The following is a 47,590-nucleotide window of genomic DNA, read 5'->3' as shown; positions in this document are numbered from 1 at the left end:
TTTTATGATTATGTTTGATGACCGTATAAGCAGGCATTTAATCTAAATGGCAGTTACACAGAATCTGGGATGGTCTCAATTGATATTTCTGAATAAATATATCGATGACCATTGATATAAAAAAACCGCATATATTTTTATGCGGTTTTTTTTGATTTACTCAAAACAAGATTGATTACCAAAGCTCATTAGTATTTATTTTCGAGACGCCAGCTGTCTACTTCGCGCTCCGCATTTTCTTTGGCATGGCCATAACGCTCTTGTACACGGCCAACCAACTTATCACGACTACCTTCGATATGGGTGAGATCGTCATCAGTGAGCTCTGCCCATTTCTGTTTGACTGACCCTTTCATCTGGTTCCATTCACCTTTTAGCGTATGTTCGTTCATTGTTATATTCCTTTTTATTATTTGGTTGTTTATCGAGATTATTATTCCATCTGTTTTTATTTCACACTTCACTCAGCTGCTTTGGGTAAAACTTAAGCCAACTGGTGATATTTAATATAAGCGTTCAAAATCCCGTTGTCTGTATACGCAATGTTTAGAGTGTTGCTTCATTATGGGAATCTGCACATCTGTGTTATGAGTCATCTATTTGTGTAATAAATAGCGTACTTTATCAGTGATATACGTAAAGCTACTCAGTAATTTTGGCCGTAAATTATAAAACTGACAGCATAAATATTTTTAAGTTGATAGATAAAAAACACTAAAAATTGGCAGTCGTTATCAACACGATCTAAGACTAATAATAGAGAGTGAATGCCGTGTAACATTTAATGATAGACTTCTTGTTAAAATGACTATAGCCTTATAGTTAAGATGAAATTCTATGAATTATTTTTGATAAGCGAGTGTATATTGATAGCGAATACACCTAACAAAATGAGCGTTGAAAAAGTGCAAACGAAACGTGAGCTGGCGAAAGCCAAGACTCGGCGTGCGTTATTAAAAAGTGCTTTGCGGTTGTACAGTTTGGAAGGTGCTCAGGGCATGAGCATGAATAAGGTTGCCAAAGGTGCAGGTATTGCCCAGCCCAGTTTTTACAATCATTTTGAGAGTCTAGAGGCGCTACAAAACGAGCTGAGCGCCCAACTAAAAGACAATTATCTATCACCGATGCGACTGGCATGGGTCAATATGCTCAAAGATTATGATGTATTGAGTAAAGATCAGTTTAATCAGCAATGTCGACAATGCTTGATTATGATTTTCGATTCTGCATTTGAGAATATCGCGCTGTTTCAGCATTTGCTCGAAGACCGTCCTAGGTTTATTGACAGTATAGAAAACCAGTCATCATTAAATAATGGACTGGGCAATCTGATTACCGAAATACAAGAAGAATGGACAGAGATATTTATTCAAGGATTGCAGTTATCCAATCGTTCTTGCGAGCGTAGTGCTGTCAATCTATGCGTCGATATGGCGGCGGCACAAGTACATGAGTTGATATTGGGCTGTCATCAGCAGCGTTACTCAAGGCAACAAGCGATTGCCACATTGAGTATCAGCTTTGACGCACTGTTCGCCAATTTTTTGCACGGAAGCAATACTAGTCAGTAATGATAATAAGCAAAAATTATTGTCATGAAGTCTAGAACAGAAAAACACAACAGGGAGAGTGACTATGGCTACAACCACGGCTGCACCAACGTTAGGCGAAGCGCAAACGCATTTTAGAACTTGTACATTGTGCGAGGCAATGTGCGGCGTCGAAATAAAACATGATGGCGAAAAAGTCTTGTCGATCAAAGGCGATAAAAACGATCCCTTTTCGCAAGGCTATATTTGTCCGAAAGCCACCGCTTTGCAAGATTTGCATGAAGATCCTGACCGTTTGCGTCAGCCGGTAGAAAGAACGGCTGACGGTTGGAAATCTATTAGTTGGCCAGAAGCGTTGGATAAAGTTGCTGCAGGTATTCAATCCATACAGCAAAAGTATGGTCAAAATGCGTTGGGTGTTTATTTGGGTAATCCTAACGTACATAACATGGGCGGTATGTTGACCATCAAACAACTGCTTACCAGCTTAAAGACACGCAGTCGTTTTTCTGCCACTTCTATCGACCAGCTGCCACATCATATTATCAGTATGCATCTATTTGGTCACATGCTGCGCATTCCAGTTCCTGATGTCAATAACACACAATACATGCTGATCATCGGTGGCAATCCGCTGGCTTCCAACGGCAGTATCATGACTGCGCCCAACATGCGTCAAAAGCTAAAAGATATCAAAGCGCGCGATGGTAAGGTGGTAGTAGTAGATCCAAGACGTACCGAAACCGCCGACATCGCTAGCGAACACCACTTTATTCGTCCAGCGACGGACGTATTGCTGCTATTGGCCATGCTCAATGAAATCTATACGCAAGGCTATGCGAAGCTCGATACTAGAGTGGCGGCCTTGGCACCAGAAATAGATCGACTTGCTTTATTTGCTGAACAATACACGCCTGAGTCAGTGGCAGACATCACGGGTATTACCGCAGCCGAAATCAAACGTATCGTCAAAGAGTTTTGTGAAGCAGAAAGCTCGGTTTGTTACGGCCGTATGGGTATCTCGGTGCAAGAGTTTGGTTTGCTCAGCCAATATCTATCTATGGTCATCAATATCGTCACGGGTCGTTTAGATGAAGTAGGCGGATTAATGTTCCCAAATCCTGCCGTCGATGTTGTGAATAGCTCTGGCCCAGGCTATTTGGGTAAACGTCATAGCCGCGTCAGCAACTTGCCAGATTTTAATGGTGAGTATCCAGTGGTTGCGATGGCGGATGAAATGTTGGTAGAAGGGGAAGGTCAGTTAAAGGGATTCATTACGGTCGCTGGCAACCCTGTTCTGAGTACCCCAAATGGTGAAAAGTTAGACGAAGCATTATCTCAGTTAGAGTTTATGGTTTCGCTTGATTATTTTGTGACTGAGACCAGTCGCCATGCCAATATTATTTTGCCGCCTGTATCGCCGTTAGAGCGCGACCATTATGACATTACTTTTAACGGCTTTGCCGTGCACAATGTCGCCAAATATTCGCCTGCTTTGTTTGACAAAACCGACGATACCAAGCATGACTGGGAGATTTATTTAGGACTGGCAGATCGCTTAGACAAAGATGCGCCAGAAGCAACGCAAAAAGAACGTGCCGCGACAAAAGCATTTGGTCCTAAGTTCTTGTTAGAGCAAGGTCTAAAGTATGGACCTCATAAAGACGTGACATTTGAAGCACTGGTCGAAAACCCACATGGTATTGATTTAGGTCCGTTGCATCGGATGTTGCCAGAGGCTATTAAACACGCTGATAAACAAATTCATCTTCATGTCGATTTTTATCAGTCAGATTTAGCCCGTGTTAAAGAAATGGTGCAACAGTACAACAGTAATGAGATTGTGCTAATCGGTCGTCGTCATGTACGTAGTAACAATTCATGGTTGCACAATAGCCATCGATTGGTAAAAGGTAAATCTCGCTGTACATTGATGTTGCATCCGCAAACGGCAGCGCGACATGGTATTGCAGACGGTCAAGATGTCAGAGTAACTTCTCGAGTGAGTAGCGTGGTCATTGCAGCAGAAGTGACGGATGAGCTGATGCCAGGAGTGGTCAGTATCCCGCACGGCTTTGGTCACGGCCGCAAAGGGGTTAAGCAAAAGATTGCTCAAGCGCATGCAGGTGTCAGCGTTAATGATTTGACTGATGAAACCCTAATTGACCAATTAAGTGGCAATGCGGCAGTTAATGGTGTACCGGTACAACTGGAAGCGCTTGAATCAGCAACAGATGACGCATTGGCTACCGCATCATAAACCTTGATGAATAGCGTAATCACTTAAGAATTGTCCTAAAATAAAAAGAAGGCGCTTACTATAGGTAAGCGCCTTCTTTTTTGCACAAAATTTTAATCTATCGCTTATCCGATTAAGCACTTATACCAATAAAGTCAAAATCAACGCTAGGTATTTCGCCCTGTATCAATAAGCTAATGGCTTTTGCAGAACCACAAGAATGTGTCCATCCCAATGTACCGTGTCCGGTGTTGAGCCATAGATTGTCAAAAGTCGCTGAAGCATTATGACTACCATGTTTGACTTGACCACAGTGTGCGCGACCAATCAAAGGTACATTCGATGGGGTCATTGGGCGCAGTCCTGTCCAATATTGTACCGAGTTTGCGATGATACCTTTTGGAAATAACTGCTGCACACGGCGAGTGATGGCTTCACAGCGCGTGGCATTTAAGTCTAGGTTATAGCCATTGAATTCAGCTGTACCAGCAACTCGCAATTTGTCACCCAGTCGTGAAGTAACCAGTTTGAATTCATCGTCAATTAGACTGACAAAAGGCGCTAAATGTGGTGCTCGTGGATTCACCGTATACGTAGCCGAGTATCCCTTTGCCGGAAAAATTGGTACATGGATGCCCAATGGTTTTAGTAGAGGTACGCTATAGCTGCCAAGCGCGACCACATGACTATCAGCCATGAAGGTCTGCGCGTTTTCGTTTTTTGGACGAATAGTAATACTATGTACATGTGGACGAGCAGAGTCGGTATCGGTATTGAGTGCTAAAATCTCGGTATCATATAAAAACTGTACACCAGCATCGATGCAGCGCTGCGCTAACCGTTGAGTAAATAGGTGCGCATTGCCGGACTCATCACGACTGGTATAGGTCGCCCCAGTGAGCTTATGCGCAATTGGGTAGAGCGCTGGCTCTAAATTGACAGCATTATTAATATCAATCACATGGCGCTCACAACCAAGCGCTTGCATGCGTTCAGTTGGTTCGATAGCCGCATCAAACTCTGCCTGATTGGTATAAAAGTGCATGATACCGCGTGTTTGCTGTTCATAGTCGATGCCAATATCCGCGCGCAGCTGTTGTAAGGTATCTCTTGAATATAGACCTAAGCGCACCATTTGCACCAGATTGGCATCGGCTCTATCGGCGCGGCACTCTTGCAGAAACTGCATGGCCCATTTGAGCTGCGCTTTATCCGCACGCAAGCGATACAATAGCGGAGCATCTTCTTTAAATAACCATTTGAGCGCTTTCATCGGGGTCGCAGGATTGGCCCAAGGCGTGGCATGTGAGACAGATATTTGACCGCCATTGGCAAATGATGTTTGCATACCTGCCGCTGACTCGCGTTCAATCACGGTCACATCATAGCCTGCCTGACGTAGATACCATGCGGTGGTCACGCCCACCACACCTGCTCCGAGTACCGCAATATGTGTCATAGGATTCTCTATGCTCATGTTAGTCATGACGGTAACTCTTTATTGAACTACCGTCACCTTTGCTGTGTCGCTTGCATGATTCGATGTGCTTTTATTTTGGGCGTGCGACATCTACTTGTAGGGCAGCTGGCAAGTCCAATATGCTCAAATCGCTTTCTGCCAATTGTTCAGGACGCGCTACGACCAAAGCGGTAAAGCCATCGTCATTTTTCATCGCATTGACCACTTGGATTTTATCGATTTTGTCACCTGCGCTTGGTGCTTCACCGGTACCTTGCACATAGTGCAAAAATGCTTTGGGTGCAGATTTAAAGTAGATGCGAGCGATGACTTCTTGGCCTAAGTAGCAGCCTTTATCATAGTCCATGCCGCCGCGTTGATGTAGACGCAGCTCTTGCGGTTGGAATTCACCTTGAGTGGTAGCTACGATCCAATAGTTACCAGTGGCAATACTGCATTGCATCCAAGCTTGTGTATCCTCAGTCGTATTATGGTCGTCTTTATGACTAAAAGTTGGTACATTATCAAGGACACAAGGATAAATTGGCGTCGGCGCGCTGGTTTCAAATTTAGAAAATGCACCATATTTTTTAAGGTGGGCTTGTAGAGCATCCGCGCAGTCAGCACTAATGACCACATCATATTGCTTCTCTGCTTGTTTCTTAATCCAAATACCGAACTCAATACGACCCTTTAAATTACCAATGGCAGCAGCTTGATAGCTGAGGCCAAGCTTAGTGACATCACAGGTCAATTGTCCTTGAAAGAATTTTTCGGCATCCTCGCCTTGAATGGTTAATTGTGAAAACTGCGGCAGTGCTGATGTGTCTGGAGACTGAGTCATTGTTATTATCCTTCTGATGAGAGCTTATTTATTAATAATATAGAGGGTAAATCGAAGTGATAAAAAATTATACGGGCGCTTTTATCATTGACAGTATCTGTGCACATAAATTTAAATGAGGCTAAGAAGAGTACCACAAAAAACCCTGTCATAAAAAACGTCATCAATAAGCGATGAGTTAAGTGTTAAATTGGGCATAGCGTTTGATTTTCAAGCGTACAAATTGGTTAAAGATGGCGAGTTACGGTACAATATCAGCTCTACAATTAACCTAATGTACGATGGCTGCCGAGGAAATAATGAGCTTACCAAATTGCCCTAAATGTGATGCTGAATATACGTATGAAGATGGTGCGTTACTGGTATGTCCTATGTGTGCTCATGAATGGACGGCGGCTGAGACTGATGCAGCGCAAGCTGAAAATCAAGACGCAGTTATTCGTGATGCTGTTGGCAATGAGCTACAGGACGGCGATGCGGTGACGGTTATTAAAGACCTAAAAGTCAAAGGCTCTTCAATTGTGATTAAAGTAGGGACGAAAGCGAAAAGTATTCGTCTGTTGCCAGATGCTACTGACGGTCATGATATCGACTGCAAACTTGATGGCTACGGGCCAATGAAGCTCAAATCTTCTGTTGTCAAAAAAGCCTAGCGCTCCAAACGTGCTTGAAAAATTGGATAATAAACAAATATAAAATAGAAGTTTAGTCAAAAAATACAGAAGTTATAAAACATAGAACCTATGAGTAGAGAATAATTATGAGTACTAAAAACGAACAGCTCTTTGCACAAGCACGTAAACACATTCCAGGTGGTGTTAACTCGCCAGTTCGCGCCTTTGCAGGAGTTGGTGGTACGCCAATCTTTATGCATCGTGCCAATGGCAGCAAAATTTATGATACCGAAGACAATGCCTATATCGATTATGTTGGCTCGTGGGGTCCAATGATTTTGGGTCATGCGCATCCAAAAGTCATTGATGCGGTGAAAAAAGCGGCTGATGATGGTCTTAGCTTTGGCACACCAACGCCGTTTGAAACCACCGTTGCTGACAAGATTTGTGACATCGTACCTAGTGTTGAAATGATTCGTATGACCAGCTCTGGTACCGAAGCGACTATGAGTGCGATCCGTCTAGCACGTGGTTATACTCAGCGTGACAAAATCGTTAAGTTTGAAGGTTGCTACCATGGGCATTCAGACAGCCTGCTAGTAAAAGCAGGCTCTGGCATGCTAGATATTGGTGAGCCAACGTCGAAAGGCGTGCCAGCAGATTTTGCTAAGCATACTATTACGATTCCTTATAATGATTCGCAAGCGATTAAGGACTGCTTTGAAAAATGGGGTGAGGAGATTGCCTGCGTTATCTTAGAGCCTATCGCTGGCAACATGAATATGGTTATTCCAACACAAGAGTTTCATGATACGTTGCGCGCAGAATGTACGGCTAATGGCGCGGTATTAATTTTTGATGAAGTGATGACGGGCTTCCGCGTTGGTCTTGGCGGTGCGCAAGCCCATTTCGGTATTGACCCAGACTTGACCTGTTTCGGTAAAATCATCGGTGCTGGCTTACCCGTTGGTGCTTTCGGTGGTAAAAAAGAAGTCATGTCTTGCATCGCGCCACTTGGCGGCGTCTATCAAGCTGGCACGTTATCAGGTAACCCGCTAGCGATGCGCGCTGGTATCGCTATGTTTGAGGACTTAACCGCAGAAGGTTTCTACGACGAGTTAGCAGCGAAAGTTGATCGCCTAGTAGACGGTTTCCAAGCAGCAGCTGACAAACATGGTATTCATTTACGTACCAATAAGCTGGGCGGCATGTTTGGTATGTTCTTTGTTAAAGACAGTGAAACCGAAACACCAAAGAACTTCGATGACGTGACAGAGTGCGATATGGACGTATTCAATACTTTCTTCCACGGTATGCTAGATCGCGGTATTTACTTGGCACCCTCAGCTTATGAAGCAGGCTTTATGTCTATCAAACATAGTGATGAAGATATTGATGCATCGATTACTGCTGCTGATGAGATATTTGCAGAGATGGCAACAGCGTAGTTTAGACATTTAAGCGATTGACTCGTTAAGAATAAGCGACTGACTCGTTAAAAAGTGGCAGTCTAAAAAACCAGCAAGATCATTCTGTGATTTTTGCTGGTTTTTTTATGGATATATTATTTATGATACTTTTGCGAATAATATGACGTATTCCTGAAAATCGTTTTTATAGTGGATAGCGTGACTGATGCTTATACATTTCTTACCTGTGCGTCCAAAAAATAGACAATGAGTTGTGATACTCTGAGGCAAACCTGAATAATTAAGCAAGGATGCAAACGAATGAGTACCAGCCCTTCTAGCAATACCGCGCCACTATGGCAAGCCACTTATGACCAATACGGATTAGAGAATCATTTGGATGTATTGGAAGGTAAGCGAAATCTGATGGACTTACTACAACCAAAGATTGAAAAACATAGTGAGTTGCCAGCTTTTAGTATGGGAGCGGCCACGCTCACTTTTGGGCAGCTAGATATAGCCAGTCGACGTTTCGCGGCTTTTTTACAAGCGCAAGGTGTCGAGAAAGGCGACCGTATTGCAGTACAACTACCAAATATATTGCAGTATGCCGTGGTATTGCTGGGTTGCCTACGTGCCGGTGTGGTACTGGTCAATGTCAATCCCATGTATACCCAATATGAATTGGCACATCAGCTCACTGATGCTCAAGCATGTGGTCTAATTGTGCTAGATGGTATGAGCACTGCTTATGAGCAATTAGATGACACAGTCAAAGCGCAGTTAAAATGGGTGGTCAGATGTTCCATTGATCCTAGCATTGCTGATAACGACATTGCCTTGCTCAGTCAGATTGGCTCAGAACAACCTGCGGACACAGATGAACAAACACATGCTTCCTCCGAATCATCAAATGAGTCATCACAGCACAACATAATGTTTGCCTATATTATGCAAGCCTATGATGCAAAAGCGTTTAAAGCCGTTACGATTGAACGTGAAGATTTGGCCCTACTGCAATATACAGGTGGTACGACTGGCAAGCCAAAAGGCGCCATGCTCACTCATTATAATGTCATGGCCAATGTCTGCCAGTGCTACGCGATGTTTGGTAAAACGATTGAAGCCAATCGTAGCGAGCAGATTAAAATACTTAATCCCTTACCGCTTTATCATATTTTTTCGTTTACGGTCTGCGGCTTGCTAGGTCTTTATGGCGGCTGGGAAGATATATTGGTCACCAATCCACGTGATATCGATGGTCTAGTGAATACCATTGAACAGCACCGACCTCACGTTATACCTTCAGTGAATACATTATTCATTGGCATGCTGCATCATCCAAAATTCGCTAGTCTAGATTTTAGTCGTTTAGCCTTATCTATCGGTGGCGGCACAGCGATTATTAAAGCGGTCTCTGATCAATGGCAGCAAGTGACAGGTATGATTATTAGCGAAGGCTATGGAATGTCTGAGACGGCGCCTGTTATTTCTTTCAATCCGTCTGGCATTACAGAGTTCAATGGCAGCGTTGGACTGCCATTGGCTTTGACAGATATCCATATCATTGATGAGAATGGGAATACGTGCCCAACAGGTACAAGGGGTGAGGTCTGTATCAAAGGGCCTCAGGTCATGCGCGGTTATTGGCAGCGAGACAATGCAGATACTTTTACCCCAAATGGCTACTTTAGGTCAGGTGATATCGGTGTTATAAATGATGAAGGTTTTTTGACACTCGTTGATCGCAAAAAGGACATGATATTGGTGTCAGGGTTTAACGTATATCCCAATGAAGTAGAGGCTTCATTGACTGAACATCCTAAGGTGCTAGAAGTCGCTGTAATCGGGGTAGCAGACGACCATAGCGGAGAAGTACCAAAAGCATTTGTGGTCAAAAAAGATGCGAATCTCACCGTAGAAGAGCTACAAGACTTTGCGAGTAAGCGCCTAACTGGCTATAAGCGTCCACAGTCCTATGAGTTTATCGATGAGCTCCCTAAGACGGCGGTCGGCAAAATTTTGCGTAAAGAACTGCGATAAGTGAGCAGTGTATTTCACTTATAAGAGTGACATCGAGATAATTCTTAAAATAAACAAAAACAGGGCTGCTATTTTTAGCAGCCCTGTTTTTGTTTATTTAACCTATACGACGACTAAACGTTATCGTACTTTATCAAACTTACGATCTCTCAGGCTCAGATTGCCTCGTAGCACATCGCTATACATACGAAAGTCGCTGACAAAGCTTTTCAATGGAAACTTAAAAGAAGCGGGTTTGTTCTTTTCAAAGAAAAAGTGTCCAACCCATGCACAGGCATATCCAGCAGCAATGCCCTTTACCAAAGGCTTAGCTGAGCCAGTTTTGACAGACTTTGCCAGTCCTAATAAGCCAAAGCTACTACCTGCGAAATGTAGGCGGCGACAGGCCATGTTTTGATGCTCATCTAAGTAAAAATCATAAAATGCTTGTTTGGGCGAAGTTTCAGTTTTTACCATGTCTTTTTTAGCGCTACTGATGGGAGTTTCAGTATTTTGGGTTGCGTCTTTTGTCGTGGTCTGATTCATGTGACTAGCTTCCTTGCTAGTGAGGTTGATAACTATTAATTGCAGATGATTTTTAACCGATTAACTGGTGACTTTTAAAGTAAGTTGTACGGCTAAAAGAGCTGCAAATAACGGTTTTTTATCATGATATTGATAGCTTTCAATGTAGCAAACCGATATGTGTAACACAAGCGCTAGATGCTGAGCCGATACCTGTCAGTTTATAAGGTGGTCGTCGATATCCTTGCTACAGTTTTGCATCGCTTGCGAGTGTTTGGCATAAATGCTTTAATGATAAAATTGCCCTGATTTTTGTGGTTACTACTTTTTTCTATACATGTGATTTTATAACTATATAGCACGTGATTTTGGTAAACTATCCACTCTCTCTAACACGGTGACGACTTGTCCTATGCCTATTGACTACCTTACGAATCCGCCAATTGGCGATGATGAAATGATGGCAGCCATCGATATTGGTTCCAACAGTTTCCATTTAGCTATTGCTCGTCTTGACCATGGGGAAGTGCGAAAAGTAGTCTCGATGTCTGAAAAGGTACAGCTCGCCGCCGGTCTGGACGAAAATAATATTCTAAGCGCAGCCGCTGAGCAGCGCGGTCTTGATTGCTTAAGCCGCTTTGTAGCGCGCTTGGATTCAGTACCGCCAGAGCGTATTCGTGTGGTCGCGACCAATGCATTGCGTCAAGCCAAAAACGCCAACGACTTTATTTCCCGTGCCAATAAAATCTTGCCAAAACCTATTGAGATTATTGCGGGCCGCGAAGAGGCGCGATTGATTTATTTGGGCGTCTCACATACCAATGAGAGTAGTGATAAGCGCTTGGTTATGGATATTGGCGGCGGTTCGACAGAGTTTATTATTGGTCAAAATTTCGATCCATTATTGACTGAAAGTTTACAAATGGGCTGCGTTTCTTTTACCCAAAAATTCTTCGCGGATGGTCTGATTACCAAAGAAGCTTTTAATAGTGCGATTTCGGGTGCACGTAAAGAAGTCTTAGCGATTAACGGTCGTTATCAAAAGACGGGCTGGAGTAGTGTGGTTGGCTCAAGCGGTACAATCAAAGCGGTGCGTAATGTCCTAGTGTCAAAAGGTTGGGCCGATGAGCAAGAACGCATTACTTACAAAGGTGTCAAAAAATTAGAGAAATTGCTGATTAAGATTGGCAATATTGATGATATCGAGTTAGAAGGCGTCAAAGAACATCGTAAAGCCGTATTTCCTGCTGGCGTGGCAGTATTGCGCGCGGTGATGAAAGTGCTGGGCGTTGAGACCATTACTTATTCAGATGGTGCGTTACGTGAAGGCGTTATGTACGATATGCTCGGACGCTTTGCTAGTGAAGATGTGCGTGACCGCAGTGTATTGGCACTAATCAAGCGTTATTCAGGGGACAAAAAGCAAGCCAAGCAAGTGGTAAAAACCAGCCGTCATTTATTTGAACAAGTAAAAGACAAGCTTGCGCTGTCCAATGATGATTGCGACTTGCTCAGACGTGCTGCATTCTTGCATGAGATAGGGTTGGCAATCAGTCACAGTAGCTATCACAAGCACAGCGCGTATTTGCTTGAATATTCTGATATTCCAGGGTTTTCGCAAGTCGATCAAAAACGCATGGCGCAGCTGATGCTTAACCATCGTCGCAAGCTCAAAGCCGATATGCTAGAGCAGACTTGTCAGATTGGTGGTGACCAGTTGGTATATCTCTGCTTACTGTTGCGCCTCGCCGTACTGGCACATCATAGCCGCAGTGATTACGCGCTACCAGAGCTAGAACTAAAGGTAGTCGCTGAAAACAGCTGGCAGATTACCTTGGCTGATAGCAGTGAGCATTACGCGTTCTTGCTGGCAGATTTGCGTACCGAGATTGACCAATTCGCTAAGTGGGGCATACAGCTTAGCGTGGTTGAGACGCCAGCGGTTGATGCTCAAGACATTGATATGCAAAAGGCAGCAGCAATGAGCGCTGAGACGCAAGAGATTGAGCAGTTACCATTGTAATTACCGAGTTAAAGGTTAACGTAACAAAAGCGGCGTTGTCGATAATGTCATGCTATATAAGATGTGCTACTATAGCTCCTATTGAGTTTACAACTGTACTTTCATTATCTGAATACGGATAACGATATTATTCTTAAACATAAATACATTAAGTATAATTATTAAAGGGAAGCGTCTATGAGCACTGTCTGGGATAGTGTGCAGCTTGCACGACACGCCAAGCGTCCATTATTTATGGACTATGTTAATCAGCTTTTTACCGAATTTGACGAGTTGCATGGCGACCGTGCTTTTGCCGATGACAAAGCCATTTTGGGTGGTCTTGCACGTTTTGATGGTCAGCCTGTGATGGTGATTGGTCAGCATCGTGGTCGTAGCACCCGTGAGCGTATTGCTCATAACTTTGGTATGGCCAATCCTGAAGGCTATCGCAAAGTGATTCGTTTGGTCAAAATGGCCGAGCGCTTTAACATTCCTGTGATGACCTTTGTCGATACCCAAGGCGCATATCCTGGTATCGGTGCAGAAGAGCGCGGACAAGCACAAGCGATTGCAGAAAGCATCGCTGTGTTCTCTAGTCTGAAAGTGCCTGTGATTGTGACTATCATTGGTGAAGGCGGCTCAGGCGGAGCATTAGCGATTGGCGTTGGTGACAAAGTAAACATGCTACAAAACAGTATTTACTCAGTGATTTCGCCAGAAGGCTGTGCTTCTATCCTTTGGAAAACCGCTGAAAAAGCACAAGATGCTAGTGAAGCATTAAAATTAAACGCCATTAACCTTTATCAAATGGGTTTGATTGACGCTGTTATCGAAGAGGGCGAGGGCGCACATGTACAGCCACAACCTGTGATGAATGCCTTAAAAGCATTAATCACTGAACAGCTCGATGAAATTAAAGACTTAGATCCTCAAGAGCGTTGTGAGCTACGTTATGAAAAGCTAAAGTCTTTCAATTCAGAAGTGATGTTGCCTGCCTAGTTGGCTAATACTGTACCAACCTAATATTAAACGTCACAAATGCGTGGCTTTTAATATTAGAGTCTGAGTCTTAGTGCTAAAATAAAAACGTGTCATTTAATGGCACGTTTTTTTTTGGCTGTTACTATTACTGTTGCTATGTACAGCACCTAACATAAAGCACCTAACGTAACTAAAAATAAGGCTGAATATGACCAGCAGCGCAATCATCTCGCATCCCGTTAAACCAATTGCTGATTTGCCAGTTGATAAGACACTAGAAACCGCCTTATTGAACAGTATGTCTGAGTATAGTGATCAGTTGCATGGTCGTCGTCTTTGGCTGGCATGTAGTGGTGGGCGTGATTCATTGGCACTTGCGGCGCTGTGTGTGCAGCTCTATCGACAAGGTAGATTGCCATGTCTGCCGCAGCTGTTACATGTCGATCATGGATTACAAGCAGACAGTAGCGCTTGGGCAGCCCATGTCGCTGATTGGGCAGAGGCTCAAAAAATACCGTGTTATATATTACGTGCGCAAGTAAACGGTCATGATGAACAGGCAGCACGGCAAGCTCGCTATGAGGTAATGCGCGCACATATCAATCAAGGTGATGTTTTGCTATTGGGCCATCATGCTGACGACCAAGCTGAAACCGTATTGATGCGGCTCATTCAAGGCGCTGGAGTCAATGGTCTCTCTGGTATGCAGCCATGGCGAGTGCAAACACAGGGCGTACAGTACAATATCCTGTGGCGACCTTGGCTCACGATACGACGAGCCACTATTAGCGCCTACGCCAAGCGCTTAGAGCTGCCTTATATAGATGATCCTACCAATGACAGCGGCGACAACGTACGTAGTGGGCTACGCTGCGATATCATGCCAATACTGGCTACATACAATCCTAATGTTATTGATAATATTGCTCGCAGCGCTCAGCTGTTAAGTGATGCACAGGAAACAGTCAATGCTCAAGCTATGCAGGATATGCAGCAGACAGAAAATATAGACCTGCAACTTTTACCCGCACAGCGCGTGCTAAATATCAATGCGTTGCAACAGCTACCCATGTATCGTCAGCGGCAACTATTGCACTATTGGTTGGGTCAAGATGAGCCGTTACCACCTGCTAAGCAACTCGTCGATGATGTGCTAACTCTCAGCCAACGTGATGACCAAGATCATCAAACAGAACTGTTTTGGCAAGGTCGCAGGCAGTCCTATACCATTCGGCGCTATCGTCAGCAGCTCTATCGTATGAGCAGCGAATTGCTGTCTTGGCTAAACGTACCGCTGACCGAGCAGGTGTTACCACTATCCAGACCGACCTTATCTAGTAACTTATCTAGTCATTCAGCTAATAATTTAACATCGCTCACCATACGTAGCAGTGATCGTTATACTTGGCAGTTGCAAGTAAAAGCAGATGCGCTGGTACGATTGTTAGAAAATAGTGCGGGCGGTATAGCACAGCAGGCAGTGTTAAAAATAGCACCGTTAGACCGTAAGCAACGGTTGAAAACTGAGATGGCTGCGCGCCCACAAGCAGGCAAAAAGCTGTATCAAACCCTTGGGATTCCATTATGGCTACGAGGAAGCTTAATAGTAGTCAGCATTACCCTTACAAAAAAATCTGAAGATGGAAGCGACATACAAACTGATATTCCTCTGTTACTAGCATCACCATTTGAGAGTTGGCTTTTGAGTTCTGAGCAGACGGATAGCGATGCTAAAAGCAATCAATTGGCTGAGTACATTGCAAGTGAGCTTAGTCTAAAATAGAAAGCATTAAAAGTTTAATATCCGTTGGCTGACTCATTGATTTTTATCAGGTTGATGTCAGGCGCGACATTTTGAATTTATCAAACGGCGATAGTGGCAGTATGATAAACTGAGTGTCGTTTTACATATCAGTATGTTAAGTTGAATACCTTTGAATTTTGTGACTAGGAGACAAGTATGTCGGTATTAGATAATAAAAAAATCAGTTTTATTGGTGGCGGAAACATGGCACAAGCGCTCATTAGCGGGCTTGTGGGTTGTGGCATCAAACCAAATCTCATCACGGTCGCCGATCCTAGCAGCGATGCACGTGAGCAATTAGCCGCTAAAGGTCTAAATACTGTTGATCCAATGACTGATCCAAAGTCTGCTGTGATCGGTGCGGATATCGTGGTACTCGCAGTCAAACCACAAATGATGAAAGTAGTGGTAAGTGCTTTTGCTGACGTATTAGACACTCAATTAATTATTTCAGTGGCTGCAGGCTTGTCGACTGATCTTTTATCAAACATGTTGGGCGGCTATAGCAATATCGTCCGTGCAATGCCAAACACGCCTTCTATGATTCAAATGGGTGCGACTGGCCTCTACGGTACAGACAATATCTCAGCGGAACAGAAGCAGCTAGCAACAGCCGTTATGGAAGCATCAGGTTTGGTCATGTGGGTCGATGACGAAGAACATATGCATGCCGTCACAGCTGTATCAGGTTCAGCGCCAGCGTATATGTTTTACTTCATTGAATCGATGGTCGATGGGGCTGTTGCATTAGGGCTGGATAAAGAACAAGCCTCAGCGCTCGCTATGCAGACCATGTTGGGTGCTGCAAAAATGGCGATGAACAGTGATGATGCACCAGCTGAGCTACGCCGTAAAGTTACTTCACCGAACGGTACTACTCAAGCAGCGGTTGAGTCAATGCAAGCTAATGATATTGGTCGTCAAATCAGCGAGGCCATGCAAGCTTGCTATGATCGTAGCCAAGCGTTAAGTGAAGAGATGAGCAAGTAAACACTGACAAGGTGTGTTGTGAGTCACCACTGACGACACACCTTATGTAATCATCAGCATCTGATAATGACATTTGTCATCCTAGAATCTGTTAATAATGTCACATTGAGTAGCACTTCATGAACAACATGTTATTTCAAATTTTTGATTTGGTCACCACATTCGCTATGATGCTGGTGTTTATTCGTTTTATGTTGCAGTTTGCAGGGATGGATGCGAGCAATCCGATGATTGCACCTGCCTATAAAGCAACGCATATCGTCGATGTGTTTGGGCGTATTTTCCCGACCGTCGCGCAGGGACGTATTAGCATTGCCGCTATCGTGCTGATGTTTTTGATTCGTCTAATCGACATCTCTGGAAAGGCCGCATTGACGCATAAAGGTATTGCGCCTGTACCGCTATTCTTTACAGGTACGACTAGCTTATTGTTAGACTTTTTACGCATGTGTCGCTATCTAGTAATTGGTTCTATCATCGTTAGCTGGATTGTGGTGTTTACCAGATCTGAGCATCCGATTATTGGCATTATCATTAATTTGGCTGAACCTATTTTGGCCCCGTTTCGTCGTATTACGCCGAATTTAGGTATGCTAGACTTATCGCCAATGGTTGCTTTCTTAGCATTTTATTTGCTGGAGATATTTATCGGTGGCTTGGCTGCGAGTGTGTTGCCAACCTTGGGTTAAGTCTAATCAAATTTAAAAACTGTCATAAAAAAGGTGCTCTATATTTTTATAGAACGCCTTTTTTGCGTCTGCTACTTGGGTAAGCTATAGCTTGTTAGATATGCTAAAAACGAACAAAGCGATTGGGTATGAGCTGAGCTTGAGTATCATCAGGATGCGGTGCATCAGCTGCCCGCAATGTTTGGGTAATCCAACTGTCTGCGGCTTGCACAGCATCGATGAGAGCATCGCCCATTGCCAAGCGTCCAGCGATAAAGCTAGCGAGTGAACATCCTGAGCCATGGAACTCACCATCTAAGCGCGGCAAAGTACTTTTATGGACCATTTCCCCCTGTATATATAAGTACTGCTCGATGTCACCACTATCAAAATCATGTGAGGTTTTTACGAGTACCGCATGAGCGCCTTGAGCACATAGCTTTTGTGCACCGACATGCAGGTCTTGCTCTCCGCTAAGCGCACGTAGCTCATGAGTATTTGGGGTGACTAAAGTGGCGTAGGGCAGCAATTGTCTAAAGGCGCTAACCAAAGTTTTTTCATCACCCAAACTGCCCCCGCTATTTGCGACTAGTACAGGGTCTAAGACAAATGGCGTATCATTATCGATAACTTGATCAGCAAATAGTTCGGTCAACATTGCAATGTTATCAGTGGTGCCGAGCATACCTGATTTGATAGCACTAACAGGTAAGTCATCAAGCACCGCAGTAGCTTGAGCTTTTACCAATGATGCCGCACAAGCCTCAAAGCCAAATACTTGCTGTGAGCTTTGGATAGTGACCGCTGTACACGCGATGGCTGCATGTGCCCCTGACTGTCCAATGGCCTCGATATCCGCTTGTAATCCAGCACCGCCTGAAGGGTCTAACCCTGAAAAACACAGTACGACAGGTCGCATAACAGCTCCTTTTGAGATATTTTAAAGTAAGTGATAAATACTATAGCCACCTACTACTAAAAAATCTATCATAGTCTTATGCTTGTGGATGGGGCATAAAACGGTAGAATGAGTAGACCTAATATTAATAAGCAGTTTGGTCGTTGTATTTAGCGGTAATATGTCGCAATTTTCCGTATAAAAATGCAATATAAGTACTTATATCTATAATTTTGATAAAAGCCGCATTAAATCTGTAGACAACGCTTGCAATTCGTTTTGGCTTTGTTATAATACTCGCCCACGACATGAGACGTATTGTTAGCATCAATACTATGTTTATAGATTTTTTATAAATGTCTTGAATCGTTAGGTGAAGTGGGTGAGTGGCTGAAACCAGTTCCCTGCTAAGGAACCATACGTGTAAGCGTATCGAGGGTTCGAATCCCTCCTTCACCGCCATTTATTCAGTTGTTATTAGAGTAGTAACGCAATATACTGCGTTAAACATTTTAATAATTAATTCAAAAAATAATTTGTTTTAATTAAAAAAGATGTTGACACAAGCGATATTATCTATATAATGACCAACCTAATTTACTGCAAAAGATATTATCTTCGCAGTGGATAAAGTGCAAAATACGCGCCTGTAGCTCAGTTGGATAGAGCACTTGGCTACGAACTAAGGGGTCGGGAGTTCGAATCTCTCCAGGCGCACCATTTGCATAATAGCTTAATACAAGCTGATAAAACATTAAAATAATCGCCTGTCTTATGACAATTGGCGGTTTTTTTATGTCTGTAACTTTCACCCTTCTACTTATTTATTCTTCGACCATCTCTTGTATGTAGCATGATTGGATAGCCAACTAATAATATTAGAAAGCAATCTACGATATTGGAGAGCAATCTATGATATTGGACAGCCATCTACGATTTTAGGCCATCTACGATGTTAAATAGTCATCTAGGATAATGTACGATAGCCCCACCATTTACGGTACAATAGCGTTACTATTCACTGCTTGCTATGAGCTTGTACCATGTCAAAAAGTCCATCTAAACGTCCGTCAAAAACGACTCGCAAATCAAAGCCTCAACCGAGTGCGCCTGTACAGCAAGATCCTAACGAAGAGCCAACCATCGCTAAGCCTATGATTCGTGTCGTGGCGATTCTCTATGATGGTATGCTGATTTTGGCATTACTGTTTTTGGTCGGTACTATATTGACTGTGGTGGGTACACTGTTGACCATGGAGACGGGTACTGAGTCCTCACAAGCTCAGTCACTGCCGCTCTGGTATCAGAACGCCATTATGACGCCATCGTTTGTACTAACACTTGTGGCATTCTACGGAATATTTTGGCGCCGTGGTGGTCAGACATTAGGTATGCAGACGTGGCGATTAAAAACGATTAATGATGCAGGCCAATGGCTAACGTGGGGTCAGTCGTTTAAGCGTATTTTGGCCGCTTGTTTGATGCCGTTGATTTTCGGCATTATTGGCAGTCTTATTGATGGGTCACGCGCAGCCTTATTGGCCAGCGCGTTTCTTGGTTTGGTATTCAACTATGTGTTCTGTCTGTTCAACCCTCGCGGTCTGGCGGTACAAGATATGCTGTCCAACACCATCACCCTAAAAATGCCAAAAGTGGCACATGAAGGGCTATGGCGCGGTTTTAAAAATCGTAAGAAAAAATCCTAGTCTGATTTGATTAACGTAATAACTATTATCGACGTAATAATTTAGTCTTATTCATACTCAGCTGGTTTAGCCTAAACAGTTACATACTAACGCTTTGAATCAGCCATGCGGTGTAGCCCATAAAGAACAGCACCAACGTAGCACCTGACGTACGACCGAATTGGCGCTTTGTTTTAAAGGCAAACACGCATAGTGTCACTAGCAATATCGTCAAGACTCCCATTGCCATCACATCACGCGACAGAATCACTGGATCAGCAGCGATAGGAGCAATGACCGTTGCCAAGCCGACAACTGCCAAAGTATTGAAGATATTAGAGCCGATGATATTGCCGAGCGCCATATCATGTTCGCCTTTACGGGCGGCTGACAGGCTCGATACCAGTTCAGGTAATGAGGTCCCAACGGCGACAATTGTTAGACCAATGATAAGCTCACTGAGCCCCCATAGTGTTGCCAACTCGACAGCACCCCAAACGATAGCACGTGAGCTAGCTACGAGCATCAGCATACCGATAATTAAACTCACAAGACCACGCGTTACGCTTGGTTCTAGCTTTTCTAAGCTCTCTGAGTTATCTAAGTGCTCTAAGTTGTTTGAGTGCTCTGAGTCAGCATTAGCCACGACCATATCGTCTTCGTGCTCATGATAGCCTTCGCGTATACTCATTATGATCTGTAGTCCTAAAACGGCGACCAACAAAATCAACAATACGATACCATCAGCTTGGCTCAATGTCCCATCACGTAGCTGCCAAGCGGCGATGACAGTAATTAGCAGCAGTAAGGGCAAGTCGCGCTTTACGATGCCTCTACGGATGATAATAGGGCTAATCAATACGGTTGCACCGAGTACCAATGCGATGTTGATGATATTCGAGCCATAAGCGTTACCTAGAGCCAGCTCAGGGCTGCCTTCTATCGCTGCTAGTACTGATACCACCATCTCAGGCGCTGACGTGCCTATACCCAATATTAAGACACCAATTAAGAAGCTAGGCACACTAAACTTCTTTGCTAGTGCTGTCGCCCCATCAATAAAGACATCGGCACTCCAAACTAAAATTGCTAACCCAATCAGTATTGCAAGCGCGGCCAACCACATCGGTATGTTTCCTTGTATATGATGAAAAATGTGAATTTGATAAATAAAAGTGGCATAAAAAAAGCCGAATCTTGATTTAGATTCAGCTTTCCCTTTAGCATCGAGATTTTTAGTAATAATAGCAGCTAATTCAAAGATGTAACTTTGTTTTTATCTTAAATTTACCAAAACCTCACCATCCTGTCATATTAAGCAACTTGTACAGGAATGATATTTGCAGTGTCTTTTACAGTGTTGTCTTCGTTGCAATAGACCAGTTTTGGCTGATACGTTGACGCTTCAACTTCATCAAAATGCGCGTAAGCACAAATGATAACGATATCGCCCAAATCTGCCATATGAGCCGCAGCACCATTCAATGAGATAATACCAGAGCCCGCCTCAGCACGGATAGCATAAGTGCGAAAGCGCTTACCGTTGGTCACGTTATAGATATCAATAGATTCATTTTCGCGTAGACCAGCAAGATCTAATAGATCGCCGTCGATACCGCAAGAGCCTTCATAGTGAAGCTCGGCATGGGTAACACGGGCACGGTGTAATTTGCATTTAAGCATATTAAGTAGCATAGGTTGGTTCCTTGGCGTAACTGATATTAATTAACTAAATCAAAAGGTTAATGGGGATAAAACTGCCAAAATAAAAGGTCATTATCATTGAACGACTATATTATTCTGGTAATTTAAAGCCATTAATTTGTGAACGTGCTTTTTCGACATCACCATCTAACAATAATGGGAGCGCTTCAAAAGCAGCTGTCAACGCGCTATCAATCGCAATCTGCTCATCGGGAGATGCTTTAGAGAGAACGTGTCCACTAACTTTAGACTTGTGACCAGGATGGCCGATACCCACACGCAGGCGATGAAAATCATTGCCGATATGCGGCGTGATATCACGTAGGCCGTTGTGACCACCATGTCCACCGTCTGTTTTGAGTTTGATACTACCAGCTGGAATATCGAGCTCATCATGAGCAATCAACAATTCATCATTTTTGATGCCATAGAAATTTACCATAGGCACCACTGACTGACCAGATTTATTCATAAACGTCAGCGGCATAAGTAAACGCACATCAGACCCATGAATCTGCCCACGCCCTGTCACTCCATGAAACTTCTTATCAGGGGAGAGCGTGATATTAAACTGCTGAGCCAAATGATGGACAAACCAAAATCCTGCATTATGACGCGTAAACATATACTGCTGACCAGGATTACCAAGACCGACAATAAGCTTTATGGCCATAAAAACACCCTGCTTGAATTTGATAAATAGGGGTAAGGTTTGAAGTACTGATAGACAGTTTATTTTCAAACCTTACTTACAAAAACAGCAGGAGATTTTAATCACCTGCTGTTTTATTGACTAAACGAATGTATCACTAACCAGCACAAAATAATGCACTAGTTAGAAATAGTTATTACTCGCTGTCTTTGTTTTCTTCAGTACCGTCGTTTTGCTCAGTTGCTGGTACTTCATCAGCATCAACGTCAGCATCAGCATCAACTTCTTCTACTGTTGGTGGCTGCATGTTAACGATAGTACGGTCATGGCCGTCTTCTAGCTCAAGCTCATGAATTACAACGCCTTCAGGAAGTTTGATGTCTGATAGACGGAACAAATCACCGATTTCCATGCCAGATACATCTACTTCTAGGTATTCAGGAAGTTGTGATGGTAAGCAGATAACTTCGATATCAGATACTAGAGTAGATAGTACACCAGCAGCAGCAGTACCAGGCGCATCTTCACGACCAGTGAAATGAACAGGAACGTTCATGTGAATTTTCTGACCTTTTACAATGCGCTGGAAATCAGCATGCATTGGGAAGCCTTTAGCTGGATGGCGCTGCAAGTCTTTGATAACTGCTTGATGCTCTTCACCGTCAACGTTGATAGTCAAGATGTGTGAGAAAAACGCTTCGAATTCTAGTGATTTTACTAGTTCGTTAAGCTTGATAGAGATAGCTGTTGGCTCTTCGTTACCACCATAGATGATAGCAGGAACTAGGTTCTGCTTACGTAGGCGGCGGCTCGCACCTTTACCTTGTAGTTCAGCAGCACGATCAACGGCGTTTAGTTCAAAATGATTAATGCTCATGGATATAATCCTATAAAAAAAATGATGAAGTGTCTGGTCATAAAAAAGTGGATTTGCGACCAATCCACTAATACGTGATGATAGCTAATATTATGGTTACGAATAAACCTCGTAATGTCTAAGCTTAGCCATTTGCTTATAGCAGCGCTCGCTATGATAAATGATAATTACTATAACGATGGTTGCTGTTAAGCATGATCAGCACTTTTGATAGTGCCAGCCTAATAAAAACAACGAAAAGGTCAGCACAGGCGCGCATTATACGTGATTCTGTAGCAATAATAAAGACCTACGCAAAACGCCTACACAAAACAAAGCGCCAAGTAAAGATACTTGACGCTCTGTTTTTTAACTATTCAAGATGTCTTACTATAGTCATTGCTATTCAAAATTACCGCAATGGCTGTTTTAAAAATAACTGTATCAGGTTAAGCGTCAAACATCGCGCTAATAGATTCTTCGTTATTGATACGGCGTAAGCTTTCAGCCAGCATCGGTGCAATACTTACCTGACGGATTTTGCTACAGGCTTTGGCTTCAGCAGATAGTGGAATCGTATCGGTCACAACCACTTCATCCAATGCAGATTCGCTGATGTTTTTCAGTGCGTTACCTGATAGGACAGGGTGCGTGATGTAAGCCAAGACGCGACGTGCACCATTTTCTTTCAATGCTTCGGCAGCTTTACACAATGTACCTGCGGTATCGACCATATCATCAACGATAACGCAATCACGGTCACGAACATCACCAATGATGTGCATTACTTGTGACTCATTGGCACGAGCACGGCGCTTATCAATAATTGCCATGTCAGTATCGCCTAACTGCTTGGCCATCGCACGTGCACGAACCACACCGCCTACATCAGGTGAAACAACCATGATATTGTCATAGTCTTGCTTTTGTAGGTCGTTTAGCAATACAGGTGTGCCGTAGATATTATCTACAGGGATATCGAAGAAACCTTGAATCTGATCTGAGTGCAAATCAACAGTCATTACGCGATCGATACTGACGATGTTTAGCATGTCAGCGACCACTTTAGCCGAGATAGGTACACGAGCTGAGCGTGGACGACGATCCTGACGAGCATAACCAAAATACGGCATGACAGCTGTGATACGGCCAGCACTAGAGCGACGCAAAGCGTCAGCCATCATCATGATTTCCATCAAGTTGTCGTTGGTCGGTGCACAAGTAGGCTGCATGATAAACACATCTTTACCACGTACGTGTTCTTTGATTTCCACGGCAATTTCGCCATCAGAAAAACGCGTGATGTCAGCTTTACCAAGAGGTATGTGAAGATGATCGGCTACGGTTTTTGCTAATTCTGGGTGGGCATTACCCGTAAAAATCGCCAAATAAGGCATGACAGAAGTCCTATTGATTGACTCAAGCAGCGACCGCTAAGCAGTGTCAAACTGCTCAAATTAAGAAAAGAGTGGTGAAGGTGTTGAAGTATACTATTACAGTAAAAAATGGCAGGGGTAGCTGGACTCGAACCAACGGATGTCAGGATCAAAACCTGATGCCTTACCAACTTGGCTATACCCCTGTAATGTCTAGGCTATGAACAACCGATATATAATAGCGACTAAGTAGTCGTTCTTAATATGGTGTCATGACCTGTCAGTTATCTAAAAAACGGATAAACCGTTTAAAACATAACTTTTCCCTAGCGGTGTCCATTGCGAACTATACCGAAACTGGGATAACGTTGTCAATGACAATAAGATAAGTGGCTGTCTATAAACCGCTTATACTCGATGTATCTCTAACGCTTCGTACTAAAAAATGGCAGGGGTAGCTGGACTCGAACCAACGGATGTCAGGATCAAAACCTGATGCCTTACCAACTTGGCTATACCCCTATTGTGGCGACCTATTATAAGTAAATTTTCAGATTTTGCAAGTCATTTGCAGCTTTTTCTGGTATTTATTCATCATAGGTTACTGCTGGCGCTATTTTAGCAAATTAAAATAGGCAATCCTACCGTTGTCATTATTTAGATGATAAGAAATCTAAAGGTTATATGTGCTATTTTAAGTTTCCAACGATATATGCCGCACAAGGCGCATCTGCAATCCACTTCGCCACAAGTTTTTTGTTAGTAGCCACACTCGCATCTAGAGGTAAAAACACGGCACTACCAGAGCCAGTCATTCGTGCTGTGCTCAATGCTTGCGCTTCTAACCCCTGTAGATAACTTAAGGCATCTGCAACAGCAGAAGCGAGGCTTGTGACGACTGGGGTAAAGACATTATGATAAGGTGTAAGTAAATCTTGAACGTAATAATTAGACTGACTTTGAATCGTCTGTATTGATAGCGGTGCGATATCTCGCTGTAGCTTGGGATGGGCAAATAGGGTAGCGGTATTGACATGAGCGTTAGGCGTCAGTACTAAATAGTGCTGGTCAGGTAGGTCAATGGCAGTTAACTCTTCACCAATTCCCATTGCAATAGCGTCTTGATCAAAGATAAATATAGGTACATCCGCACCCACAGTCGCGCCAATCTTTATAAGCTCATCACAGGTAAAATTAAGCTGCCAAATCTCATTGAGCACTAGTATAGTCGTTGCTGCATTAGATGAGCCACCGCCTAGACCCGCGCCCATTGGCAAATGCTTATCTAAAGTGATATGCACTTTTGCTAACTGCTCAGGTAAAGTGTTTGCCTGTATGGCAGATGCTAGCAATGCGCGTGCCGCTTTGAAAATTAAATTGTCTTCTATACTGGTAGTAATAGCCTCTGCACCATCCAATATCAGTAGCTGATTACAGAGTTGATTAGCGCTTAATTCACTATCTATAGTAGAAATCACAGCATCATCACTGACCGAAAAATGCAAGTAATCGCCCCAGTCAAGCAGTCGAAAAACCGTTTGCAAATTATGATAGCCGTCGGTACGTTTACCAGTGATATGCAAAAACAGATTGAGTTTTGCAGGTGATATACGAGTAATCGTAGAAACAGATGATGCGGCTATATTTTCAGTCATATTTTTTTATCATAAGGTGCAGTTATAAACAGCTATCTTGATTAGCAATTATGGTTTTTAGCGTAGTTCATATCATCAACCAGTGATGGATTAATGGTTGATCGTCATTACAACTTTGTTGCCTTGTGGCTGTACTGCACTAATTTTACTAGGTAGCTTATCCGTACCTTTATAAGTAAAGCTGGCTGTCCACTCACCATTGACTGAGCTAACTAAGCGGCTCTGATCATCCAGTTGTGGCGCGCTGTCTGAAGGTGCTGGGCGACCAGAAATCCAATAAGGCATTTGTGAAATTGGTGCTTGCCAACCAGTGGCTTTCTTTAGCAAGGTTTCAGGATCGTCAGCGGTCAATGTACCTGTCTTTTCGCTAACTAGAGTAGCGGTCTGACCATTGTATTCAATGTTGGTTTTACCAATACCAAGTGCGCCAATCAGCTCAATGGCAAATCGGTCATTTTGCTGACCCCATGCATAAAATGCACTACCGCCTTGGGTACCGGTCAAATCACTCGCAGGCGTCGTTACCCCAATCTTGCCCGTGATATTGAAGCTCTCTAGCTTTTTTGGTTGTTCAGCGTTTTGGCCTTGTATAGTCGTCGTCGGTTGGTTAGTTGCGTTGGCCGTTTTTAACGACTGACAGCCAGAGGTTATGACCATTGCTGCAGTTATAGCAGTGAACAAAGCCAATTTATTTGGTTTATAAGAAGTGATTAATGCTGACATAATAGTTTCTCAAAATGGAAAGATGAACAAAGATATTAGCTTAAGCGTTATTTGTTGCTCGGTTATGCACGGCTGTTAGCTTCTTATAACGACCTTGTAATTTATAAATGCTTCGTTATTTATAAAAACCTTATCAACTATCATATCTCTGTAATCGCAAAACCCAAAAAGCATATCCAAAATCAGCGCTATTAATACAGCTGTATGCGGTCATTGATATTGTGCTGTCCAAATGAGAAGCGCTGCTGCAAATCTGCGAGTAATGCCTCAACTTTGTCATTGTTACCTAAGCCTTGATAGGCGCGCAATAACAGCGTGCCTGAGCGCAGAGTTGGTAGCACATCATAAGGTGTCTGTAGATAGTCGATAACCTGCTGATAGTTTTCTTCGGCTAATGCATTGCCTGCCAAGACATTTAGGGCTTGCAGATGTAGGTCGTTATCATAACGTGGGTCATCATAGCGAATCTGGATAATTGCGGTAGCTAGCGCTAGACCTTGCTCTGAGCTGCGCTCATTTGCCAACAGTAACTGTGCATAGCTCAACTGATAGGACAAGTTGCTAGGATCTAATGCCTGCAAATGATTGAGCAAGGTGCGCTTAACGACATAGTCTTCTTTGTCATCTAACAGCTGAGCCCGCGCAAAGAGTAGCATCTCATTATCAGGATATTTACGAGCGGCACGGGTTAGTAGACGCAGTGCTTCATCAGATTCGTTTTGTTGCCACAAGATATCGGCTTGCATGACAAAAGTGTCAGGTGCGAATACCGTGAAGTCTTTGCGCAGCTTCTCTAACGTCGCGATTGCCCCATCGACATCGTTATCGAGTAATTCAAACGCCACTACCTTTCTACGCGCTTCTAATACCAAATCCTCTTGCATGACGCCATTGAGATAGTATTTGGCTTGATCAAACAACTGCTGACGCTCAGCACTGATACCCAGATAGTAATAGGCTTGATCAAGATAAGCTGGACTCTTGGCAAGCATATTGAGTAGCTCATCGGCACTAGCATATTCTTCAATATCCAAGCTCACTAAGGCTGCGAGCAGAGTAATCTCAGAATCATCACTGAAACGGCTATGTGCTTCAAGTAGTAACTTCCAAGCTTGTTCGCTTTGCTTTAAATCTAATAGATAGCGAATCTCATATAAATATAAGCTTTTGCTATCAGGATTACGTAGACGAGCTTGACTGACATAATTGATGACGGTTTCTGCGGTCACGATTTTACGCAATATATCGGCTTTTAACGTAATAAAGGGCACGTAGTCTGGCTGACGCTCTAGCGCTCGATTAATATGAACAATAGCGACTTCAGGTTCTTTAAACTGATAGAGTAAACCTGCTTTTAACACTGACAATGAGGCATTTTGCTCGCTATCTAGTGGCTGCAACGCGGCAAGAAGCTCACGTTTGTCATCATCATTATTTGGGTAAATACCTATGAGAATTTCACTTAAGTCTGCGCGTGGATCATAGCGCAAGATGCGGTTTAAAGTTTCACCCGCTAATATGTAGTCGTGGGCACGTAAGGCCAAATGCGCGACATAAAACCATGCAGGCACGTGGTCAGGGTTTTGGTCTTGCCATGTCTTGGCAAATTGTAATGAGTCTTCAACCCTTTCGTTACGCAAAGAAAGGCTAAGCGCTCTCTCAAACACGGCTGTTGCATCTTCTTTAAAAGACTGTTGCTTATAAATAGAGACTGCACGTCGTTTGTCGTCGCGATCAGCAGCAAATTCGGCATCCAGTAGAGCGTACAAGCTTGGTTCACTAAGCTCAGGCTGCCATAAGCTGGCTGGCGCTAGGCCATTAATGTTTTTTACGTTTTCTATGGTGAGCGTATCTTCATTATAAGGTGTATCAATCGCAGCACTATCATCATTTGGTTTATCGGCAGTTACCTTATTGGCAGCTGCCTTATTATCGGTAGCAACGGATACTTTAGGAATTTTTGTTTCTAGCAATACATCGGGATGGCTAGCATGAACAGGGGCTGCCAAACACAGGCACACAGCTAGAGACAACGCTAGCTTATACCGTTGACACAGGCGCTCAATAGCGACATGCAATAAAGCACGGAAGCTAGAGTGTTCGTTATAGGGATGTGGTGACCGAAGTAATGACCCAAAAAAAATCATAGATAGCCGTATTCGCCCATGGTTTACCTACACAGATAAGGCAAGTTTGTTTTAATCATTTTAAGTTAAATATTGGCAATATATACCCATGACAAACATTATAAGAGTAGACCGATGAGATAAACAATAGCATCCGTGTTACTCAGATATTGGCATGTCTGACCGTATGAATATGCTACTAGTAGCGAGTACGTTGCCAAAGAACGATACTGAAGATAATTAAATATAGATAGGTCTGTCGAACTGAATATTATAGAAATATAACAAGTTAAGATAGAGTAAGCGAATGATTTAACATTATATTATTGACCATAAGTCAAAACCCAGCTATTGATTTTATAAATCGTATGAGTAGTTGATTTGTTACATTTGCGACCAGATACAGAGATATGGTTATCATAGATGGGTGAGTGTTAATTAAAGCCCGCAATAATGATATAATAGGCGGTTTTTAGGGTCTTCCTTTTTAGCGCTGTCGTCAAAAACTGTCTTTTAAAAATAATAAAATAGCGTAAGGGGCAACTGAGCGTCATGTTTATGGTCTATCGATAATGAGATTAGTGGTCATTGGGGTCAATCACAAAACTGCACCAGTCGCTCTGCGAGAGCGCTTGGCGCTTGTGGGTGACGATGTAAATGTCGCACTCAAACAAATAGAAGCCTTTACTGATGGTAGCGTGATCGTCTCTACTTGTAACCGCACCGAAATCTATGCGCTAGTGCCGCACACTTCAACGTCGCATCATGCTAATAGCCAATTGTCTGACTCACAATCATCCGATATACAGGATGTCAAAGCTGCTGGCCATTCATCATCTAATAATACTTTATCCAACAATGCTTTTAGTAGTAGCATGAATATCTCGTCTGCTGCGATTAGTGCGCATATTACCAAAATCAAAACGTGGCTGGCTGACTTCAAGCAATTGCCACTCGTTGATATTGATCCTTATCTCTATGTACATCGTGATACCCATGCATTGACTCATTGGTTAAGAGTAGCGGCTGGTCTCGATTCTATGATACTGGGCGAGCCGCAGATTCTCGGGCAAATCAAAAACTCTGTGCATCTGGCTCAAGACCAAAAAGTACTCAGCAATCAGCTCGGCTGGATCATCGATCAAGTATTCGCTGCTGCCAAACGAGTGCGTAATGAGACGCAGGTTGGCGCACAGGCCGTATCGCTTAGCTTTGCCGCAGCTAAACTGGTCACTCAGATATTTGATGATTTACCCAGTCGTACTTTACTGGTCGTTGCGGCAGGTGAGATGAATCGCTTAGTTGCCACTCATATCGCAGGGTTAGGGGTCGGACGAGTCATTATCTGTAACCGTAATCCCGAACGTGCCGAAGCATTAGCGGCTGAGCTACGTGGCCCTAATCGCCGCGTAGACGTTAGACCCTTACAAGAGTTACCGCAAGTATTGGCGGAAGCCGATATCGTTAGTAGTTGTAGTGGCAGTATGGATTTGTTGATTGATAAGACAATGACCATACAAGCGCTAAAACGTCGCCGTTATCAGCCAATGCTTATGATAGATCTGGCCGTACCGCGCGATATCGATTCGACCATTAGCCGTATTGATGATGTTTATCTGTACTCTGTCGATGATTTGCAGCATGTCATTGCAGGTAATATCGAACAGCGTCGCCAAGCCGCAGTAGATGCTGAACTGTTAGTGAGTCAATTGGTGGTCGAGATAGATCGCCGCTTTCAGGTTCGCCAAGTCGGCAAAGACATTCAGCAGTACCGCGCGTGTACTCAAGGTCAGGTGGATAAGCTGCTGCATGAATCTATTGCTAAGCTGCAACAAGACGATGTCAGTCCAGAATACATCATCACTGAGCTATCGCGACGTCTGACTCAAACATTGACCCATGCACCATCGAAACTGATGCGCAAAGCCGCACGTGAAGGCGATAGTGAGTTGCTAGACTTCGTAGTGTCAGGACTACAAGATGCTCATCGAGGGCATTGATGCTTTCATCGTGGCTTTATAAATCAAAACTTATCAATCAATCAATACCTACCAATAAATGCTCGATAGCGCAAGTCATATCGTTGCCTGAGCGTATCGTTGTCAACCTTCAGTATCAGTGCTAATATCAAGCTCTCATGGATGGCTTAGGTCAAGATATGTGCTGGTGTTTGCTCGTAATATGACTACAAATATATTAACTTCACGTTAGTAGACCTCATCAGTGTCCGTTGTTTTTTGTTTGTTTAAAAATAATGCATCTCTAGACAGCGCAAGATCTCACCATCAAAAATAATAGTACTTGATTATAGTGCTATCTAATCCATGTCGCATATTATCTAATCATATACTAGGAGTGTTCCATGCCTGCATTACGTCAAGATATCGATCCAAACGGCTTATTAGAGTATTCAGTGGTCTACACTGATCGTGCGCTAAACCATATGTCAAAAGCCTTTCAGCAAGTGATGAATGACTTATCTAGTGATCTAAAATCTGTCTACAACGCGGATGCCGTGGTGATCGTACCGGGTTCTGGTACTTATGGTATGGAAGCGGTCGCGCGTCAACTGGCAAATGACGAAGATTGCCTCATCATTCGTAATGGTTGGTTTAGTTATCGTTGGACGCAAATCTTAGAAAAAGGCAAAATCGCCAAGTCATCTACAGTGCTCACGGCCAATCGTGCTGATGATAGTGAGTCGCCAAAGCCGTTCTCCCCAGTCGATATCGACGTTGCCGTAGCCAAAATTAAAGAAGAAAAGCCAGCAGTGGTATTTGCGCCGCATGTCGAAACCTCATCGGGCATCATCTTATCAGATGACTATATCAAAGCGTTGAGCGAAGCTGTGCATAGCGTCGGCGGATTGTTAGTCATTGATTGCATCGCTTCAGGCTGTGTATGGCTAGATATGAAAGCATTGGGCATCGATGTGCTGATTAGCGCACCGCAAAAAGGCTGGAGCAGTACACCGGGCGCTGGTTTGGTCATGTTAAGCGACGCTGCTGTCAAAAAAGTAGACAGTACTGAATCTGATAGTTTTAGTATCGACCTAAAGCAATGGTTAAATATCATGCGTGCTTACGAAAATGGCGGTCATGCGTACCATGCGACTATGCCGACAGACAGCTTACGTCAGTTCCGTGATGCTGTGAATGAAGCCAAAGCAATCGGTTTTGATAAATTGTGTGACGCGCAGTGGGCACTTGGCAAACGTATCCGCGAAGTACTAGAAGCCAAGGGCGTTGAGAGCGTCGCTGCTGAAGGTTTTAAAGCACCTGGCGTTGTCGTCTCTTATACTGATCGTGATGACATGCATAAAGGTAGCGCGTTCGCTGAAATCGGAGTGCAAATCGCTGCTGGCGTACCATTAAAAGTGGGCGAGCCTGATAATTTCAAAACTTTCCGTTTGGGTCTATTTGGCTTGGATAAATTGACTGATATCGATGGCACAGTAGCGCGTTTTGAAACGGCACTTAATAAAGTGCTGAGCCAGTAAAGATACCAATTAAGAGGGCTGATAAAGATAGTAATAGGATAGCTTATTAAGTTTTTTCACTGCCCTTTTTAAAGCCTTTGCAGTACTATCTTAACAGTTATAAAAAATACTGAACCATTATTGTCATGCTAGGTTCAGTATTTTTTTACCTTTTTATTATATTTTATAATATAATGTATTTTTATAAATTAATACTCAAGTACGTATTTAATAAACTTAATTAGGTAGTCCGTTATGAGCATACAAATAGACTGGCAAGCATTTACGCCGATCTCCTTGGTAGGAGGTCTAATGCTAGGCGTAGCGACGGTTATCTTACTGCTGGGTATCGGCCGTATAGCAGGTATCAGTGGCATCTTTTCAAGCCTACTAAAACCCAAGCGTGTAGAGATGTGGCAGGTGCTGTTTATACTGGGTCTGGTCATCTCACCACTGCTATATCAGTTGGCAAGACCGCTACCTGAGGTAGCTATCAGTACTTCCGTGCCATTATTGATTGGTGCAGGGTTATTGGTCGGCTTCGGCACGCGTTTAGGTTCAGGATGCACGAGTGGGCATGGTATTTGCGGTAACGCACGGCTGTCTCCACGGTCATTGGCAGCGACCGTCACCTTTATGCTGTTTGGAATTGCGACCGTTTATATCGGTCGTCACGTGCTAGGCCTGCTATAGCGAATTCATGGCAGATTGCCAGATGAAGGTTGATAGCTGGGCTAACGCGCGAACGATATATGATGGTTAATAAAAGATAATAATAGCGAGATACGACGATGCTAAAAAATATAATCGGATTGTTAGCAGGACTGCTGTTTGGACTTGGACTACTGGTGTCAGGTATGACCGATCCTGTAAAGGTACAAGGGTTTTTGGACGTATTTGGTGCATGGGATATCTCCCTTGCTCTTGTGATGGGCGGTGGCTTGATCGTCGCTTTCTTCGGTGTGCGATTAGCAAAGCGTCAACAAAGCAGCTGGATCGGCACACCGATTGATATGCCAAGCAAAACTGTCATTAATAAAAAATTGCTTATCGGTGCGATGTTGTTCGGTATCGGCTGGGGGCTGGTTGGTATCTGTCCAGGACCAGGAATTGTATTGCTCGGTACTGGTGAGTGGCAAGCCTATGTCTTTATCCCTGCCATGATTATAGGGATGCTAGTCTATCAATGGCTTGAGCCTAAGCTTGGCTGATATAGTTAGTTCTCTATAAATTGGATACGGTGTCAGCCTCGCTTAGTCTACTATTTGTAGTACTTTCACTTAGCTTCCTTGTCTCAAAATTATATTGAACCAACTATAGTATAAATAGACGAGCGCTCAAAAAAAGGTCAGTCACTTATACGTGATTGACCTTTTTTATGAATATTAATTTGTGACAGGATTTAATATATTGTCAGATCATTTAGCACTGGCAGTTACTTTTGGCGTTTCGTGTGCCAATGATTTAGCCGCTTGGCGTAGCTCAAACTTTTGAACTTTACCGGTACTGGTCTTAGGTATTTCTGCAAAGACAATATATTTTGGCACTTTAAAACCTGCTAGGTGCTGACTACAATGATCCATCACCGTATCACGTTGCAGAGTACTACCGGCGTGAATCTCGATAAAGGCAACGGGGACTTCGCCCCATTTATCATGTGGCGCGGCGACGACGGCACAGCTCTCAATCGCAGGTAGTTTATACAAGACGTTTTCTACCTCGATACTAGAGATGTTCTCACCGCCTGAAATGATGATATCTTTTAGTCTGTCCATGATTTTGATATAACCATCAGGGTACTTAATACCCAAATCACCCGTGCGGAACCAGCCATCAGCGAAAGCCTCTTCGGTAGCCTTGCGGCTTTTTAGATAGCCTTTCATCACCATATTGCCACGCAGTGCCAGCTCACCCATCTCTTCTCCGTCAGCAGCGACTGGTTCAGTCGTACCTTGCTTAAATACCTCAAACCCTGCCATCAAGTGAGAAGTCATGCCTTGACGTGATTTCTTTTGGGCGCGTGTGGCCACATCAAGCTCATTCCATTCTTCCTGCTCAGCGCAGACCGTCACTGGACCATATACTTCAGTGAGACCGTAGACATGCGAGATATGAAAGCCCATTGCTTCCATCGCAGCCAGCATGGTTTCGGACGGCGGTGCACCAGCGACCCAGCCTTTGACCGTATGGTTGATAGCGTCTTTATACTCAGGTTTGCCGCCAGCAATCATATTATGTACGACCGGTGCAGAGCAGTAGTGACTAACTTGATGCTTAGCAATCAGCTGCAATATCAAATCAGCATCAATTTTTCTCAAGCATACATTGACCCCAGCACGTTCAGCGATGGTCCACGGAAAACACCAACCGTTGCAGTGAAACAGTGGTAGCGTCCATAGGTACATCGGGTGTTTGGGCATATCCCAATCTAAAATATTAGAGATAGCATTGAGAGTTGCGCCGCGATGGTGATAGACCACGCCTTTGGGCTTGCCTGTCGTGCCAGAGGTATAATTGAGTGCAATAGCGTCCCACTCATCTTTCGGCATCTCCCAATTATCCAAACTGTCTGAGCTGGCTACCAATGCTTCATAACTCATGAGCCCAAAACGCTCGACATCGACAGCCTTGTCCGTTGAGTGAATGACGATTAAGTCTGGAAAAGTCTCATTGATGATTTCAGCATGCTCAGCAAATTCGCTATCTAAAATTAAAACCTTTGCTTCGGAATGCTGCAAACAAAAGGTAAGTGCATTAATATCAAGGCGGGTGTTTAAGGTGCAGAGTACGCCGCCTGACATCGGCACACCAAAGGCGCATTCGACCATCGCTGGCGTGTTCGGTAGCATCACGGCTACGGTGTCGTTTTTATCGATGCCCAATTTGCGCAGACCATCAGCCAATTGGCGACAGCGGGTATAGGTCTGTTGCCATGTCTGAGTGAGGCCGTTTTGTTCTAGGTCGTCATAAATGATGGCAGTCTTATTGGGATAAACTTGAGCGCTGCGAATGATGAAGTCAATAGGGGTAAGTGGTTGATGGTTGGCGGCGTTTTTGCCAAGACCTGTATGGAAATCTGTCATGATGATAGTCCTTTATCGTATTTCTATAATGCGTCAGTACATTAACGTCAGTATGTTCTTTAGTACAATAATCTAGCATAGAAATTATAGGTATAAGTCGATATTTATCGATTTATATCTTAGTCTAATCTCTCAATGATATTAAGCTAACGGTATATAATCTACCTCAAAAGTTGGCTGGGTTTTGTGGTGTTTGCTTAACCATATGCCACAGTACAGCCTGATACACAGTCCTGCTCGTTATAGCAATTAATATAGTGCTCACTCATCAGTCGCTTGTCTGCATAGCTGACAATAATCGCGGTGTGTTACGATATTGAAGATGCTAAACCCCTTAGACCCACTAATTCTAAAAAGCCGTTTTTAAGAAGTAGCCTCATAAACTATTCATAAGGAAAATGATATGTCTGCCAGCCATAGTGCCAATACGATCCAAACCGCTAGCACCAATGAACACTATCCGCATTTATTTGAGCCGCTAGATTTGGGCTTTACTACGCTAAAAAACCGTATGGTTATGGGCTCGATGCATACTGGGCTTGAAGACCGTTTTTATAATTATGGCAAGTTGGCGGCGTATTTTGCAGAACGTGCCAAGGGCGGCGTGGCAATGATGATCACTGGCGGCATCTCGCCCAATCGTGAAGGTTGGTTGTTGCCTGCTGGCGGAACGATGAATACTAAAGCTGATGTTATCAATCACCAGCGCGTCACCCGTGCTGTGCATAAGCATGACAGCAAAATCATCATGCAGATATTGCACAGTGGTCGCTATGGTTATCATCCATTTGCCGTATCCTCTAGTCCGATTAAGTCACCAATCTCACCGTTCAAACCGCGTAAGATGAGCATCAAAAACATCGAGCAGACGGTAAAAGATTATGCTCGCTCAGCCAAACTTGCCAAGCAAGCAGGCTATGATGGCGTCGAAATCATGGGCTCTGAGGGTTATCTACTCAACCAGTTTTTATCAAGTCATGTGAATAAGCGTAAAGACATTTATGGTGGTGATATTCACGGACGTATGAAGTTCGCTGTCGACGTGGTCAAAGCGGTACGTGCGGCGACTGGCGAAGACTTTATTATTCTATTCCGCCTATCAGTGATTGATTTAGTCAAAGACGGTAACGTCATGGATGAAGTCATCACCGTGGCTAAGGCACTAGAAGAAGCGGGTGTAACCATCATGAATACGGGCATCGGCTGGCATGAGGCGCGTGTGCCGACTATCGTGACTAGCGTGCCACGAGCCGCTTTTGTTGATTTCACCGCTGAAATCAAAAAGCATATTAGTATCCCGATGATGGCAGCCAACCGTATCAACATGCCAGAAACAGCAGAAGAAATCGTTGCGACTGGTCAAGCAGATATGATTCAGATGGCACGTCCATTCTTGGCTGATGCGCACTGGGTTAATAAAGCCAAAAACGGACAGACAGATCGTATTAACACCTGTATCGCTTGTAACCAAGCCTGCCTCGACCATACGTTCGAAAACAAACGCTCGACTTGTTTGGTCAATCCGCAAGCCTGTTATGAGACTGAACTGGTCTATAAAAAAACCAAAAAACCGAAAAAAGTCGCCGTCATCGGTGGCGGTGTCGCTGGTATGTCAGCGGCTCATGTGGCGGCCTTACGTGGTCATGAGGTGACTCTGTTTGAAGCAAAAGACGTGCTTGGCGGACAGTTTAACTACGCTAAAGTCATCCCTGGTAAAGAAGAGTTCTTTGAGACTATTCGCTACTATATCAATGAGCTTGAGCATTTGGGTGTTGAGATTAAACTGAATACCAAAGTTGATAAGGAAATGCTTGAAAAAGCTAAGTTCCATCATGTCATCGTAGCAACGGGTGTCGTACCGAGAAGTCTAGAAGGTAAGCTCGAAGGGGCTGAGCTGCCACAAGTAATGAGCTATGCTGAGCTGCTGTCTGGCGAAAAAGCAGTGGGTAACACAGTAGCGGTCATCGGTGCTGGTGGTATTGGCTTTGATGTAAGTGAATATCTAACGGCTAATCATGGTAAGTCACTGGATGAGATTGGCCCTGTGGGACTAAAAGATCCAAGCTATCGCCCTGAGCCGCAGTCTATCAGCGAGTGGCGCGAAGAGTGGGGCGTGACCAATGATACCGACTATCAAAATGATGGTGGTCTGGTCAGACCAGCTGCGATCAAACCAATTCGCCAAGTGTATTTAATGCAGCGTAGCAAAGGCCGTCTGGGCAGTGGTCTGAACAAAACCTCAGGCTGGGTACATCGTGCGCATATCAAATCTCACGGCGTCATCCAAGTCGCTGGCGTGCAATATGACAAAATCACCAACGAAGGCATCTGGGTAACTAACCCACAAGGTCAAAGCCAGTTATTACGCGTTGATAGCGTCGTTGTCTGTGCCGGTCAAGAATCAGTCGTTGAGCTGATGCCAAATGTGGGTGATGCACCAGACGCGCAATACCATCTAATCGGCGGTGCTAAGCTAGCAGCTGAACTAGATGCCAAACGTGCGATTCGTGATGGTGCAGAGGTTGCGGCAGGGATTTAATCGTTAGACAGAAAGTAATTAAGAGGCGGCAGGGATATTATCTTCTGCCGTTTTTTGGTTTAACAAATTTGGATTCTTATAATATAGACTCAGATTCTTTCAAAGTTTTTTCAAAGGTAAAAGTATTCTGCTTACTTACTCTCGTTCTAATATAATCCCGTCAAAATACCCTCGCATACCACAATGTAGTTCTCTATACTGGTTATCAATGTCTCTCAATAACAACTGGGTCCTACCTTTATAAAATGCTGGATATAAACGTAGCTCAACATCTTTGTTTGACTGTTCATCATTAATGACCCAATGATTCTGTGACCATACGGCCTTACTCTCTCCTAAATCACAAGTATGAGCATTGGTAAAAATCAAAACGCCCTCGATAATAGAAAGGTAAGGTTTATTAGCGACACTATGAATCGATACCGTGTTTTTCGCCTCTCCTGTATCCTCCCAGCGTTGAGTACCTGAATTGTATATTGAGATTTGAGAGGTTTGAGAAAACTTACCAAAGGCACTTTTACTCGGTAAATCAGAAGGACTTAACTCATCTGAAAAATTCCAAGCCACACCGTAACTGCTTTGCTCTTCGATATATTCTTTATATTCACGTATCAGACATTCTTCACTTTTACAGGTATTACGCTGAAACGTAAGCCATGTGCGTTGATTCGCAATGAACCTATCTTTAAAAGCTTTGCTGTCTTCATAGTCAGGAGCAGCGCCAAGATTGATTTTATATTTCTTCACCATTGCGTCATCAAGCTTAGAAAGCTCAGGACTATCACAGACGGTTTTTTCTACCCAGCTAGCAGCTTTGTTGCAGTCAAAACTTGCTGCATTTGCATAAGTGGAGAGTAGGCAAGTGCCTAAAATACCGATTGTAGTGATGCATAACTTTTTCATATTACCCTCATTTTTTAGAGCTTGATTGTATTTTAAGAAAGCTACCACTGTGATATATGTGTCATCATCACTTTCTACAAAAAACGAATCAGTCCATCCATCCTAGCCCAACTAGTTAGCCTCACTCACCTACCAACTGCCAATATTTTCCATCGAAATCCAAGGCTCAATAGACTCTAGGTCTTCGCCACTTTGTAGCAACTCAATTGAGATATTATTGGGGTCTTTAACAAAAGCCATATGGCCATCTCTAGGTGGTCTTAATATCTCGACCCCTGCCTGTATAAAGGTGTCGCACTGTGCGTATATGTTGTCGACTCTAAAGGCAAAGTGCCCAAAATTATCGCCATTGGTATACTCTTTTTCATCCCAGTTGTGTGTCACCTCAATTTCTGGTGCACCCTCATGCGTTGCTAAAAAATATAAGCTGAATCTGCCTGATTCAGAGTCTCTCTTTCTTAGCAGTTGTAAGCCCATAAGGTCACAATAGAAAAATAACGTTTCTTCTAGTTTGTTGGTTCTAATCATTGCATGTAAGTACTTCATGAAAATACCTTAATATTGATTATTAATAAAAAATGGAGTAATGGCAGGGTGCTTTTTATGCATCATTAATATACAAAATCTAAGATGGCGTACGTGTGATATCAATACCATTAACTATATACAGCGCATTTGTGTCAGTAGCTTTTTATCAAGCAGTGTAAGCAGCACACTCTATAATACTTGCTATATTAAATCTGACGTCGCAAAATCTAACCTTCCATCTCACCAACTAACCACTGCTCAAAATCACTAACTTGCGCTGCCAACTCAGGTTGCGCTATTGCTAACTCATCGAGTTTAGCTTGAATCTCTTTCTTGTTATATCTAATACCAGTTAATGTCTTTCTAAGCAGGTCGATAAGCTCAACATTTAGCGCATCAGAGAAGATGACAACTTCGGTAATTATGGCTTGCTTTACATCTATATGCACATCCATCATGCCCCAATCAAAGCGTGTCTCGATATGATGGGTGAACTCAGGCGTTTTACCAAAGCGCCAATCCCAGTCTGCCATCTGCTGATAGTAAGCGTTTAGCGTCGGTTGCTTAGCAAGGCTGGCTTCATCTAATTGCTCGACCTGTGCAGTCTCTCCATGATATTCACAAAACGCTTCGATAATCGTATCAGACAAGGTTTCGTGATTGATAGCCTCATTAAAATCTACCAAGTTTGCCACGCGAGCGCGCACAGATTTGATGCCTTTTGCTTTGAGCTTTAGTGGATGCGGATTCAGATAATCACCAAGCTTTTGCATATTGGCATTGACCAGCAATGTGCCATGATGAAAGCTGCGATCGGCTGCATGTCTAAATGCGCTGCCCGATATTTTGCGGTCGCCGACCTGCATATCGTTACGACCAGACAGCGTGGCGTCTATGCCGAGTTTTTTAAGTGCATTGATGATGATAGTGAAGTTTGCTTCTTGGTCGTAAGCATCACTGGGCGATAAAAAAGTAAAATTGGTATTACCCAAATCATGGAACACAGCACCGCCGCCACTCTGACGCCGCGCTAAAAATACATCGTCTGCTTCCATCTTATCGGTTTTGCACTCTACCCATGGATTTTGTGAGCGTCCAATAACCACGGTCTCAGAGTTACGCCATAAAAATAGGGTATGTGAGTCGGGATTGAGTGTATTAAATATCCAATCCTCGGTGGCAAGATTAAACCAAGGATTGGTCACAGCAGATTTCAGGATGCGCAGTTTCATGTATTTGACTCTTTAATAAACGGGGTTAGTGAGCAGGTTTTATAAATAGGTAGCATCATTCTTACCGATGCACGGTTGTAATTCAATGGCTGTCCAACAGGGAAGTTGATTTTACAATTTGAAGACGTTGAGCATATTTTTAAAAACTAAGATTTATAGCTTAACAAACTGGTAAAGTAGTTAAAAATTGGGCCTGACCTACTAACGTTAGCTTTTTGGAAATATTTTCATGCAAATAGAATGGGTGAATTGGGTATCTGTATTTATGGCGTTGATAGCAACAGCGTCGACTATTATTACTTATGCTGTATATCGCTCATCAACTGATCCAGAAGTTATAGTTTACGCTGATACAGATAAGAAACGCCCATCAGTTATAATTCTAATTATTGAAAACATAGGTAAAGGCCCAGCAGAAAATATAAGTTTTAAGACATCAAGGGAATTACCTGAAAAAGCGTTCGGTATAAAAGAGCCTGATGATATGCCAAAGGCAATGAGTTCTGGTCCTATAACAACCGGAATACCTTATTTAGCTCCGAGTCAAAAAATAATTATTACTTGGGGCCAATATGGAGGATTAAAAAAATATATTGGTAGAGACAACATTGTAGTCAAGGCTCAATACAAAAGAGCAAATTCTAAGTTTCGATTTAAGGAGTTAGATAGTTCATCTCAAATTTTTGTTGAAGCATTCTATCAGACAGATATTTCTGACTTGAACTGGGATAGAAAAATCTCAGAAACTCTAATAAAAACCAATGAGCAATTACAAAATATTGATAAGGCTATTAAGAAATTAGGTTCAGAAGAGGTTTGAATCTCGTCTATAAATGTCAGATATCTTGCACGTCTCATTGGTCATTAGTCATTGTCAGCCCTCACAACTACTATTTAGCACAAATCTCCCACTGCGATTTTGTACTAAGATAACATTGCATAACTGCTTTACCAGACTGCGCATAGGCATCACTGACGATACGCTGATTGGTTGGCAGACGATATCTGATGATCGCGGGCTCGTCATTGACGGTAGTCGTCCATCCAGTCACTTCATTACGGTCATTATAGTTTGCACTGGTAGAGGTTGCCATTTTGCCAAACCCTGGCAGATTATAGGAGACCTGTCTAAAACTATAACTCATCGCTGCACCCTCAGCGCCCTCATACTGACAGTTTAGCTTTTTTTGCAGTTTATCTTGTTTATAAACATAGCAAGTGGTCTCATCTGAGAACTGACCAACCCCGCAAAAACCTGCCGTTGCAACTGACATCATACCGATAAATAACGCTATCCTTTTCATAATCATTCCTCAATAATTTATAAATCCTACTAATGATGTTTGCCATCTATTTTTTGTATTGCCAAATACTAACCAATACCTTTTAGATAGTAGAAAATTAGTGAACAAATATCAACTAATATATTTTGAGAAAATCTTGAATTGATTTATCAGAGCTACTTTTAACAACAGTATTATTAAGAGTAGCTGTTATAGGGTAGTGCTATAAGCAGGATTTACTATGACCGTGGATCTGTTTTTATAGGTATTGAACGGATGACTTACTTAAGGGTGACTTTGGAGTTCTTTAGTATGTGAATAGAAAGGTGCTGGAATAGGCTAAAGTATAAGAAATATAGGATAGGCGCTGCTTACTGTATGGTGCTCAATAAAAGGGGTTTGTCCAAATTTACAGATTATCAAAAAGGTGAAAACCTTAAAACTGTGCTAAAAAAATCAATAAGTGGATAAAAACTCACTATAAACTTTATAAAAAATTACCCATCAAACAATTAAAAAGTTATCATCATGAGTTTTTAATCACATGATAATTTTTACAACGCATCAGACGATTATGACCGACACGAGTTGGTAAACGCAGTCTAAGCGCTTAATAGGATTACCCAATGACCAACCGTGACCTCATCATCTTTGTGACGCTCTCTTTTATGTGGTCACTTTCTTTCGTTTTTTATCGTATTGGCGTGCCTGAGTTTGGCTCATTGGCATTCGCCAGCTTGCGTGTGATATTCGCCGGATTGGTTATGTTGGTCTTTGTATTGCTCAATAAGAAAAACAGAGTCGGCATCAAGGAGCATTGGAAAATGCTAGCGCTCGTTGGCTTGTTTTCGGCAGCGCTGCCTTTTGTGTTGTTCTCATTTTCCGCGCAGTCAGTGAACGCAGGCGTGCTAGCCGTGCTAAATGCTTCTGTACCGATGATGAGTGGTTTTATCGCTAGAGTCTTCTTTAAAGATAGGCTATCGAAAAAACAAGCACTCGGTTTGGTCATTGGGGTGATTGGGGTAATCATACTGATGAGCGAAAGCTTGTTTGGTGGCGGCGAGCCAGGCAAAGGATTGGTCGAAGGTCTATTGCCGATGGGCTACGCGCTATTAGCTTGTGTAGGTTATGCGCTTGGGGCCAACATCACTAAAAACTATCTGTACGAAGTATCGCCAGTCGCTATCACCGCAGGCTCGCTCATTATCGGTAGTATCATTATGCTGCCTGTGGCTTTTAATGAGTTCCCTTATGGCAAAGATATCAGCATAAAGGCGTGGGTATCAGTGATCTGTATCGGGGTATTTTCGACCGCCATTGCCCTTATTTTTATGAATCAGCTTATTAAAAATATTGGGCCAACGCGTGCCACGAGTATCACGTTAGTCATTCCAATTTTTGCGATTATTTTGGGCTATCTATTGCTTGGCGAGGCGCTAAATATACAAGCTATCATTGGTTCGATTGTGATATTGATCGGCACATATCTGTCATTAGAGCTATCAATTAAGAAAATGCTAAAGCCAAAAGATAAGACCCAGACGAACAGTATTTAAGGCTTAGTAAACAGTCTTCGTAGTAAACAGATATGAAGATTTGTATAGGTGAATATTGTTGTATCTGTTTGTAAATATTGCTTGGAATAATGAAATCTATCCCCTATAAATATAGGCGATAAACGTAGATTTACTAATGATATTATAAGTTTTTCTAAACAGCATTCGATAATAATCAGTATGAATGATGGTTGCTATAACTAAAGATCATAAATAGCGACAATAACCAATAGGACAGATCATGGCACACGATATTTTATTTGAGCCTGTAAAAATGGGCACACAAACGCTAAAAAACCGCATTATGATGGCCCCACTGACACGTCTGCGTGCCGTTGAGCCAGGCGATGTCCCTATCACATGGGCAGCAGAGTACTACTCGCAGCGTGCAGGGGCGGGCCTTGTCATCACTGAGGCAACGCAAGTATCGTTTCAAGCAAAAGGCTATGCAGGCGCACCAGGGCTACATACTCAAGATCAAGTCACTGCATGGAAAGCCATCGTTGACAATGTCCATGCCAAAGGTGGCAAGATCGTCGTCCAGCTATGGCACACAGGACTTGTCTCACATGAAAGCGTACAACCTGAACGCCGTGCGCCAATTTCAGCCTCAGATGTCGATGTAGGTATCCGTACCTCATTGCGTGATAGTGACAACCAAGCCATTCGCGCGGATGCCACGCCGCCGCGCCCAGCCAGTCTTGATGAGATTCAGCAAGTGGTTACTGACTTTGCGCATGCAACCAAGTGCGCGCAGGAAGCGGGGTTTGATGGTATTGAGATTCATGGCGCGCATGGTTATTTGCTGCATCAGTTTTGGGCCGAGCATACCAATCAGCGTGACGATGAATACGGTGGCAGCCGCGAAAACCGCGCGCGTCTGACCTTAGATGTTATCGATGCATGTGTGGATGCTTGGGATGCAGATCATATTGGTATTCGTATCTCGCCACTGGGCACATTCAACAATGTTGAGGGAGGCTACGAAGAAGACGATAACATTTGGCTGATTGAACAAATCAATAAGCGTGGTCTAATGTATTTGCATCTGTCAGAGCCAGATTGGGCAGGTGGTACGCCGTATAGCGATGAGTTCCGTCAGCGTGTCCGTGATGCGTTCGATCAGACCATCATCGCGGCGGGTGGCTATGATGCGGACAAAGCTGAGAAGAACATCAAAGCAGGCTATATCGATGCGGTAGCATTCGGTCGTGATTATATTGCCAACCCTGATCTCGCTGAACGTATTCAAGAGGGCGCACCGCTCAACGAGCAGCATCCAGAGAGCTTCTATGGTGGCAGCACGGTTGGCTACACTGATTATCCGTTTATGAATGAAGTGTAAGCAATTATCCATCCGTCAGTATCACTGAATAGGCAGACAAACGCGTTATAAAAAAGCCCTTTGACTATCGATAGTTAGAGGGCTTTTTTTTACGCAGAGATTTTGATTATTTGCCGAAGTTGCCTGTTTGATAATCACGGAACGTTTGTCGTAGCTCATCTTGGGTATTCATCACAAAGGGGCCGTGACCTGCGATAGGTTCACCGATTGGCTCGCCGCTTAGCAGTAGCAATTTGATAGGTGTGTCTTCATCGGTAGTTGCAGGGTAGGTCAATTCGATAGTATCAGTAGCAGGTAATGATGAATGTTCAGATTGAGTGCCTACATGATTTCGAATAGGCGCTGAAAATTCAATTAGGCTGCCTGCGCTGACGGCTGTACCGTTGACCAATATTTGACCTTCTTGTACCAGGAGTAGGGTATTGTGCGTTTTCGGTACTTGTAGCGTGGTTGTACCTGCTGTATGTAGCTCAATATCCCACATATTGACTGGCGTAAAGGTCGTTGCTGCTCCCGCTATCCCATGCCAGTCACCGGCAATAATGGCAGCTTGGCCAATGACAGTTTGCTCGTCGCTATTGTCTATCAGATCAACGATAGGCATATCAGCACGTTTGATAGATTGGTATTTTGGGTCGGTCAGTTTATGGGCGCTTGGCAAGTTGACCCATAACTGCACCATACTAAATATACCACCACGTTGCCCAAAGGCTTCAGAGTGGAACTCTTCGTGCAGAATACCGCGACCAGCAGTCATCCACTGTACATCACCTTCTAAAATATCACCGCGCCCACCTGTCGAATCTACATGACTAATCTCACCTGCATAAGCAATGGTGACAGTTTCAAAACCTTTATGTGGGTGTTGACCAACGCCATGTGGCTGCATTTTATAAGAGGGATTGGGTGAAAACGTTGTTGGCTTGGCATAATCTAATAATAAGAAAGGATCAGTATGGCTATAATTAAGGTCTGGATTGTCATCTAAATGACTGATCAGAGTTTTTACAAAAAAGCCGTCACCTACCCAGTGCGACTCTTTTTCACCGTGAATGTGTTTAATTGAACGCATGGGTCACCTTATTAGTCTGATTAGAATTACTATCAATAGAAAAGCTATTATTAAGTAATACTACTATGAATATAAGAGTGGATTGTATGAGTTTTTATTACTATTTCATTCCTAGTGCTGTCAGCAGCGATTAAGCAAATGTTAAACACTTATAAGTGTCCATGATTAGACGGTCTCACCACTCACAAAACCACTTGCCCATGCCCACTGAAAATTATAACCACCAAGCCAGCCGGTCACATCAAGCACTTCACCGATAAAGTATAAGCCGTCTTGTAAATTGCTTTGCATCGTTTTTGAAGAAACCTCATCAGTTTTGACGCCGCCGCGTGTGACCTCAGCGGTACGGTAGCCTTCCGTGCCAGAAGGTTTGAGCTGCCAACCATTAAGGGTAATACCAAGCTCTGTGAGACGTTCGTCTTTAATATTAGCAAGCTCCGTATCTTTGATGTCTTCCCACAGATGCGTCTGTAGTGCTGCTAATAGCTTCTTGGGTAATGCATTATCTGTGTTTTCTGCCAATACGGTACGAATAAGCTGGCGTGGATGTGACTTTTTGCGAGCAAGTAAAAGCTCAGTGACGTCTATTTCAGGCAACAAATTGATACTGATGGTTTCCCCAGTCTGCCAATAGTTGGAGAGCTGTAGCATGGCAGGGCCAGAGAGACCACGATGGGTAAATAGGACAGGTAATTTAAAAGAGATACGCTCATTACTGGCAATAACTGGCAAACTGATACCAGCCAAAGCACGGATAAGCTCGCCTGTTTTGTCAGTGAAGGTAAAGGGTACAAGGCTAGCGTCAGTTGGCACAAGAGTATGCCCGAACTGCTGCGCCAACTCATAGCCGATACCACTTGCTCCCATGGTCGGGATAGATAGTCCACCAGTGGCGATGACTAAAGACTCACAGCTATAGCCTGTTTGCGAAGATTGAGTGCCGTTCGCAATGTCTTTTTTACCAAGCTTTTTGCTCGTCGTTAGATAAAAGCGTTCGCCTTTATCATGAGCAGCAGTTTTGACATGATCAATCTGAGCATTAAGCTTTACTTGTACGCCTACAGCCGTGCATTCATCTAGGAGCATAGACAAGATATCTTGTGCCGAGTCGTCACAGAACAGCTGACCGTGTTCGCGTTCATGGTAGGCAATCTTATGCGACTCTACCATGCCGATAAACTCCCAACTTGGGTAACGACTTAGCGCTGATTTGCAGAAGTGGGGATTGGCACCAATAAAGTGCTCAGGCTCTACAAAGTAATTGGTGAAGTTGCAGCGACCACCACCTGACATCAAAATCTTTTTACCAGCTTTATTGGCATGATCCAAAACCAATACGCGGCGACCGCGCCGTCCGGCAGTCAGTGCACAGTACAACCCTGAAGCGCCAGCACCAATAATAACGACATCATAGTGAGTATGGTTTTGTGCATTGCGTTGATTAGTCATTGCGGTCTCGTAAAACGATGGGGTGAAAAAAGTATAACCAGGCCAAGCATTGTTTTTATTAAAAACGCGGCTGACATTTTGTTAAATGAAGCAGTATGTTTAGTGTAGCTATTGTCCATATTTCACTAAAGGTTACAAGGATTAAATGCCCTAAGCCATACGCTGTTACCGTGTGATCACAACCAGCTGTCATTTTAGTACTATCGTTATGATAGCTGCCCCTATAAATAGCATTATACGTACCAGTATAAGTACTAATATAATTACCCCACTCTCAACTTCGAAAGTGATTGAAAAAAGAAGAGCACCTCACTAATCTATTGTTTTCGACCAAGAA

At 43.4% G+C, this 47,590-nt stretch carries 39 protein-coding genes and 4 tRNA genes; 21 read left to right on the top strand and 22 right to left on the bottom strand.

Annotated features, from left to right (window positions below; all coding sequences use genetic code 11):
• Window positions 1-188: 188 nt before the first annotated feature.
• Window positions 189-392, bottom strand: a complete 204-nt coding sequence (locus I3249_RS11310) for a CsbD family protein (RefSeq protein WP_238070026.1) — start codon at window positions 390-392, stop codon at window positions 189-191.
• A 474-nt stretch (window positions 393-866) separates the two neighbouring features.
• On the opposite strand from I3249_RS11310, the gene I3249_RS11305 reads away from it, so the two are divergent.
• Window positions 867-1,571: a TetR/AcrR family transcriptional regulator gene (locus I3249_RS11305; protein WP_238070025.1), complete on the top strand. Its 705-nt coding sequence runs from the start codon at window positions 867-869 to the stop codon at window positions 1,569-1,571.
• Between the two features lie 64 nt (window positions 1,572-1,635).
• Window positions 1,636-3,810: a molybdopterin oxidoreductase family protein gene (locus I3249_RS11300; RefSeq protein ID WP_238070024.1), complete on the top strand. Its 2,175-nt coding sequence runs from the start codon at window positions 1,636-1,638 to the stop codon at window positions 3,808-3,810.
• Between the two features lie 112 nt (window positions 3,811-3,922).
• On the opposite strand, the gene I3249_RS11295 is transcribed toward I3249_RS11300, so the two are convergent.
• Both I3249_RS11295 and I3249_RS11290 read right to left on the bottom strand, forming a co-directional pair.
• Complete coding sequence (locus I3249_RS11295) at window positions 3,923-5,275, bottom strand: D-amino acid dehydrogenase (RefSeq protein WP_238070023.1); 1,353 nt, start codon at window positions 5,273-5,275, stop codon at window positions 3,923-3,925.
• 64 nt (window positions 5,276-5,339) lie between these two features.
• Complete coding sequence (locus tag I3249_RS11290; RefSeq protein ID WP_238070022.1) at window positions 5,340-6,092, bottom strand: folate-binding Fe/S cluster repair protein; 753 nt, start codon at window positions 6,090-6,092, stop codon at window positions 5,340-5,342.
• 299 nt (window positions 6,093-6,391) lie between these two features.
• Here I3249_RS11290 and I3249_RS11285 point away from each other — a divergent pair, with 299 nt between their 5' ends.
• From I3249_RS11285 to I3249_RS11275, 3 genes are all read left to right on the top strand, one after another.
• The gene (locus I3249_RS11285) at window positions 6,392-6,745 is read left to right on the top strand and encodes a zinc ribbon domain-containing protein YjdM (RefSeq protein WP_101205152.1); all 354 of its coding nucleotides are present in this window, start codon (window positions 6,392-6,394) and stop codon (window positions 6,743-6,745) included.
• Window positions 6,746-6,852: 107 nt separating this feature from the next.
• Window positions 6,853-8,154: a glutamate-1-semialdehyde 2,1-aminomutase gene (gene hemL, locus I3249_RS11280; RefSeq protein ID WP_238070021.1), complete on the top strand. Its 1,302-nt coding sequence runs from the start codon at window positions 6,853-6,855 to the stop codon at window positions 8,152-8,154.
• A gap of 282 nt (window positions 8,155-8,436) precedes the next feature.
• On the top strand, window positions 8,437-10,158 hold the full coding sequence (locus I3249_RS11275; RefSeq protein ID WP_238070020.1) for an AMP-binding protein: 1,722 nt from the start codon (window positions 8,437-8,439) through the stop codon (window positions 10,156-10,158).
• A gap of 120 nt (window positions 10,159-10,278) precedes the next feature.
• Here I3249_RS11275 and I3249_RS11270 read toward each other — a convergent pair whose 3' ends face one another.
• Window positions 10,279-10,614: a DUF962 domain-containing protein gene (locus I3249_RS11270; RefSeq protein WP_238070027.1), complete on the bottom strand. Its 336-nt coding sequence runs from the start codon at window positions 10,612-10,614 to the stop codon at window positions 10,279-10,281.
• A gap of 460 nt (window positions 10,615-11,074) precedes the next feature.
• Between I3249_RS11270 and ppx the strand changes: the two genes are divergently transcribed.
• The 5 genes from ppx to I3249_RS11245 all read left to right on the top strand — a co-directional run bounded on the left by ppx (window position 11,075) and on the right by I3249_RS11245 (window position 17,131).
• Entirely contained in the window at window positions 11,075-12,685 is a 1,611-nt protein-coding gene (ppx, locus tag I3249_RS11265) for an exopolyphosphatase (protein WP_238070019.1), read from the top strand.
• Window positions 12,686-12,862: 177 nt separating this feature from the next.
• On the top strand, window positions 12,863-13,666 hold the full coding sequence (locus I3249_RS11260) for an acetyl-CoA carboxylase carboxyltransferase subunit alpha (RefSeq protein WP_102078709.1): 804 nt from the start codon (window positions 12,863-12,865) through the stop codon (window positions 13,664-13,666).
• A 190-nt stretch (window positions 13,667-13,856) separates the two neighbouring features.
• On the top strand, window positions 13,857-15,431 hold the full coding sequence (gene tilS / locus I3249_RS11255; RefSeq protein ID WP_238070018.1) for a tRNA lysidine(34) synthetase TilS: 1,575 nt from the start codon (window positions 13,857-13,859) through the stop codon (window positions 15,429-15,431).
• Window positions 15,432-15,608: 177 nt separating this feature from the next.
• Complete coding sequence (proC, locus tag I3249_RS11250) at window positions 15,609-16,442, top strand: pyrroline-5-carboxylate reductase (RefSeq protein ID WP_238070017.1); 834 nt, start codon at window positions 15,609-15,611, stop codon at window positions 16,440-16,442.
• 119 nt (window positions 16,443-16,561) lie between these two features.
• On the top strand, window positions 16,562-17,131 hold the full coding sequence (locus tag I3249_RS11245) for a YggT family protein (protein ID WP_101205146.1): 570 nt from the start codon (window positions 16,562-16,564) through the stop codon (window positions 17,129-17,131).
• Between the two features lie 103 nt (window positions 17,132-17,234).
• Here the strand turns inward: I3249_RS11245 and I3249_RS11240 are convergent, their stop codons facing one another.
• On the bottom strand, window positions 17,235-18,029 hold the full coding sequence (locus tag I3249_RS11240; RefSeq protein ID WP_238070016.1) for a hydroxymethylpyrimidine/phosphomethylpyrimidine kinase: 795 nt from the start codon (window positions 18,027-18,029) through the stop codon (window positions 17,235-17,237).
• 351 nt (window positions 18,030-18,380) lie between these two features.
• Here I3249_RS11240 and I3249_RS11235 point away from each other — a divergent pair.
• From I3249_RS11235 to I3249_RS11225, 3 genes are all read left to right on the top strand, one after another.
• Window positions 18,381-18,470, top strand: a tRNA-Ser gene (locus I3249_RS11235).
• A gap of 181 nt (window positions 18,471-18,651) precedes the next feature.
• Window positions 18,652-18,728, top strand: a tRNA-Arg gene (locus I3249_RS11230).
• 323 nt (window positions 18,729-19,051) lie between these two features.
• Window positions 19,052-19,714 (top strand): RDD family protein, encoded by a 663-nt coding sequence (locus tag I3249_RS11225; protein WP_238070015.1) that lies wholly within the window; start codon window positions 19,052-19,054, stop codon window positions 19,712-19,714.
• Between the two features lie 79 nt (window positions 19,715-19,793).
• On the opposite strand, the gene I3249_RS11220 is transcribed toward I3249_RS11225, so the two are convergent.
• From I3249_RS11220 to I3249_RS11175, 10 genes are all read right to left on the bottom strand, one after another.
• Window positions 19,794-20,819, bottom strand: a complete 1,026-nt coding sequence (locus I3249_RS11220; protein WP_102090874.1) for a calcium/sodium antiporter — start codon at window positions 20,817-20,819, stop codon at window positions 19,794-19,796.
• A gap of 188 nt (window positions 20,820-21,007) precedes the next feature.
• On the bottom strand, window positions 21,008-21,388 hold the full coding sequence (panD, locus tag I3249_RS11215) for an aspartate 1-decarboxylase (RefSeq protein ID WP_010196068.1): 381 nt from the start codon (window positions 21,386-21,388) through the stop codon (window positions 21,008-21,010).
• Window positions 21,389-21,488: 100 nt separating this feature from the next.
• Complete coding sequence (pth, locus tag I3249_RS11210) at window positions 21,489-22,070, bottom strand: aminoacyl-tRNA hydrolase (protein ID WP_101205142.1); 582 nt, start codon at window positions 22,068-22,070, stop codon at window positions 21,489-21,491.
• 175 nt (window positions 22,071-22,245) lie between these two features.
• On the bottom strand, window positions 22,246-22,926 hold the full coding sequence (locus I3249_RS11205) for a 50S ribosomal protein L25/general stress protein Ctc (RefSeq protein ID WP_057758040.1): 681 nt from the start codon (window positions 22,924-22,926) through the stop codon (window positions 22,246-22,248).
• Between the two features lie 428 nt (window positions 22,927-23,354).
• Window positions 23,355-24,302 (bottom strand): ribose-phosphate pyrophosphokinase, encoded by a 948-nt coding sequence (locus I3249_RS11200; RefSeq protein WP_057758042.1) that lies wholly within the window; start codon window positions 24,300-24,302, stop codon window positions 23,355-23,357.
• Window positions 24,303-24,411: 109 nt separating this feature from the next.
• Window positions 24,412-24,487, bottom strand: a tRNA-Gln gene (locus I3249_RS11195).
• A gap of 240 nt (window positions 24,488-24,727) precedes the next feature.
• A tRNA-Gln gene (locus I3249_RS11190) sits at window positions 24,728-24,803 on the bottom strand.
• 167 nt (window positions 24,804-24,970) lie between these two features.
• Window positions 24,971-25,936 carry a 4-(cytidine 5'-diphospho)-2-C-methyl-D-erythritol kinase gene (gene ispE, locus I3249_RS11185; protein WP_238070014.1) on the bottom strand — a complete coding sequence of 322 codons (966 nt, stop codon included), beginning with the start codon at window positions 25,934-25,936 and terminating at the stop codon, window positions 24,971-24,973.
• Between the two features lie 90 nt (window positions 25,937-26,026).
• A complete protein-coding gene (gene lolB, locus I3249_RS11180; protein WP_238070013.1) occupies window positions 26,027-26,659 on the bottom strand; it encodes a lipoprotein insertase outer membrane protein LolB in 633 nt (210 codons plus the stop codon).
• A gap of 191 nt (window positions 26,660-26,850) precedes the next feature.
• Window positions 26,851-28,668: a tetratricopeptide repeat protein gene (locus tag I3249_RS11175; RefSeq protein ID WP_238070012.1), complete on the bottom strand. Its 1,818-nt coding sequence runs from the start codon at window positions 28,666-28,668 to the stop codon at window positions 26,851-26,853.
• A gap of 689 nt (window positions 28,669-29,357) precedes the next feature.
• On the opposite strand from I3249_RS11175, the gene hemA reads away from it, so the two are divergent.
• The 4 genes from hemA to I3249_RS11155 all read left to right on the top strand — a co-directional run bounded on the left by hemA (window position 29,358) and on the right by I3249_RS11155 (window position 33,474).
• Complete coding sequence (gene hemA / locus I3249_RS11170; protein ID WP_238070011.1) at window positions 29,358-30,785, top strand: glutamyl-tRNA reductase; 1,428 nt, start codon at window positions 29,358-29,360, stop codon at window positions 30,783-30,785.
• A 362-nt stretch (window positions 30,786-31,147) separates the two neighbouring features.
• Window positions 31,148-32,284, top strand: a complete 1,137-nt coding sequence (locus tag I3249_RS11165; RefSeq protein ID WP_238070010.1) for an aminotransferase class V-fold PLP-dependent enzyme — start codon at window positions 31,148-31,150, stop codon at window positions 32,282-32,284.
• Between the two features lie 234 nt (window positions 32,285-32,518).
• A complete protein-coding gene (locus tag I3249_RS11160) occupies window positions 32,519-32,956 on the top strand; it encodes a YeeE/YedE family protein (protein ID WP_238070009.1) in 438 nt (145 codons plus the stop codon).
• 98 nt (window positions 32,957-33,054) lie between these two features.
• On the top strand, window positions 33,055-33,474 hold the full coding sequence (locus tag I3249_RS11155) for a DUF6691 family protein (RefSeq protein ID WP_238070008.1): 420 nt from the start codon (window positions 33,055-33,057) through the stop codon (window positions 33,472-33,474).
• A gap of 207 nt (window positions 33,475-33,681) precedes the next feature.
• Here the strand turns inward: I3249_RS11155 and I3249_RS11150 are convergent, their stop codons facing one another.
• A complete protein-coding gene (locus I3249_RS11150) occupies window positions 33,682-35,346 on the bottom strand; it encodes an AMP-binding protein (protein ID WP_238070007.1) in 1,665 nt (554 codons plus the stop codon).
• A 403-nt stretch (window positions 35,347-35,749) separates the two neighbouring features.
• Between I3249_RS11150 and I3249_RS11145 the strand changes: the two genes are divergently transcribed.
• Entirely contained in the window at window positions 35,750-37,885 is a 2,136-nt protein-coding gene (locus I3249_RS11145; RefSeq protein ID WP_238070006.1) for an NADPH-dependent 2,4-dienoyl-CoA reductase, read from the top strand.
• Between the two features lie 135 nt (window positions 37,886-38,020).
• On the opposite strand, the gene I3249_RS11140 is transcribed toward I3249_RS11145, so the two are convergent.
• From I3249_RS11140 to I3249_RS11130, 3 genes are all read right to left on the bottom strand, one after another.
• A complete protein-coding gene (locus I3249_RS11140; RefSeq protein ID WP_238070005.1) occupies window positions 38,021-38,788 on the bottom strand; it encodes a lysozyme inhibitor LprI family protein in 768 nt (255 codons plus the stop codon).
• 129 nt (window positions 38,789-38,917) lie between these two features.
• Window positions 38,918-39,334: a VOC family protein gene (locus I3249_RS11135; protein WP_238070004.1), complete on the bottom strand. Its 417-nt coding sequence runs from the start codon at window positions 39,332-39,334 to the stop codon at window positions 38,918-38,920.
• 209 nt (window positions 39,335-39,543) lie between these two features.
• Window positions 39,544-40,548, bottom strand: coding sequence for a lipoate--protein ligase (locus tag I3249_RS11130; protein ID WP_238070003.1), 1,005 nt, complete (start codon window positions 40,546-40,548; stop codon window positions 39,544-39,546).
• A gap of 229 nt (window positions 40,549-40,777) precedes the next feature.
• On the opposite strand from I3249_RS11130, the gene I3249_RS11125 reads away from it, so the two are divergent.
• Window positions 40,778-41,368, top strand: a complete 591-nt coding sequence (locus tag I3249_RS11125) for a hypothetical protein (RefSeq protein WP_238070002.1) — start codon at window positions 40,778-40,780, stop codon at window positions 41,366-41,368.
• A gap of 70 nt (window positions 41,369-41,438) precedes the next feature.
• Here I3249_RS11125 and I3249_RS11120 read toward each other — a convergent pair whose 3' ends face one another.
• Window positions 41,439-41,852, bottom strand: coding sequence for a hypothetical protein (locus I3249_RS11120; protein ID WP_101205128.1), 414 nt, complete (start codon window positions 41,850-41,852; stop codon window positions 41,439-41,441).
• A gap of 605 nt (window positions 41,853-42,457) precedes the next feature.
• Between I3249_RS11120 and I3249_RS11115 the strand changes: the two genes are divergently transcribed.
• Both I3249_RS11115 and I3249_RS11110 read left to right on the top strand, forming a co-directional pair.
• A complete protein-coding gene (locus I3249_RS11115; protein ID WP_101205127.1) occupies window positions 42,458-43,387 on the top strand; it encodes a DMT family transporter in 930 nt (309 codons plus the stop codon).
• Window positions 43,388-43,628: 241 nt separating this feature from the next.
• Window positions 43,629-44,732, top strand: a complete 1,104-nt coding sequence (locus tag I3249_RS11110) for an alkene reductase (RefSeq protein ID WP_058024390.1) — start codon at window positions 43,629-43,631, stop codon at window positions 44,730-44,732.
• A 106-nt stretch (window positions 44,733-44,838) separates the two neighbouring features.
• On the opposite strand, the gene I3249_RS11105 is transcribed toward I3249_RS11110, so the two are convergent.
• Window positions 44,839-45,804: a pirin family protein gene (locus I3249_RS11105; RefSeq protein ID WP_238070001.1), complete on the bottom strand. Its 966-nt coding sequence runs from the start codon at window positions 45,802-45,804 to the stop codon at window positions 44,839-44,841.
• 165 nt (window positions 45,805-45,969) lie between these two features.
• A complete protein-coding gene (locus I3249_RS11100) occupies window positions 45,970-47,253 on the bottom strand; it encodes an NAD(P)/FAD-dependent oxidoreductase (protein ID WP_238070000.1) in 1,284 nt (427 codons plus the stop codon).
• Window positions 47,254-47,590 lie beyond the last annotated feature (337 nt).

This window comes from Psychrobacter sp. Ps1 (assembly GCF_022129425.1).
Taxonomy (GTDB): Bacteria; Pseudomonadota; Gammaproteobacteria; order Pseudomonadales; family Moraxellaceae; genus Psychrobacter.
Note: the sequence above shows the minus strand (reverse complement) of the source record. Positions and strands in the feature narration are given on the sequence as shown.

Coding starts and splice junctions, on each gene's coding strand:
- I3249_RS11260 (WP_102078709.1), top strand. CDS start 12,863: ATGAGCACTGTCTGGGATAGTGTGCAGCTTGCACGACACGCCAAGCGT.
- I3249_RS11310 (WP_238070026.1), bottom strand. CDS start 392: ATGAACGAACATACGCTAAAAGGTGAATGGAACCAGATGAAAGGGTCA.
- ispE (WP_238070014.1), bottom strand. CDS start 25,936: ATGACTGAAAATATAGCCGCATCATCTGTTTCTACGATTACTCGTATA.
- hemL (WP_238070021.1), top strand. CDS start 6,853: ATGAGTACTAAAAACGAACAGCTCTTTGCACAAGCACGTAAACACATT.
- I3249_RS11200 (WP_057758042.1), bottom strand. CDS start 24,302: ATGCCTTATTTGGCGATTTTTACGGGTAATGCCCACCCAGAATTAGCA.
- proC (WP_238070017.1), top strand. CDS start 15,609: ATGTCGGTATTAGATAATAAAAAAATCAGTTTTATTGGTGGCGGAAAC.
- I3249_RS11160 (WP_238070009.1), top strand. CDS start 32,519: ATGAGCATACAAATAGACTGGCAAGCATTTACGCCGATCTCCTTGGTA.
- I3249_RS11285 (WP_101205152.1), top strand. CDS start 6,392: ATGAGCTTACCAAATTGCCCTAAATGTGATGCTGAATATACGTATGAA.
- I3249_RS11220 (WP_102090874.1), bottom strand. CDS start 20,819: ATGTGGTTGGCCGCGCTTGCAATACTGATTGGGTTAGCAATTTTAGTT.
- lolB (WP_238070013.1), bottom strand. CDS start 26,659: ATGTCAGCATTAATCACTTCTTATAAACCAAATAAATTGGCTTTGTTC.
- I3249_RS11275 (WP_238070020.1), top strand. CDS start 8,437: ATGAGTACCAGCCCTTCTAGCAATACCGCGCCACTATGGCAAGCCACT.
- hemA (WP_238070011.1), top strand. CDS start 29,358: ATGAGATTAGTGGTCATTGGGGTCAATCACAAAACTGCACCAGTCGCT.
- I3249_RS11225 (WP_238070015.1), top strand. CDS start 19,052: ATGTCAAAAAGTCCATCTAAACGTCCGTCAAAAACGACTCGCAAATCA.
- I3249_RS11205 (WP_057758040.1), bottom strand. CDS start 22,926: ATGAGCATTAATCATTTTGAACTAAACGCCGTTGATCGTGCTGCTGAA.
- I3249_RS11150 (WP_238070007.1), bottom strand. CDS start 35,346: ATGACAGATTTCCATACAGGTCTTGGCAAAAACGCCGCCAACCATCAA.
- I3249_RS11110 (WP_058024390.1), top strand. CDS start 43,629: ATGGCACACGATATTTTATTTGAGCCTGTAAAAATGGGCACACAAACG.
- I3249_RS11295 (WP_238070023.1), bottom strand. CDS start 5,275: ATGACTAACATGAGCATAGAGAATCCTATGACACATATTGCGGTACTC.
- ppx (WP_238070019.1), top strand. CDS start 11,075: ATGCCTATTGACTACCTTACGAATCCGCCAATTGGCGATGATGAAATG.
- I3249_RS11135 (WP_238070004.1), bottom strand. CDS start 39,334: ATGAAGTACTTACATGCAATGATTAGAACCAACAAACTAGAAGAAACG.
- panD (WP_010196068.1), bottom strand. CDS start 21,388: ATGCTACTTAATATGCTTAAATGCAAATTACACCGTGCCCGTGTTACC.
- I3249_RS11120 (WP_101205128.1), bottom strand. CDS start 41,852: ATGAAAAGGATAGCGTTATTTATCGGTATGATGTCAGTTGCAACGGCA.
- I3249_RS11125 (WP_238070002.1), top strand. CDS start 40,778: ATGCAAATAGAATGGGTGAATTGGGTATCTGTATTTATGGCGTTGATA.
- tilS (WP_238070018.1), top strand. CDS start 13,857: ATGACCAGCAGCGCAATCATCTCGCATCCCGTTAAACCAATTGCTGAT.
- I3249_RS11140 (WP_238070005.1), bottom strand. CDS start 38,788: ATGAAAAAGTTATGCATCACTACAATCGGTATTTTAGGCACTTGCCTA.
- I3249_RS11270 (WP_238070027.1), bottom strand. CDS start 10,614: ATGGTAAAAACTGAAACTTCGCCCAAACAAGCATTTTATGATTTTTAC.
- I3249_RS11240 (WP_238070016.1), bottom strand. CDS start 18,029: ATGCGACCTGTCGTACTGTGTTTTTCAGGGTTAGACCCTTCAGGCGGT.
- I3249_RS11300 (WP_238070024.1), top strand. CDS start 1,636: ATGGCTACAACCACGGCTGCACCAACGTTAGGCGAAGCGCAAACGCAT.
- I3249_RS11130 (WP_238070003.1), bottom strand. CDS start 40,548: ATGAAACTGCGCATCCTGAAATCTGCTGTGACCAATCCTTGGTTTAAT.
- I3249_RS11145 (WP_238070006.1), top strand. CDS start 35,750: ATGTCTGCCAGCCATAGTGCCAATACGATCCAAACCGCTAGCACCAAT.
- I3249_RS11155 (WP_238070008.1), top strand. CDS start 33,055: ATGCTAAAAAATATAATCGGATTGTTAGCAGGACTGCTGTTTGGACTT.
- I3249_RS11100 (WP_238070000.1), bottom strand. CDS start 47,253: ATGACTAATCAACGCAATGCACAAAACCATACTCACTATGATGTCGTT.
- I3249_RS11290 (WP_238070022.1), bottom strand. CDS start 6,092: ATGACTCAGTCTCCAGACACATCAGCACTGCCGCAGTTTTCACAATTA.
- I3249_RS11245 (WP_101205146.1), top strand. CDS start 16,562: ATGAACAACATGTTATTTCAAATTTTTGATTTGGTCACCACATTCGCT.
- I3249_RS11115 (WP_101205127.1), top strand. CDS start 42,458: ATGACCAACCGTGACCTCATCATCTTTGTGACGCTCTCTTTTATGTGG.
- I3249_RS11105 (WP_238070001.1), bottom strand. CDS start 45,804: ATGCGTTCAATTAAACACATTCACGGTGAAAAAGAGTCGCACTGGGTA.
- pth (WP_101205142.1), bottom strand. CDS start 22,070: ATGGCCATAAAGCTTATTGTCGGTCTTGGTAATCCTGGTCAGCAGTAT.
- I3249_RS11165 (WP_238070010.1), top strand. CDS start 31,148: ATGCCTGCATTACGTCAAGATATCGATCCAAACGGCTTATTAGAGTAT.